We start from the raw sequence: 57,671 nt of genomic DNA, 5'->3' as shown, positions 1-57,671 counted from the left end.
GATTGGCCGGCCACCTGGACGGCTGCCTGACCTGCCGCGCCTGCGAGACGGGCTGCCCGTCCCTGGTGGCGTTCGGCCAGATCATGGATGGCGCCAAGACGCGCAGGGTGGCGAGCCAGTCACGCTGGCGCCGCGCGCTCGACCAGAGTTGGATCGCCGCGCTGTCCAACCCGCGCCTCAACGCGGCCCTAGGGCGCTTCGCCAAAAGTTATGCGCACAGCCCGTTGGCTCGGCTGGCTCGATGGCTGCGACTCGACCGACATCCGAGGCTATCCCCCTTCTTCCGACTCACAGGGGCCATCGCGGTCAATGCACGCACCCGCGTTCCAGCGGCTCGGGAATCGACCGACATCGATCTCTTCGTGGGCTGTAGCGGCGAGACGGCTCAGGGTGGAGCCATCGCTGCGGCGATGGAGGTCTTCGAACGGCTCGGCATTCGCGCCAACCTTCCCGACACGGCGTCCTGCTGCGGGGCCATGCTGCGGCACAACGGTTTCCCGGACGCGGCCAGGTCGCATCGCAACGCACTGGTCGAGACGGGCTCGAATCGCCCATTGGTCGGACTGTCGAGCGCCTGCGTCGCCGAACTGCGCGAATCGCCCGAGCTCGCCGACGCATGGGAGATCTGCGATTACCTCGATCGACAGCCCTGGCCCGAAGCGCTCCAATTACGCCCGCTGCGGGCGCGGGTGCTGGTTCACGAACCCTGCTCGCACCGCAACCTGCTGGGAGGCAACGCCTCCGTGCACCACCTACTGGAGCGAATTCCCGAACTGGACCTGGCCCCGATGCCGGAGAATCATCGCTGCTGCGGAGCCGCCGGGACCTATCTGCTGCAGCAGCCCGAGATGTCCGCCGCGCTGCTTGCGAACAAGCTGGATCCAGCGCTGTCAGCCTCACCGGACATCATCGTCACAACCAACTCCGGGTGCGCGCTGCACCTGCTCGCTGGCGTCCAAGAGGCCGGACGCTCGGTCGAGGTCATCCATCCGATGGAATTGCTGGCGCGACAGATGCCGAGTTGAAAAGCGACGATCCAAAACTCAGACTCTTGTGCATCGCATCATTCAAACGGTTTATTTCGACATGACGACACACACCCATCAGACCCGACGCTACTCGTCGGTGGACCGCCTACTCATCAATGCCGACCAGGCATTGCGCACCCTTTTTGGCCGCCCCCAAACGACCGAGCGCCCGAACCCCGCCGACGCGCACCTGGAACCGGAACTGCGCAACGATCAGCGCCGGCACATCGCGCGCCTGATGCGCATCAATCACACCGGAGAGGTCTGCGCCCAGGCCCTCTATCAGGGCCAGGCATTGACCGCCAAACTGCCCGAAACGCGCGACCGCATGGAGCGCTCGGCCGAGGAGGAGAACGATCATCTCGCCTGGTGCGCAGAGCGACTGGACGAGCTCGGCGCTCGAAAAAGCCTGCTGAACCCGCTCTGGTACGCCGGGTCCTTCGCCATGGGTGCTTCAGCTGGACTCGCCGGGGACAAGTGGAGCCTCGGATTCGTAGTCGAGACCGAGCGGCAAGTCGAAAACCACCTGGCCGGGCATTTGGAGCAGATCCCGGCTCAGGATGGCAAGAGCCGTTCGATCCTAGAACAGATGAAGGCCGACGAGGTTCGTCATGCCCAGGTGGCCAAGGCGGCCGGAGGCGTGGACCTCCCCGCACCGATCCAGGCCGCGATGAAGCTGACCTCGCGCATCATGACCCGCACCGTCTACTGGATCTAACAGGACCCGCGCATCGCGCCTCCTAGCCCGGGCGGAGCACAGCGAAACCCGGGGCAGCCTCACTGTCCGGAAGACATCTCCGAGCGAAGCGGTTTGGAAGAACCGCCCTACCCTTTCAAACCCGCCGATTCAGATGGGGTCGAACGCGACACCCTGCGGTCCCGACTCGCCCCGTCGACAAGGCGCAGATTCAGGCCTCGCGCACCTCGAAATCGTGCGTCACGGTAGCCGACGCGCCGAGCATGATCGAAGCCGAACAGTATTTTTCCGCGCTGAGACGGATCGCCTGCTCGACCCGCTTGGGATCCAAGCCCTTACCGGTGACGACGAAATGCGCGTGTATGCGCGTGAATACCTTGGGGTCTGAATCGGCCCGCTCGGCCTCCAGTTCCACGACACAATCGGTGACTTCCTGACGCGCCTTGCGCAGGATCAGAAGCACATCGAACTGGGTGCACCCCCCCATCCCTAGAAGCAGCATCTCCATCGGCCTGACACCGACATTACGTCCTCCCAGCTCCGGCGGACCATCCATGACGACACCATGCCCAGAGGCGGACTCGCCGAGCATGGCAGCCCCATCGATCCACTTGACCCTCGCCTTCATCAACGCACACCTTTGGATTGTCTGGATCCAGTCTTCGCTGGATAAAAATCGCATTGCGGCGCCTTGGGTTGCACGGGCGACCGCAAGACTGTACACAACACATAGGGAGAGCGACCTGTCTCGCATCCTCCACGCCGAACGAAACCAAGACCGAAAAGACCCTGTTTCTCACGACATCGGGCGAGGCTAGCACAGTTCGACAAGGTGCCATACCACGCCTAGAATCTTTTAAAAACGCGGCCCGGACGACACAGCAACCCATGACTATTCTGAGACCCCTGAAAGAAGATCCTAAGTGGCTGGAACCCTTTCTGGCTCAGTGCCATACCAAGAGCTATGACAAGAACGTCGATTTCATTCGACAGGGACAGGCTGCGGAAAGTCTCTATTATCTGATCGAGGGTTCGGTCTCCGCCCTCATCTTCGATGAGGAAGAGCGTCGCGAATTGATGCTCGCCTATATCAACAAGGGTGAGTTCATTGGCGAGATGGGACTCTTCGTCCCCGAGAACACGCGCAGCGTCATCATCCGCACCCGCACCAAGTGCAAGGTCGCCGAGATCACCTACCAACGTCTCGACCGTCTGCTGAGCGACGAACTGCGCGACGTTGCCAAAGAATTTCTCTACAGCATCGGGCTGCAGCTGTCACAGCGTCTGCGCATCACCAGCCGCAAGGTCGGACATCTCGCCTTTCTGGACGTCACCGGCCGCATCGCCGGAACCCTGCTCGATCTCTGCAAGCAGCCGGACGCCATGACCCACCCGGATGGAATGCAGATCCGCGTCACCCGCCAGGAACTCGGCCGTATCGTCGGTTGCTCGCGCGAGATGGCGGGACGCGTGATGAAGAACCTCGAAGAACAGGGGCTGGTCAGCGTCAAGGGCAAGACCATCGTGGTCTACGGGACCCGATAGCGCATTCTTCTGGCGTTTCCCGAAACCGACGTAGGGCGCAATAGCGACAGCGTATTGCGCCGCATGGAAGACGAGGGTAAGTCTTCGGCCGATCCCGCTGGCTTACGAACGGCGCAATACGGCCGCCCCCCAAGATCGAACGGCGGCAGCTCATCGAACGCTTCACCGGCTGCAAAGCGACGAAGCCACCCTCGAAGACGGACTATTGCGCCCTACCTGCCTCAGAAAAACAGGCTCGCGAGCTGTAAGCCCGGATCCGGGGCGCGCATGAAGGCCTCGCCGACGAGGAAGGCGTTCACACCGTTCTCGCGCATCCGGGTCACGTCCTCGCGCACCAGGATCCCACTTTCAGTGACCAGCAGGCGATCGCTCGGGACGGCGTCCAACAATCCCAGAGTGACCTCCAACGAGACCTCGAAGGTGCGCAGATTGCGGTTGTTGATGCCGATCAGGCGTCCCGGCACCGCCAAGGCGCGCTGCAACTCCTCGGCATCGTGCACCTCGACCAGCACATCCAGCCCCAACGATTGAGCGAGCGCGCTCAAATCGGCGAGCTGGTCGTCTTCGAGACAGGCGGCGATCAGCAGGATGCAATCGGCACCGATGGCACGCGCCTCCTGGACCTGATAGGGGTCGATGATGAAATCCTTGCGGATTACCGGCAGATCGCAGGCCGCGCGGGCCTCGATCAGATAGGCGTCGCTGCCCTGGAAGAAATCGATGTCGGTCAGCACCGAGAGACAGGCCGCGCCCGAGCGCGCATAGCTGGCGGCGATCTCGGACGGACGGAAGTCCTCGCGCAGCAGCCCCTTGCTCGGGCTGGCCTTCTTGATCTCCGCAATCACGGCCGGCCGACCGGCCGCGACAGCCGCCGAGAGCGCATCGGCAAAGCCACGCACCGGCGAGGCATCGGCGGTGCGCGCCACGAGCTCGGACATAGGTAAACGCTCGGCACGAGCACTCACCTCCTCCTCCTTGCGCCGCACGATCTTCTTCAGGATATCCGGTGTCTCTGCCATGTCGTTCTGCCGTTGTCGGATGGAATGTTGAAGCTGCCAGCCTCCAGCTATCAGCTTTATATCGGAAGCCGTTCGATTCCAGCTCAGTCTCGAAGCAACCGGTGCGAGCGACCAGCCAGGTGAGCAAACAGCCGAGGAACGATGCAACCTCCACTGAAAGCTGGCGGCTGGAGGCTGAAACCTGGCAGCTGAAAGCTAACTAAAACCCGCTCGTCAGCGCCACCAGGCGCTCCAGACGACGCGCCGCTTCGCCGCTTGCCAGCACCTCGCCGGCAGTCGCGATGCCCTCGGCCAGAGTCCGCGCGCGACCGGCCGCATAGATCGCAGCGCCGGCATTGAGCTGGACGATGTCGCGTCCCGGACCGGCCTGCCCGGACAATACGGAACGGACCAGATCCAGGCTCTGGGCTGGATCCTCAACGCGGATCTCATCCAGCGCGGCACGCTGCAAACCGAAGTCCTCGGGGCGAATGCTGTAGCGGTGGATCTCGCCCGATTTGAGTTCGGCGACATCCGTGGTGTCGGCGATGCTGATCTCGTCGAGTCCATCACGCGAATGCACGACCAGAACGTGACGGCTGCCCAGCCGCTGCAAGACCTCGGCCAGCGGTTCCAGCAAGGTCTCGCTGAAGACGCCCAGCACCTGGTTCGGCACGCGGGCCGGATTGGTGAGTGGACCGAGCACATTGAAGATGGTGCGCACGCCCAGCTCACGCCGCGGACCGATCGCATGCTTCATGGCGCTGTGATGGCCGGGCGCGAACATAAAGCCCACACCGACCTCGCGCACACAGCGCACCACCTGCTCCGGGATCAAGTCGAGACGCACGCCCGCCGCCTCCAGGACATCGGCCGCTCCAGACTTGCTGGAGACCGAGCGGTTGCCGTGCTTGGCGACATGACAACCGGCGGCGGCCGCGACGAACATGCTGGTGGTCGAGACGTTGAAGGTCCCGGAGGCGTCGCCCCCTGTCCCGACGATGTCGACCGTATGATCGAGCCCGATCAGCTCGACCCCGGTCGCCAGCTCGCGCATCACCGAGGCAGCGGCGGCGATCTCCGCCACCGACTCGCCCTTCATGCGCAACGCGACCAGGAATCCAGCGATCTGGGCCGAGGTCGCACCGCCCGTCATGATGGTTCGCATCACGCGGGTCATCTCCTCGCCGCTCAAATCCCCACCCTCGATGCAGCGGGCGATAGCGTCCTTCAATTCCATATCAGGGTCCTCGTCGAAATGCTCAGCGGTCTTCGATGAAGTTCCGCAGCATGTCGTGACCATGCTGGGTCAGGATCGATTCGGGGTGAAACTGCACGCCCTGGATCGCCAGCTCGCGATGACGCACGCCCATGATGGCCTCACGCTCGCCATCCGGGGTCTGGGTCCAGGCGGTCACCTCCAGACACTCGGGCAGGCGGTCGGGGTCGATGACCAGCGAGTGATAGCGTGTCGCCTCGAATGGATTGGACAAACCGGAAAAGACGCCCTGGTCGGTGTGATACACCTTCGAGGTCTTGCCGTGCATGACCTCCGGCGCCTTGACGATATGACCACCGAATGCCTGGCCGATGGACTGATGCCCCAGACAGACGCCGAGAATGGGCAGCCGCCCGGCCATCGCCTGGATCAGCGGCACCGAGATACCGGCCTCGTTCGGGGTACAGGGCCCCGGTGATATCACGATGCGCTCGGGCTGAAGCGCGACCACCTGGTCGACGCTCATCTCGTCGTTACGCACCACCCGCACGTCGGCTCCCAGCTCACCGAAATACTGCACCAGGTTATAGGTGAAGGAGTCATAGTTATCGATCATCAGCAACATGTTGCGGCCATCCCGTTGTTCAGTCGTCACCAGAGGGAGATCGGAGCGATCGCCCTCAGACCCGCTTCACGCCACAGCCGTAGCGATCGACGCCAACCTCGGCGGCGGTCACGGCACGGAAAACGGCGCGGCCCTTGTTCATGGTCTCCTGCCATTCCAGGTCCGGCTGGGAGTCGGCCACGATGCCGGCACCAGCCTGGATGTGCAGGGTGCCGTCCTTGATGACTGCGGTGCGGATGGCGATGGCGGTATCCATGTTGCCTGTCCAGGAGATGTAGCCGATCGCCCCCGAATAGATGCCGCGCTTGACCGGCTCCAGCTCGTCGAGGATCTCCATGGCGCGGATCTTGGGCGCACCGGAGACGGTACCGGCCGGGAAGGTGGCGCGCAGCACGTCGATGGCGGTCATGCCCTCCTTGAGCTCGCCGACCACGTTGGAGACGATGTGCATCACATGCGAATAGCGCTCGACGATCATGCGATCGGTCAGGCGCACACTGCCGATCTCGGCGACGCGCCCAGCATCGTTGCGGCCCAAATCGATCAGCATCAGGTGCTCGGCCAGCTCCTTGGGATCCTCCAGGAGCTCGGCCTCCAGCGCCTTGTCCTCTTCCTCTGTATAGCCGCGCCGGCGCGTGCCCGCGATCGGGCGCACCGTGACGACGCCGTCCTCAAGACGGGTCAGGATCTCGGGCGAGGAACCGACGACCTGGAAGTCGTCGAAATCCATGAAGTACATGTAGGGCGATGGATTGAGACCGCGCAGCGCGCGATAGAGATCCAGCGGACGGGCCTGGAAGGGAATCGAAAGACGCTGCGACAGCACCGTCTGCATGCAGTCGCCGTCAAGGATGTATGCCTTGATGCGCTCGACCGCCTGCTTAAACCCCTCCTCGGTGAAGCCGGAGACGAAATCGGATTCGCTCACCTGGCGCTCGGAGCCAGTCCCGTTGCGGTTCGGCGTGCCCTGCCGCATGCGCTCGGTGAGTTCGGCGAGCCGCGCCTCGCCCGCCTCCAGGGTGTCGCCCGCAGTCGGATCCAGATGCAGGACGATGTACATGCGACCGCTGAGGTTGTCGAACACGACCACCTCGTCCGAGACCATCAGCAGGATGTCGGGCGTACCCAACTGATCCGGATTGGGGCAGGTGGCGAGCCGAGGCTCGATATAGCGGATGGTGTCGTAACCGAAGTAGCCGACGAGACCTCCGGTGAAACGCGGCAGATCGGCCAGATCGGCCACCTGGAAGCGCTGCTGGAATTCTTCCAGCCAGGCCAGAGGGTCCTCGCTCTCAACCTCCTCGATGACGCGCCCGTCACGCTCGACCTGGACCTGATGTCCGCTGATCTTGATACGGGTGCGGCAGGGCAGCCCGATGATGGAGTAACGCCCCCATTTCTCGCCGCCCTGAACGGATTCGAGCAGGTAGGAATAGGGTCCGTCGGCCAGCTTGAGATAGACGCTCAGCGGGGTTTCGAGGTCGGCAAGAACTTCACAGGCGACAGGAATACGGTTGTGGCCCTGGTCCGACAGGGCACGAAAGGTCTTGGGGGTCATCGGAGTCTCCGAGCAAAAAACGAAATCTAGGGGTGGCGGAGGCGTCCTAGCGTCGCCATCGCCGCCCCAACATTGCTCGTCTAGCCGGTATGCTCATGCTGACTGCCCCCGTCCCGATCAGGCCGCCGGGGCCAAGAGGCATTGAAGTTCGGTGAGTGAATCGATCACGGCATCTGGGTTGGAATCTCGAATATCCTGGCCGTGATTGTAACCGTAGCTGGTGCAAATAATCCCGAAACCGGCGGCCCGCGCCGCCTTAACGTCGCTGATCGAGTCGCCGATCATCAGCGAGTCCTCCGGCACAGCATCGAAATGACCGGCTGCGTGCAGCAAGGGCAGCGGATCCGGCTTCTTGCGCGGCAAGGTGTCGCCGCACACGAGAATGCCGAAGTCGTCGTAGAGCCCGACATGTTTCAGCAGCGGCTCGGTGAAACAGCGCGCCTTGTTGGTGACCAACCCCAGCGGATACGCCGCCGCCTTCAAAAAATCGATCCCTTCGCGCACGCCCGGATAGAGACCCGAGCGCTTGAAGGTATTCTCGGCATAGAGTTCGAGGAAGATGGGATAGGCGCGCTGGTAGTCCACCTCGTCGGGCTCGCCGTCCAGCGTGCCGATCAAGGCGCGGCGCACCAGACGCTCGATCCCGTTACCCACCCAAGCCCGCACGGCGGCCTCGCCTCGAACCGGCCGGCCGAGCTGCGCCATCATGGCATCGACGCAATAGGCAAGGTCCGGAACGCTATCGACGAGCGTTCCATCCAGGTCGAGCAGAATCATCTTCGGCCGCAGCATGCGGTAACAGCTCCTTGATTAGGCGTGGGTTTCAGCGATCGACGGAGGCCAGTGCCTCGCGCATCTGACGGATGATGCTGTCGTAGCGATGCGGATCCGTCTCCTTGGCCTTGCCGAAGATACCGGATCCGGAGACGAAGGTGTCGGCGCCCGCCGCCTTGATCTCGGCGATGTTATCCGCCTTGACCCCACCGTCGACCTCAAGCCGGATATCGAAACCCGAATCGTCGATGATCTCGCGCACCTCGCTCAGCTTGTCCAGTGCGGATGGAATGAAGCTCTGGCCACCGAAGCCCGGATTGACCGACATCAGCAGAATCATATCCACCTTGTCCAGCACATAGTCCAGGTAGCTTAGCGAGGTCGCCGGATTGAAGACCAGGCCCGCCTTGCAGCCCTCGCCGCGAATCAGCTGCAGGGTGCGATCGACGTGTTCGCTCGCCTCGGGATGGAAGGTGATGTAGGTCGCGCCCGCCGCAGCGAAGTCCGGAATGATGCGATCGACCGGCTTGACCATCAGATGCACGTCGATCGGCGCCGTGACGCCATGCTTGCGCAGCGCCTCGCAGACCAGCGGGCCGATGGTGAGGTTGGGCACGTAATGGTTGTCCATCACATCGAAATGGACGATGTCCGCGCCCGCAGCCAAGACGTTGTCGACCTCTTCGCCGAGCTTGGCGAAGTCCGCCGAAAGAATCGAAGGTGCAATGAAATCAGCCGCCATCTGTCGTGTCCCCCAGGATGCGTGACGGAAGCGCAAGCACCGCCGCCCGGATCAGGATTTAAATCGTTATTGGAATATCGAATCTGGTGCCGTCTTGAGGCGGGCAACGCCTCTAGCAGCGGGCAACTCTAACCCATGCGCGCGAGATTTTCACTCGACCGCAAGGCATGGATCGGCGGAATGAGGATTCAGAAGCCACGAGCCTGGGCGATCTCCTCATAGGCACGGCGGATCTCGTGGGTCTTGCGCGCCGCTATGTGCAGCGCCTCCTCGGGCAGACCGCGCGAGGCCAGCTTGTCCGGATGGTGCTGACTCAGCAGACGTCGATAGGCCCGCTTGATCTCGGGCACGCTCGACTCGGGCTCGATGCCAAGCGTGGCATAGGACTCGGATAGGGGGTGCGCTCTAGGCGCCTCGTCCGTGGCGCGCTCATCGCCTCCCCCGCGCCCAGCCGACGACCGCACGCGACGCTGCAGCATCACCAAATGTTCCAATCCCTTGAATTCGAATGATGAAACCTTGAGGGCGCGCCGCACCCGATCCAGCAGATCGCGCTGCTCACGGGTCGGGGCCGACTCGACATACGCCATGCCCAGCAGGATCTCCAGTAGCAACCGCAATAGCGCATGCTGCCCGGAGCAGGAGCGGCTCAAGCCCTCGACCATCGCGAAGCAATCGAACTGCGCCGATTTGCCCTGGGTGAAGAGATCGATCGCGGTACGACGCAACGCGGGCGACAGATCCATGCGATCCATCACCGACTCGGCATAGGCGATCTCGGCCTCGCTGACCCGGCCGTCGGCCTTGGCGAGATGACCCAGGAGGCTGAAGACGGCCTCAAAGAACCGCTCTTGGATGCGTCCACGCTGCTCGGTCGACAGATCCGCACGGAGGTAACCTCCGGCCAAGCCTCGGTCGACGCCCTGCCCCAAAATGGCGCCGAACAGGGCCCCGACCGGACCGCCGAACAGCAAGCCCAGGGCGCCACCAGCTGCCGTGCCCAACCAACGCATGATCCAGCCTCCCACCAAATCCCTGACCCGTCGCGCCCGGCCATGAGCACCGCGAGGAGTACAATTGCAGTCACGACACCATCGAGCACCCACTGAACCGAACCAGGGCTCGATCGAGAAAACATATCACGCCCATCCCGAGAGGAGACACCATGCAGCTCAGACCACTAGGACGAACCGACATCCAGGTCAGCGCGCTCTGCCTCGGCACCATGACCTTCGGTCAGCAGAACACCGAGGCCGATGCACACGCCCAACTGGACCGAGCCGTAGCGGCCGGGATCAATTTCATCGACACGGCCGAGGTGTATCCGGTGCCGCCCTTGGGCGAGACCCAGGGCCGCACCGAGCAGTACATCGGAACCTGGCTGAAATCCAGAGGGTGCCGCGACCGATTGGTGCTGGCGACCAAGGTCGCCGGACCGGGCGACTGGCTGCCCCACATCCGGGGCGGCACCCACCGGCTCGACCGACCCAATATCGAGGCCGCGCTCGATGCCAGCCTCAAGCGTCTGCAGACCGATTGGATCGACCTCTACCAGCTCCACTGGCCGGATCGCAAGACCAACTTCTTCGGCAAGCTCGGCTACACCGCGAGCGCGGAGGACGAGAGCATCCCCTTGCTGGAAACGCTGGAGGTGCTGTCCGATCAGGTGAAGGCGGGCAAGATCCGCCACATCGGCGTCTCCAACGAAACGCCCTGGGGTCTGATGCGTTTCCTTGCGCTCGCCGAGCAGCAGGGACTGCCGCGCATGGTGAGCATCCAGAATCCCTACAACCTGCTCAATCGCAGCTTCGAGGTCGGACTGGCCGAGGTCGCCATCCGCGAGCAGTGCGGGTTGCTGGCCTATTCGCCAATGGCGTTCGGCGTCCTGTCGGGAAAATATCTCAACGGCCAGCGACCCGCCGATGGCCGGATCACACTCTTCTCGCGCTTCAGCCGCTATTCCAATCCACAGACCGAGCGCGCGGCTGGCGAATACGTGGCACTGGCCCGCCGCCACGGACTGGACCCGGCCCAGATGGCGCTCGCCTGGGTGACCAGCCGTCCATTCACCACCGCCAACATCATCGGAGCCACCACGCTGGAGCAGCTGGAGAGCAATCTGGCGAGCCTCGATCTGACATTGGATGACGACCTGATCGCCGAAATCGAGGCGATCCACGTCGAGCAGCCCAACCCGGCGCCCTGAGACAAACGGCAAGACGTCGCCGCCATCACACCAGCACCAGTCCGGTTCGACGCGCCTCCTCGACGAGTCCGTCGAGCCCGATTCGGCCACACTTGAACCCCGCCAGCCGCACGGCCTGCCCGACCGCCGTGCGCGGCTCCAGACCGCGCATGAGCGCATCGATCACGCCCGCGTTAAAGGTATCGCCAGCCGCCAGGGTATCGAGCACGCACGGCGGAGGCTCAGCCGGGACATGCACGATCGCGCCGTCGCGCACGGCCAGGGTCGCGCCCGCAGCGCCCCAAGCCGCGACGCAGAGCCGGGCCTGGGTGCGCGACATCAGGTCGGCCACAAAGGCATCGGGCGCGTCGAAACCCAACGCCTCGGCATAGGCGCGTCCAGCGAGGATGAGATCGGGGCGATCCAGCAAGACCTCGATCCCATCTCGAGGCTTCTCCAGCTCCAGCGACACCCGGATGCCGGGCGCGAACCGACGCGCGCGATCCATCATGCGGCCGGTCGCAACCGGGTTGCGGCCCTCGAAATGCACCCAGCCCACACCCTCGAGCGAAACCCGCGCGAACGCCTCCTCATCCAGTTCGGGTAGATCGCGATGGTGAACGATGGTCCGGCTTCCGGTGGCGCGGCTCAGCGTGATGTACGAGGTCGGCGTCGCCCCACCCGGATGAACGACTGCATGGCTCGTATCGATGCCTTGGCGCGCAAAATCCGTGCAAACCCAGCGACTGGTGTCGTCGTCGGCCAGGGTCCCGACCCAGCGACAGACATGCCCCAGTTGGCTCAGCACACCAAGACTGTTGGCCACGTTGCCGCCGCGCGTACGCCGCTGGCTCAGGGCGCGAATCTCGGCATCCTCGACCGGATAGCTCTCGACCTGATTGACGAGATCGAGCGTGACGATACCGACGCCGAGGATCGCACCGCCGCCAGTCAGGAACATGCCGTTGGGATCAGAGATCGCGGGCCACCCGAAAGCCCAGCATATCGAGCCGCGTTCCCAGTGCGAAATGCGCTCGGACGAAGACTCGCATGGAGGAGGAAGGCTTGTTGAAGGCGCCCCCGCGCGCGACCCGCTCGGCACAGCCGGGAACGAGCCAGGAGCGCCCATCGGTCGGGGCGCCGCGATAATGGGGTGTGTAGCAGTCGTCGACCCACTCCATGGCATTCCCGGCCGTATCGTAAAGACCGAATGGGTTGGCGGGAAAGGATCCGACCGGAGCGGTGGAGCGATTGTCCCAGCGGGAGCCGCAATCGAAACAGACGGCCCGACCCGGTTCGATGCCGTAGCCCCACCAGAAAGGCGTATTGGTTGACGCCCGAGCGGCATATTCCCACTCGGCCTCGGTCGGCAACCGATACACCCTGCCGGTCTCCCGCGAGAGCCATGCCACGTATTCACTGGCATCGTTCCAGCTCACCCCGACTACCGGACGCGAACCGCGACCCCAGCCATAGTCGTCGGGTGGCGCGCGGCCGGTCGCGCGCGTAAATCGCGCATAGTCCTGAAAGGTCACCTCGTTGAGACCGATCAGAAAAGACGCAACCGTCACCTCGTGCGGCGGGCTGAAATCTGCTCCCGCAAGGCTGGCGTTGCCCATCTTGAAGCGACCGCCCTCCACCAGCACCATCGCCGGCCCCAGGGCGCCACTGCGCAAACGGTCGTTGCGCACCCGAGGCGACGTGGGCCGTGTCGCGGCGACCTGGGGCGAGGACGACGCCCCGACCGCGGCCGGAGCCTGCGGCGCCGCGACCGGGGCACTGGCCGGCTTCGGATCCGGGGGCTGGACGGCAATCGACGGCGGCGGACGCTCGGCGATGATCTCAACCGGAACCGCACCGCCGAGCTGAAGCCCCGGAAGTTGGATATGGATTCGGTCCCAGAAGAGATAGAGAAAGCTGAGCATGGTGGCCGACAGCAGCACGAACATGACCAGCGCCCCGATCACGATCCAGGCGGTCTGAATCTTCGGCGGCTCGGAAACGACCGGAGCAGACATCAAGACAGGAGGCGGCTCCTCCGGTCGGGCCTTGAGCATGGCGACCTCGTCGCGCAACCGGTCGAGCTCGGATTGGAGTTCCTTGACGGCCTTGTCCTTGCGCTCGACCTCCTGCTTGAGACCGTCGAAGGCCATATTCTGGTCCTCAAGCTCGTCCTCGAGTCGGCGACACTCCTCGGTGATGTGGTCGAGCGCCTGTTCCTTCGCCTCCAAAGTCTGCTGCAGGACCGTCATCTCCTGCTGCATGGCGAGACGCTCGGTCGCGGTCGCGACCGAGCTGTCCTGCTCGAACTCCCGTTCGGCGAGCCGGCGATTGAGGCGAATGACTTCCTCCTCCGCCTCCTTGCGCATCCGCTCAAGCGTCTTGCGCAAGGACTCGGTTTCATCCTCATAGTCTGTTTGCGAGTCGATTTGTTCGGTCATCCCGAGAGACATCTCAATGCGTGTATTCATCCAGCCCCCCAAAGTGCCAGCACCCGCTCTGGCGCACGGCTCAATCGATCCACTGCGCGCGGAGGCCCATGATCAGGTGTACTTATCCACCAAAACGCCAGTCACTTCAACAGCCCTCGGAAAGGCGAAGAAAAATTCGCCCACCCCAAGCCCCAGCGCCCTGGACCGACAGAGATCGCGACTTTGTCGGGTCATAATTTCCCGCTAATCTGTGCGGCCCATCGTTGCCAGGAGTTGTTTCACCATGCCATTGCCGTTCAAGGAACATCCGCTGCGTCATCAGGCCATTGCCGAACTGCATGCGCGCAACTATGAGCCGCTGCATGCACCCGAACGCGTTTCGCATCTGGCGACCATCTGCGGCGAGCGCGGCAGCGGTCGCAACCTACGGCACCTGTTCCGCCTGCTCGAATACTATGGACTGCCGATTCCAGACCAAATTGACCAGCACTACTCGGCCATGCTCGGCGACATCGGCATGCTCTGGGAGCGACACACCGAATTCGTCACCTACACCTTCACCAAGCACGGCACCTTCATCCACCCCTTCGCACAACCCGTATTGCGGGAGCTGCCCGAGGCATGGCTGCGCGACATGCCCGGCGAAATCGTTACGGCGACCTCGCTCGCGCTCGAATCACGCGACATGCCGGAACGCAGCCAGGAGGAACTCGATTCCTTCTTTTCGGGCAATCCCATCATCGGCTCGGAGGTGGTCGGTGGAGCCGGACGTGCCTGGTCGGACATGCGCATCCACAGCGACGGCTACTCGCGCATCCTGGTACGTGACCAAGGACTCTCCAACAGCCAGGCCGGGCGACTGGTCAAACGCATCCTCGAACTGAACGCCTATCGGGCCATGGCGCTGATTGGACTGCCGATCGCCCGCGAGGCGAATGCCATCCTGAGCCAGGGTGATCGCCGCCTGGTCGCGGTCGCCGCGCGCATGACCGAGAAAGAGGCTGCGGGATCAAGCGCCGAGAGCGAATTGCTCGACGACCTGACGACCCTGGCCTCCGAGATCGAGGCCATCGCGGCGCGCACCAACTCTCGCTTCGAGGCGTCGCGCGCCTACTACGGCGTCGTCCAGCAGCGACTGGAACAGCTTCGCCAGAAACGCATCGAGGGTCTTCAAACCTTCACCGAGTTCCTTGAGGCCCGACTCGCCCCGGCCGTCGCCACCTGCAACTCGACCTCCAAGCGCCAGCAGGGCCTGGCAGAACGGGCCGCGCGTCTCACCAGTCTGCTGCGCGCCCGCGTGGAGGTTGGGCTTCAGGAGCAGAACCGCAGTCTGCTGGAATCCATGAACCAGCGCGCCAAGCTCCAATTGCGTTTGCAGGAGACGGTCGAAGGGCTCTCGGTGATCGCCATCGGCTACTACGGGGTCGGTCTGATCGGCTATCTCTTCAAAGGGATCGAAGGCCACGGTTTCCCGATCGAGGCCAGCTACGCGACGGGACTCTCGGCCCCGCTGGTGGTCCTGATCGCCTGGCTCGGTCTGCGACGCATGAAGGCGCGTCTGCTCGAAACCGAAAAGCACCATGAATAGCGGCGACCGGATCGCGCCTCAAGGACGCTGCGTATAGGGACGCAGGGTCATCTCACCGCCGGCCAGCACCACTTCGAGATGCCTCAGATAGGCCATGCCGAGCAAGGCCTGATCGCCCTGCATGTTGGGCAGCACGGTCGCCTTGACCCCGCTGACGACCAGCCCCCCGATGTCGACACGGTCCAGCCAGGCGGTCCAGCTTTGCACGTTGCCGTTGCCCGTCTTGCTGACATGCCCTGGGGTCAACTGAAGTTCGAGCCGCTCGGCGACACGATACGGCATGGCGACATCGACCGAGCCCGTATCCACGAGGAAATCGACCCGCCGGTCATTGATCCGACCGGTAGCGACGAACTGGCTGAAGTCGTTCTGTTTCAGAACCACTTGCTGGACATCGCCCTCGCCGATGAAGGCGACCGGATGTGGATTGGGATTGCCACGACGGCCGGTCTGAAACATCACCACCACCATCACGACACCGAGCAAGCCGACGATCGCGGCCCCTACACGCCCCTTGTTTAACGGATTCTTCAAATCCAAGCACCTCTGACTGCGATGAAGATGCACGCCGAACACCCTCGGGGCGCCCGGGCCGGGCGAGATTACCGCAAAGCGGAATCCCAGACGAGATGCATACCCGTCGCTCCGACCGGTCAACGGCGTAGCGTAAGCGTATCGCCGCGCTGGACGAGTTCGAGGTGCTTGAGATAGCTCATGCCCAGGAGCACCGAATCGCCCGGCATGTTGGGTAGCACACTCGCCCGAACATCGCGTTCCACCAGGCCGCCGATCTCGACACGATCGAGCCGCGTGCTCCAGGTCCGCACCACGCCGTTCGCGGTCATGCTGTTCCCGCCTGGGCGTAGCGTCAGATCGAGCCGACGGGCGAGATCGATCGGCAGTGCGACCTGGGTTGCCCCCGTGTCGACCAGAAAGCGCACCGGCTGGCCATCGATGGTCCCGGTCGCGACATAGTGACCGGAACGATTGCGCCGAAGGACCACCTGCCGCGTCCCGTCCGGCCCTCGCGTGGCGACCGGATCGGGATTCGGATTCTCCTGGCGATCGATGACACCCTCGAAGAAACCGAACAGGAGCCCCAGCCCGACCACCCAGGCGCCCAACAGCATGAGGCGCCCGATGCGGACGTTCGGATCGCTCCCGCGCAAGCGCCGACCCTTCATTGCAGAGACGTCCGACGGCTCACGAGGCCCACCGAGGCATGACCGAAACGGACCTCATCGAACGGCCGACCCACCCTTCACCTGCCCCGCCATACGCTGGAACTGAACCCGATAGTAGGAGGCCGCGCTCCGGCCGTTGGCGACGACGTCATAGACGCGCCACCCCTGATCCGATGGGGCCATGCGGAACTGGAGGGTCGAGGGATACGTGTCCGCCCGCAGGATCGCCACATTGATGTTGACCGCACCGCGCGGGCCGCGCCGAGGCGTCAGCATGCGGAACTGCTGCCCCTGATAACCGACCAGATTGCTGGCCAGCACGCTGAGAAAATCGGACTCCAGCCAGGCGGTCAGCTCGGAGCGCTCCTTGGGCGACATGGAGCGGTAGCCCGGCCCAGCGACCCATTGCGCCATGGAGTCGAAGTCGAAGTAGGGGGCAATCTCGCGATCGAGGAAGGCCGCGACCTGAAGCTTGTTCATCGAATCCTGCTCACCGAGGAACTTGAGCAGACGGTCCATGCCCTCCTTGAGTCTGGCGCTGGCCTCGGCCATCGGACCAGCCGTTCTCGCGGGTAGCGAGCGCGCCCCGCCGGAATCCCCTGGAGCCGCCGATCGGGACTGAGCGCCATCCTGCCGCCCCGGCGCCGTCTCGCGCGGATAGGACCCTGCTCCCCAGGGAGCGACGGGCATGAATCCAGGGCCGTAGGGCGCCGCACCAGGCGCTGGCGCGTAAGGATAGGGCTGGGCCGCCAGCCCTGCAGAGAGACCGAGAGACAGGACAGCGAACGACATCAGGGATGCTTTCATCGAATTCCTCCGGTTCATTGTGATCTGGGCGGGATCGATCTCATCCGACAACCGCAACGGCACTGGTGCAACGCGTGGCACATCTGGAGCGGAGCCTATCGCCGCACGCATCGGACGACCGGAGGTTGCCAACGACCTTGATGAAAAGCAAGCCGAGGCCGAGCATCGGGGGCACGTCAAAGCCCTGGACGCATTCTGACGTCCCGCCATGGCGTCAATCCGCCCGCCGAGAGATCGAGGGCGAGCTGAGAAGGCGCAAGCGGAACCGAAAACAGATACCCCTGAGCGGCATGGCATCCCTCATGCGCCAGGAAATCCAGCTGCTCGTCCGTCTCGACCCCTTCTGCCACGACCCTCAACCCCAAACCCAGACCCAGCGCGACCACGGTCCGCACCAGAAGCTCGGAGGTCGACTCGCGCCCGATCTCGTGCACGAAGCTCCGGTCGATTTTGAGCGTATCGATGGGCAGTTGCTTCAGAAGCGAAAGCGAGGAATAGCCCGTTCCAAAGTTGTCGACAGCCACGCGCAATCCGCGTTCTCTGAGCAGAGTCAGGGTCTCGATCAACCGGGTGTCACGCGCCAACAGCAGACTCTCGGTGATCTCCAATTCGATCGTTCCCGAGGGGCATTCCTGTGACAGCGCGACCAACTGCTCGATCAAACGCTCATCGCTGAACTGGCAATCGGACAGGTTGATAGAGATCGGCCATGCTGCACCCTCGCGCAACCAGAGCGCGCGCTGGCGACGCAGCTCATCCATCACCCAGCTCCCGATCGGCACGATGAGTCCCGACTCCTCGGCGATGGAGATGAAATCTGCGGGCTCGACCAACCCATTTTCGCCATCCTCCCAACGCAGCAGCGCCTCCACCCCGAGGATCTCACCGGAACCGATATCCACGGTCGGCTGGTAGAGCAGCCTGAAATCACCGCGCTCCAAGGCGCAACGCAGACGCGACTCGATATCCAACTTGCGCGAGGCGGATTCGCCCATCGAGGCGGTGAAGAAACGGTAGGTGTTGCGCCCGGCCAGCTTCGCCGCATAGAGGGCGGTATCCGCGTGCTTGAGCAGCATCTCGGGCGTATCCCCATCATCCGGGCTGAGCGCAATGCCGATCGACACCGTGCAGACGATGCTGTGATCGGAGCATAGGAAGGGCTCCTTAAACCGTTCGATGACGTGCCCGGCAACCCGTTGCGCCACGCGCTCGACACCCTGCCCCTTGAGGATCACCGTCAACTCGTCGCCGCCCAGGCGCGCCACGGTATTGGCGATGCTCCCGACCCGCAGCGAGGCGCCCGTGGACGCCTCATCAACGGCATCCTGCAACCGCTGCGCTGCGCCGCGCAACAACTCGTCGCCGATGCTGTGTCCGAGCGAGTCGTTGATCCGCTTGAAGCGATCCAGGTCCAGAAACAGCAGCGCGATACGGTCGTCGCGGCGGCGGGTGCGCGTCAGCGCAGCCTCGAGATCCTGGTTGAACTGGGTGCGGTTGGCCAAACCGGTGAGGCTGTCCTGATAGGCGAGCTGATGGATGACCCGCTGACGCCGACGCCGCTCGGTCATGTCGCGCAATAAAAGGATCACTTGTTCCGAGTCGATCGCGATGAGGCGCACATCGAAAAACAGCATCTCCTCATGATCGCCGGACAACTCGACCTCCAGCTCGCGCACGCCGTGCTCGGCCAGGGTCGTGTCGAGCTCGCGCTGGATCAGCGCGCAGGCGGACTCGGGCAGCAGATCGGACAGGACGGTCGGCCTCGACTCGACTGCCTCATTAACCCTCTTGAGGATCCGGCCCAACTTGAATTGCAGCACCCGACCGCGCCGATCGAGCCGCATGAGCGCATCCGGGATCGCCGCAATCAAGGCGGCGTTGCGCGCCTCGCTGAGATGCAGCGTGTCGAGCGTCGCGTGGCTGCGCAGCAGATAGCGGATCCGATGAACGAGCAGACGCCAGTTGACCGGCTTGGAGTAGAAATCGGTGGCACCCGAATCATAGGCGGCCTCGACCGCGGACAGATCCTCCAGCCCCGTGAGCATGAGGACCGGGGTCAGCTCGAAACCGGCCAGGCCCCGGAAACGCCGACAGGTCTCGTAACCATCCATGACTGGGGTGCCCGCATCCAACAAAATCAGATCCGGTCGCTGGAAGCGCACCGCCTCCAGCGCGCCCTGTCCATCCCAGGCACCGGCGAACCTGAACCCGGATTCCTCAAAGGCGGTCTGTGCAAGCAGGTGTGTCGACGGATCGTCATCCACCACCAGAATCAGCGGACGGTCTCGCACCGCCGGCCGGTCATCGACTTCGACGAGGGGTCCCTTGGAAAGCGGCTTCGGCACGCGCGACTCGGACTCGACCGTCGGCGTGGCCACCGAGACCCGCTCGCCGAGCGCGACCTCGCGGGGCCGGTCACCGACACCGCCGAAGCGCACGCCAATCGCGATTCGGGTCTCGGCGGCCACCTGCTCCAGGGTCGCGGTCGCGCTCAGTGGCGGAACCGGGGCGCCGCCAGCACCAGATGAGCGCTCCAGCCGATTGCAGAGCGTCGCTAACCGAGCCGCTCCAAGCGTCTTGGCCGCCGAACAAAGCGCACGAGCAGACTCGGCGACCCCTTGTAGCTGACCGGCCTCGATCCCTTCGCGGATACGGGCGACCAGTGTCGATTCGGAGTCGAGATAGCTGGCGATCATCCGCGTCACCAGCGCGGAGCCGGAGCGCGGATCGATCGAGCCGATCTCATCGAGCGCCTGGGGGTCCAGGACCGGGACAGCCTCAAGATCGTCGAGCCGGAAGGGATCCGCACCGAGCCGCGTCGGCAGACCCAGCTTGGTCGTCACACCCTCTTCGCGCGAGTCACCCTCGGAGAGCGGCCGGACCTTCCCGCCAACCCCGCGCAGCAAGGCGCGATGCAGCGATTTCATCGAGATGGGCTTGGTCAGATAATCGTCCATGCCCGCCGACTGACACCGCTCCTGATCGCCCTCCATCGCATGCGCGGTCAGCGCGATGATCCGCAAACGCCGACCCAAACCACCGGACTCACGCAGCCGCAGACGACGCGTCGCCTCATAACCATCCATCAGCGGCATCTTGCAGTCCATAAGCACCGCGTCGAAGGACTCGGCCACACAAGCATCCACCGCAGCCTGGCCATCGAAGACCGCGCGCGATTCGCATCCCAGCGCCGAAAGCATGGCAACCGCCAGATCCTGATTGATGGCGTTATCGTCGGCGACCAGCACCTTGAGGCCGAGCGGCTCTAACGCACCGCTTTCGGCCGCCACAACCTCAGTGGAACCGAATCCGACCCCGCCACCAGGCGTCACCCTCGCCAGGGTCGTGATCAGTTGACCGCGACGCACCGGTTTGACGAGATAGGCATCGACATGCAGCGCGGCCGTGCTCTCGTCGCCCCAGTCATCGACTGTCGGGACCAGCAGGATCCGCGCAACCCTGTCGAGCGCTGGCGTCTCGGCGAGCGCGGACGGCGAAGCAAGCAGATCCAGCCCCTTCAGCTCGGAGTCCATAACCAACAGATCGAAGGGAACGACGCCGTCGTGCGCCTCGAACAGGACCTCGCGCGCCTCTTCGGGATCGGTGCATTCGTACACCAGAATCCCTGCCTCGCTCGCATAGTCGTAGAGCGCCGTCAGGGCCTGACTCTGGGGGCCGAGCAGAACCATCCTCATGTCATGCAACTGGGCCCGAGCGACCGACCAGGGTGGCTCCCATTGAGTGACGGTCACAGGGAGCCTGAATCCAAGCCCCTCACTGCGCCCGCCATCCCCCAGGACACTCCCCCCGCCCATCAACTCGATCAGGTCGCGCGCGATCGAGAGGCCCAAATGCGAGCCGCTCCCAGCGATCGCATTCCCGCCCAGAGCGGCCGAGTCGAACTCGCCGCCGAGCCACCCTTTCCCGGTAACCTGAACCTCAACCCGAACCACCGCCCGATCACCCTCACGCTCGTCCAGGCGCGCCACCAGCAACAGCTCCCGGCCGAGAACGCCGCGAATCGCCGCAGCGCCGAATATCCCGAGAACCTGAGAGATACGGACCTGATCGCCACGAATGGCGTGCGGCAGATCGGGATCGAGTCGAATGGCCAGCTCGACACCGCGCTCGCGAGCGCGGTCGGCGAGCGCGACCAGACTCTCCTCAATACAATCCGCCAGCACGAAATCACCGGTGCTGAGCCGAATGCGCCCCGCCTCGATCTGGGCGATATCGAGCATGTCGTTGATCGCCGTGCGCAAGGCCCCACCCGAGCGAACCAGGGCGGAGGGGAGACGCCGCTGACCGCTTGGCAGATCTTCCGCGATCAGCAATTCGCCGATTCCCATGACGCCGGCGAGATGCGTATGGATCTCATGGCTCATGTTCGAGAGGAGCTGAGACTTGGCCTGCTTGACCTGGTCCGCGACCTCCAGCAGACGCTCAGCCGCGCGCCTGGCCGACTCCGATTGACGAATCTGTTGCTCCAGCTCGACATTGGCCTGCGCCAGATGACCGCACCGCTCATTGAACTCGTGTTCGATGCGCTCGCGCTGGCGGAAATACCAGCGATCGCGCTGCCCCAGCTGTTCGAGCTGTTCGAGCAAGGCATTGAAACCGGCGACGACACGCGTAAGCTGGGTGTCCTCCATCGGGGCTGCGCGCAATCCGTAGTCGCCCTCGCGCAGGGCGCGCTCGAGCAGGGATGAGAGGGCGACGAGCGGGAGGGTGACGCGCCGCTGCCAGCGATCGGCGACCAGCAACCCCATGGAGATGGCCAGCAACACCACGAACATCAGGAGGGCGGCGTTCGCCACCACACGGTTCGGATTCGACTGAATGACGACGACCGCAGGGACCAGCAGTAGAAGCGAGGTCAGGATCGCAGCGCCTCGGATGCGCCGGAACATATCGCCAAGCGGCGAGCAGGATGCGGACTTCATTCCGACGGCTCCTCCATTGCTTCGAGCATTCCCGATTCGAACGTTTCGATAAAAAATAAGGTGCCGCTAGAGTACGAAGCCATCATCCGGATACCGTCCAGCGCCGCAACACCTCGGCCAAATCGGCCAGTTTGAACGGCTTGACCAGATAGTCGTCCATGCCGGCGGCCAGCGCCCGCTCGCGATCGCCCTCCATCGCATAGGCCGTCAGGGCGATCACGGGGAGATACTCCCCGCGTGCCTGCTCCCTCGAACGAAGCCGCCGGGTCGTTTCGTAACCGTCCATCAAGGGCATCTGACAATCCATGAGGACGAGGTCGTAATCCGAGCGCGCCAATTCGGCGAGAAGGGCCTGTCCGTCCGCGCACAACACCGCCTTGCAGCCCAACGCGTTCAGCATGCTCTCGATGACGTCCTGATTGACCGGATTGTCCTCCGCGACCAGAACCCGCAAGCCCAGACTCGGCTGCTCGCCCCCCGGCCGATCCAGTTCAGGAAACGCCTTGTCCTCGCCCAGAGGCGAGCCGTGTATGATAACACCTAAGGCCCGTGCCAAGGCTTGGCACTCCACAGGCTTCATCAGACATTCCAGCCCGTCCCAACCAGACGGCTTCGCGCCCGCCGATCTGTGCTCGCACAGCAGAACGGCCCCCATTGCCTGGTCGACCAGGTCGCGCAGCACCCGGCCGACGGGCAGATCCAGCGAGGGTAGCTGCGCCGCGTCGAGAACGAACAGAGAAAAACCGTTTCCACCGGCGGCCAGGGTAAGCGCCAGCTCCATCGCCTCGCCCAGATCGGGAACCTGCTGTACCTCGATACCCAAGGTAGCGCAATCGTCGATCAGCCGGGCCGAGCCTTCCCGATCGCCATCGATCAGCAGGACACGGAGTCCCTCCAGATTCAGAGTCTGATCGGACCACCCTGGACTCGCCTTCGACAGGGTCAACTCGATCTGGAACACGGAACCATGCCCGGGCAAGCTATCCAAGGTCAGCGTGCCATGCATGAGATCGACCAGTTGCTTGGTGATCGCCAGCCCGAGCCCGGTTCCGCCGTAGCGTCGTGATGTCGACGAATCGGCCTGACTGAAACGATCGAAGATCCGCGACTGCTCCTCGGGCGAGAGCCCGATGCCCGTATCCCTGACGGCGATACGGACCCGAACCTCGTGCTCGGTCTCCTCCAGACAGCTCAGGCTCAGCTGCACATAGCCCGTCTCGGTGAACTTGACCGCGTTCGAGACCAAATTCATCAGGATCTGGCGCAGACGACCGGGATCGCCCATGACTCGGCTCGAACAATGCGGCGAAATACGCGTCATCAGCTCCAGCCCCTTGCGGCGCGCCGTCTCGGAGAGGAGGTCCGAGGTCCGTCCCATGAGCGCATGCAGATCGAACTCGACGTGCTCCAGCTCCAGACGGCCGGCCTCGATCTTGGAAAAATCCAGGACATCGCTGATGATGCCGAGGAGCGATTCGGCCGAAACCTGGACGGTACGCACGAAGTGCCGTTGGCGCTCGTCCAATTGCGTTCCCCATAACAGCTCGGCCATACCGATGATGCCGTTCATGGGGGTGCGAATCTCATGGCTCATCGAGGCGAGGAACTGGGACTTCGCCAGACTGCCCGCCTCCGCCGCATCGCGCGCCTGGCGCAGATCCTCATCGCGCAACTGGATCTGCTCCAGCATCCCGTTGAAGGCACGAATCAGGGTGCCGAGTTCGTCCGCGCGACCGGCATCGAGCCGGATCGAGTAGTCACGCCTGGAGGCGAGATTCTCCATCGCGCCCGCCACCGCGTTGAGCGGCTTCGAGATCAGACGATGCAACCCCACCGCAAGCAGGAAGGCCAACAGGATTCCGCACAGAAACACCACCGAGGTCAACACAACCTGACAGAGGATGCGCTGGCGCAACTCGCCCGTGTCGTACTGCAGGTCCATCACACCAAGCGCTTTGCCCTTGACGGATACCAGAAGGCGGACATCCAGATAGTCATCGCGAAAGCGGGTCAACGGCTCTCCGGCCGATAGCCTACCGAGCGCCATGATCTCGGGATGCGCGGCCTCGTAGCGATCGATCCGATGCAGCCGCAACTCATGTCGTGCCTCTCGGCTCCGATAGCGGGCAAAGAGCTTGCCGTCGAATGTACGGATACGGATCTGCAACACATCGCGCTCGCTGCCCAGGGCATTGAAGACCTCCTCGGCCGCCTCCTCGTCCATGAAGGCCAGGGCTGCGGCCGTATTGATGCCCGCGACGCGAGCCAATGCCGTGACCCGTTCCGCCAGCCCCGAACGCATGCTGACGACGTCGGTGACCATGACCACCCCGGTCGAGAGCAACAGCACGGGCAGGACGACCAGCATCACCACCGAAACGACCTTCCAGCGCATGGAGAGATCGCGAAAAAACTGAATCATGGGGAAACACCTTCGCGGGTGCCGGAGACGAGAGTTGAAAGACGCAGAAGCTTCGAGCTGATGCGGATACCGACGCGCTCGGCCGCATCCCGATCGATGATCGTCCTCAGACGCTGGCCGCGACGCACCAGACCGATCATGCCGCCTTCGCGAACGAACGCCTCCGACGCACCGATCGTGAGAACCGCCGTCCCCCGGACCGCTTTCAGGATCTGACGCGCACGCGTCTTGGCGCCATGTCCGATATAGAGCAGATGACAGCGACGCCAATCCAGCGGCTCGTTTGCCGATATGAGCCGCAAGGCCCGCCCACCGACATGCTCGTCGGCCAGCACCTCCTCCAGACTGGCGCGCAGCGCCTGAGACCCGACGACGCAATAGCGAATGGGGCTGGTCGAAGATTCGAACGCGGTGGGAGGCCAGTCGACGAAGACGGCGAAATTGAAGAGATAGACGGCGCGGACCTCAACCTCGGAGAAGCTCTCGGCGTGAGATCGGGCCAAGACAAGACAGAGAAGCACGAACGACGCACAGGACGCGAAGAGACGGAGTCCCCCCACCGACCGCCCCACGACGCCAGCACCGACCTTTGGCTCACGCGCGGAATTGCTTTCCAAAGGAACCTGTCTCATCGACTCTCCGTCGTCGACATTGCCCACAATCCTCTCCGCGCGATCCGTGCACAGACACGTGCGATCGAGCGACCGACCAATCGGCTAGCAGCCAATCCCTAAAAGAACCACTTGGCTTGTAGAAGCAGACTACGCTCCACCTGGGTATAGACCAAACCATCGGCCACGGAGCCGCCGCGGAAATTGGAAAGCTCCCCATGATGATCGTCACTCAGATTCCGTCCGATCAGACTCAATTCCATGTCCGGCGCCAATCGCCACCCTAAACGCACGTCGAGCCGAACGTAGGCATCGCTGGCAAAGTTCTCCACTCCATCGACAAAATAGAGGTTGGTATCGAACTCCCAATTCGATCCGATATCGACCCAGGAGCGCAGACTCAGCTGATGATGCGGGGCCGAATCGTAGATATCGATCGAGGCGATAGAGGCACTTTCATCGGAGTTCAGCTCCATCTGCAACCAGCTATAGGCCAGCTTCAAGCGCCAAGCGTGCGTCAGATCCCAGTTGCTCGCCAGTTCCACGCCATAGCCGATCCCGTCCCCACCGTTGTCGTAGGTGAGCACAAGCCCGCGCCCGACCATTTTATAGGTCTGAAGATGATCGTACTGATTGACGAACGCGGTCAGGTCGATCGAGAGATTCTCGCGCGGACGGGCGCGCAACCCGACCTCGTAGGCGGTTAGACGCTCCGACGTCAGCTCCGGGTTGCCCGAAATGACGATAGGGCCGGCCATGATGATGGAGTCGCTCTCGAAGCGCGAGCTGGTGCGCACCGCGCGCGAAACGGCGGCCCAGAGATTGGTGTCGGTCGCCATATTCCACAGCAGGCGTATATTCGGCTGCAACTCCCAATGGGTGTAGTCGTTGCGCTCGAGTTTGGTGCCAACGATCAGGTGCAACCGCCCATTGGCAAGCGAGAGATCGTCCTGAATGAAACCGCTCAGGATCGTATCCTGGCGGCGCGAGGGATCCAAACGGAGCGCCGAGCCAGGGCCGGTCGAGAGATCGTCGCGGGTCGTGCGATACCCCAATCCCCAAACCAGCAGATGCCGGCCCGCAAGGTTGATGTCCTGCTTGAGATCGATATCCAGGGTGTCTCGGATCTCGGTCAGGGTCCAGTTGGTGCGACGCGTCTGGTCATAGTAGATCTGCAGCGCCAAAGCCGAATCCATGCCCTGCTGACGCGACCAGCGGCCCAGCAGATTGCCTCCGGAGATGTCCGCCTCGGCGCTGATCAGCCCGGATCGTCTGGCCAGGTTCGCCCCAGCATCGCCGTCGTAATAATCGCCCTGGAGGGTCAAAGTGTCCTCGGTCGAGAGATCCAGGTCGGCGCGAAACCCAAGCTGCCCGCCGCGCCAATCATCGCCGCCCTCCTCGCCCGAGCGGGTCACGCTACCATCGCGCTCGAAGCCCTTCGCATAGACACGCAGCGCCCCGCCATCACCGACCGGCAGACCATAACGGATGGCGCCGGAGGTACGCTCCTCGTTGCCCACCGCGAGCTCGAGCAGCCCCCCCTCCGTATCGTGCGCGGAGCGGGTAATGATATTGATGATGCCGTTGACCGCGTTGGCACCCCAGAGTGTTGCGCCCGGCCCTCGGATGACCTCGATACGCTCGATGTCATCGAGCAGGGTATCCTGCGCATCCCAGTAGACGCCCGAATAGAGCGGTGTATAGAGGGTCCGTCCATCCAACTGCACTAGCAACTTGCTCGCGTAACGCCCGTTGAAGCCGCGCGATGAGATGGCCCATTTGTTGGCGTCGATCTGAGCCACCTCGATCCCAGGCACCATGCGCAACAGCTCGGGGATACGGGTGGCTCCGGAACGGCGAATGTCCTCGGAGGAGATGACGAACAGGGCCGCTGCCGCATCCGCATACTTCTGTGGACGTCTGGAGACGGACGTCACCGAGACGTCGAGCAACTCCTGGATCTTCATCCCCTTGAGCCGCTGCAGCCGATCCGAGACCAAGAGGTCGTCACCCTGGGCTGGCAGCGCACCGAGACAGAATAGACAGACAAACGACCGGAGCAGACGCAAACGGGCGGTCTCGGAACGGGTGCGGGATAGGTCCAAGGTCATTGCGACTCCTGGCGTAACGGGGCGCGATCATTGAGCGGAAAAATGCCGGCTTGCATTCTAGCCCCAGGCTGGCGACCTTACGATACGTCCAGAACCCTCCGACCAAGCGATGCCCGAAAGGAGATGCCATGAACGCGCTGACCGTGGAACGCTATGTGGGAGACGCCATCGCACCCCATGTCCCGGCCCTCGCCGAGCTGAGGATCCGCGTCTTTCGCGAATGGCCCTATCTGTATGACGGCGACCTGCACTATGAGGCGCACTACCTGGAGACCTACAGCCGCTCCCCCGAAAGCCTTTTCGTCCTGGTCCTGGATGGCGAACGGGTCGTCGGTGCCTCCACCGGACTGCCCATGGCCGACGAGACCGAGGAGTTCAAACGCCCATTCCTGTCCCAGGGTTACGATCCGGAGCGGATCTTCTATTTCGGCGAATCCGTCCTGCTCCCCGAGTACCGAGGACGAGGACTCGGCGTGCGTTTCTTCACCGAGCGCGAGGACTATGCGCGCGGACTGAAGCGCTTTTCCCACGCGGCCTTCTGCGGTGTCCAGCGCCCGCTCGATCATCCGCGCCGCCCGGCCGATTACGTCCCGCTGGACGCATTCTGGACCCGCCGAGGCTACGTCAAGCATCCGGAACTGGAAACGACCTACACCTGGAAGGACCTCGACGACACCGAACAGAGCCCCAAGCCCATGACCTTCTGGCTCAAGAGCCTGGAACCACGCGAAGGGGCCTGACGCCAAGACCCTCAGATCCACGTCAAACGGAGAAAGACCCGATGCAAAGAGCAGATCTCAACCGCAACGCACGCCAACTCGGCGCCGGAGCCGTCGCACTCGTCATGCTGATCGCCGCCGGATGCGACCAAAGCGAACCGCCACCGCCAGCCGGCCCAGCCGAGCGTGCCGGCAAACAGATCGACGCCGCCATTCAGGAGGGCTCCGCCCGCGCCCAGAGCGCGCTCGATCAGGCCAACGACAACATGGAGAAGGCGGGCGCCTCGATCGACAACGCCGTCGACCGCGCGAAGGAAGGGCTGGCCAAGGCCGCCGACGCAGCCGCCGAGCGGCTCGAAGCCGCCAGCGAATCGCTGGACTCGAAACCCGCCTCGGAGGACGCATCCCAGTAGCGACGTTCCGCGTCCCCAAGTGCGCCTTGGGGACGCAGCCCGTCCGAACAGTCAGCGACGGCGCGTTCCGCCCCCCAGCAGGGACCCCATGATGCCGCGCACCAACTGGCGGCCGATCTGGGTGCCGAGCGAGCGCATCGCGCTGGTCGCAAAGGCCTCGATCGGACTCTGACGCGAACCTGAAGCTGATCTTGAGCGGCGCCTGGACGATGGGGCCTCGGGCTCCGATCCGCGCGAGGCGGCTGCCTCCTGCGCACGACGCTCCAGGATCTCGTAGGCCGATTCTCGATCGACCAAGGTGTCGTAGACGCCCGCAACCAGCGAGTCGCGCATCAGCGTCTCGCGCTCGGCCATGCTGATCGGCCCGAGCTGGCTCCTCGGCGGGGCGATATCGACCCGACGCACCATACCCGGCACGCCGTCCTCGTCCAGCGTCGAAACCAGCGCCTCCCCGACCCCGAGCGCAGTGATGACCGCCTCGGTGTCCAGCTGCGGATTCTCACGAAAGGTCTGGGCTGCGGCCCGAACCGCCTTCTGATCCTTCGGGGTATAGGCACGCAATGCGTGCTGCACCCGATTGCCGAGCTGGCCCAGTACGTCTTCCGGGATGTCGAGCGGATTCTGGGTGACGAAATAGACGCCGACACCCTTGGACCGGATCAGACGCACCACCTTCTCGATCGTGTCGAGCAGGACCTTGGGCGCATCGTCGAACAGCAGATGCGCCTCGTCGAAGAAGAGCACCATGCGCGGCCGCTCCCTATCGCCAACCTCGGGCAGCTCCTCGAAGAGTTCGGACAGCAGCCACAGCAGGAAGGTGGAGTAGAGCGCAGGCGTATGGATCAGCTTCTCGGCGACCAGGACGTTGATATAGCCGCGCCCCTGCACGTCGGTCTGCATCATGTCCTGCAGGGCCAGAGCCGGCTCGCCGAACAGACGCTCACCGTCCTGCCGCTCCAGTGCGAGCAGACGACGCAGGATGGCACCGACGCTGGCCCTGGAGACGCTGCCGTAACGGGTCCGTAGACTGCCTGCATTGTCCGCAACGTGGGCCAACAGGGCGCGCAGATCCTTGAGATCGAGCAACAGCCAGCCGTTCTCGTCGGCAACCTGGAAGACGATGTTGATCACCCCCTCCTGCACCTCGTTGAGGTTGAGCAGGCGCGAGAGGAGCAGCGGCCCCAGCTCGCTGATGGTGGTACGCAGCGGATGCCCCTGCTCGCCGAAGATGTCCCAGAACATCACCGGATTGGCGGCATGGACGAAACCTTCGCGCGCTTCCAGGGTCAATTCGGCCACCCGCTGGGCGACACGCGGATTGTCGCCGCCTGGCTGGCCGATGCCGGCGAGATCGCCCTTCACGTCGGCCAGGAAGACCGGCACACCCATGCGGCTGAAGCCTTCGGCCAGACGTTGCAGCGTAACCGTCTTGCCGGTCCCTGTCGCCCCGGCCACAAGACCGTGCCGATTGGCCATGCGCCCGAGCATGGAGATCTCTTGAGAACCGCTCATGCCGATGAGAAAGACATTCGTCATTGACAGCACTCCGTGTAATTCGACGATCAGTCGCTCGGCGATGACAACATCAACGAGTATACCCATTGCATTCGGCACGCCCGTGCCAAATCATCTGCGCCGAGCCATTCTCTGGCCCGCGCCGGCACAACCCGACATCGGCCACATCACCCTTCAGGAAGAGACGCATGATCAAGCTGTATCGATCCATTCCTTCACTCGCCACCATCCTCGGCGTCGCCCTACTCGTCATCGGCTGCTCGCAGGCTGCGGGGCCGCAACTCTCGCCGCCCGAGGCGCTCGACATGACCAACAAGGGCGAACTCACGCTCATCGACGTCCGCACCCCCATGGAATGGCGCCAGACCGGCGTCGCCCCCATGGCCCATCGTATCGACATGCATAACCCCAAGGGACCGGACGGGTTCGCCCAAGCGGTTCTGCAGACGGTGGACGGCGACCGCTCGGCGCCCATCGGACTCATCTGCCGCACAGGAAACCGCAGCCGACACATGCAGCAGGAGCTGATCTCGCGCGGATTCACCCATGTCTACGACGTCAAGGAAGGCATGATGGGCAATTCGAACGGTCCGGGCTGGGTCCGTCTCGGTCTGCCCGTGAAGCCCTGCCCCGACTGCTGAGGCCAACAAGGGGATGATTGTCGCCATCGCCCGCTATCTCGCTCCATTCGCGCCCCATCGCACTCACTGTGGTGAGGGTGCTCGCCGCAACACACATCCATCACATATCACCGAGGAATAGAGAGATGACCAAGGTAACTACACTCTGCGCCAGTCTGATCCTGGCCGCGACCGCCACCTCCGCCATGGCGGCCAACCCCAAGGTCGCGATGGACGTCAGCATCGACGGCCAGCCGGCCGGCACCATCACCCTGGAACTGTTCGCAGACAAGGCGCCCAAGACCGCCGAGAACTTCCGCGCACTCTGCACTGGGGAAAAAGGCGACGGCCTCGATTTCGCCGGAAGCCCCTTCCACCGCATCATTCCGGGATTCATGGTCCAGGGCGGCGACATCACCAACGGCAACGGCACCGGCGGCAAATCCATCTACGGCGCACGTTTCGCGGATGAAAACTTCGACCTCGACTTCACCGGACCGGGCCAGCTCGCCATGGCCAACGCCGGTCCCGACACCAACGGCTCGCAGTTCTTCATCACCCTGGCCGCGACCCCCTGGCTTAACGGCCATCACGTGGTGTTCGGTCAGATGGTCGACGGCATGCCGGTCCTGCGCGCCATGGAGGAGCAGGGAACGCGCTCGGGTCGTCCAAAGACCGACGTCACCCTGACCGACTGCCGCCAGCTCTGAGGAACCTCACCGGATTCCGCTTTCGCCGCATCCGGGCTACGAGCCGTAGCCTGGATGCAGCGCAGCGAAACCGAGAGCACCATCCCGCCTCGGTCCCCCAGATGAGACGTTGCGCCCTCCCGGCGGGGTCTTCACTCCGGATCGCAACGGCGCAGATAGCTGGCGAAGCGTGGCAACCCGCTGCTCGTATGGCCCCGATAGCGAAAGGTCACGCAGCTTCCAAGCGGCGGCGGATCGTCCCGCTCGGCATCCGAGAACCCGGTTCCGATCCGAAATCGTCGTCCCTGTCGATCCTCGACCAGCAGCGAGCCCAGCATTCCCTCGTACTTACCCCGTCCCGGAAGCTGTCCGAGGACAATGGCCTCGTCATCCAGATAGGGCTTGAGCTTGAGCAGGCCGGAGGTGCGCCCCTCGCGGTAGAAGGCATCCTCGCGATGCAGCATCAACCCCTCGCCGCCCGCCGCAACCAATGACGCAAGATGCGTCATGAGCGCCTCATGATCGGACACGCGGAACTGATCGACCCCGAACAGATAGGGGGCATCCGATGTGCCGACCAGGGACCGCAGTCGTGTCAAACGGCTCCCGAAAGGCTCGCCCGAGGTCGGCAGATCGAAGGCCATGAAGCGCACCTCGCGCCAGGCGGCCTCATCCGGTTGCTGATGACGGACGGTCCCGGACAGACGCGCAAAGTCACCCCGACGCATCCAAAGCTCGCCATCCAGCGCAACTGAGGGAAAACCGGCCGTGAACCAGTCCGGCGCATGGATTTCATGTCCTCCACGACTGACGAGACGCGATCCGTCCCAATAGGCGCGCACGCCGTCGAGCTTCTCGCTGACCCAATAGCGCGAGAGATCGACGCCCTCAGCATAGACCTCGGCCAGTTGCAGCGGCGGCCTGAGTACCGCGTCAGCCGTCTTCGGATGCGCAAGTGACAGGGATATGGATTCAGCGTCCGCCGCTCCAAACCCTGTCGGCGCCTCAACCGCCCGCGCCGTATCGAGCGCCAGCAGAAACGCGACCAGCGAGATCGCCGACGATATCCCCGTTGCATAGCCCATGATGGCACTCCCGGATGTCGATGCTCGGATGGACTCAAACTATCCAATTGCATCGCACCAGGCAATCAATCGTGTACGACGGAGCGATGGCAATCCAGGCCGCCGAACACACCGCCCGGACTCCTCGATCGCCCTTCCCGGATCACCGGCTCACTTCCAGGGCGCCCCGTTCAAGCGGACGGTGGTCTAGTACTCGATACGGATGGCGGTTGCCTACCGGCGATCGGCCAAGGAGGCCGCATTGAACGGGCGAGGGATTCCGACAAAGAAACTGGAGGAAATGGTGGGGATGATAGGGATGCAGCGAACGGTAATCGTGGTGAATACCGTCCATCCGAACCGAGTGGCGCGATCGCCAAAGAAAGGATTCTAAGGCGACCTAATGCTCGAAGTCGCCTTCCTTGGGCTGCGATCTAGATCGCGGTCGGACGGTAGAACAGATGGCTGCCAATCTGTGTCGTGCGGCGGTAAGCACGCGACCAAGAGGGTTTGCAGTAGGTTGCATGGTAGTAGAGGGCACCACGGGTCGGATCGGGGACCGCATCGTCTAGAACCTTGCGCGCGATCTCCATAGCCCGCTGCCAAGCCCGTGCGTTCTTGGGGCGATCCGATCGACCGTCGCACCACCAAGAGAACTGGCAGCGGTTACGCTTTGTTCCGCCTTGCTGGACGACGGCGCAAATGGATCCGGGAAACGCCTTGGATCTGACGCGATTCAAGGTCACTCTGGCAACCGCGATCTGGCCAGATTCCGGCTCCGAGCGAGCCTCGTGGTAGATATTCAGAGCCAAGCAGCGAAGATCCGCGTCCTCTTTCTCCTCTTTTTTCTCCTCTTTCGACGAGACCGCAACCTGCTCGACGTGCTCTACGCGCTCGTCGGCCACCGGTTCAGCGCCTTTGACAGCGGGCGTCACGGCAACAGCCCCCAGCTCGCAATGCTCGATGGACGACGAGGCCAGTAGACAGGGGAAGATCAAGGCGGGCAAGGCCGCGACAGTCAGTACTTGCATGTATTTGGGGTCTCAATGAACTAGGCATGCAGAAACGCATTTCCTGCATAGTATAGCAATACCCCTAATAGGGAAATCCCTAACGCGCGAGGCTGTGTGCTCGCGCACACATTGCGTAACACAGATTGCTGGCTATGGAGAGTGAGCGCGAGCTGCCCCTGCCTCTAGAGATTACATCAAAATTGCATTACACTTTTTTCGATGTACATCATTTTTAATGTATAAGTCGAGGACAGGCCATGCGCACCGTGATCGGAAGCCCCGTCGAGGGTGATGACTTTTTCGACCGCGAGTCGGAGCGCCGACGCATGTGGCGCCGTTTGGAGACCGACAGTCTGTTGCTGCTCGCACCGCGACGGATCGGCAAGACCTCCTTGATGCGGGCACTGTGCGCCGAGGGCGCGGATCACGGCTTCCAGGCGGTGAGCCTCAGCTTCGCCGCCTGCTCCGACGAGATGCACTGCGTCCGGGAGCTTGCGAAGGCCATTGCGGGCGCCCGCGAACTGGACCTGTCCGCACTCCAGCAGGCACTCAAGGGTCTGTTGCCGGATCTGAAGTCACTGAAGCTGGGGCCACTGGGGATCGAACTCGCCACGGGTGAAAGTCCCGATTGGCGCGACCTCGGCGAGGCCCTGACCCGCTCCCTCGGCAGCCTCGACGGGCGCTGGCTGATCGCCGTCGACGAGGTGCCGGTCTTCCTGCTCCATCTGCTGAAGCAAGACGACGGGCTCGCCCGTGTCCGCGGCTTTCTCTACTGGCTGCGCACCCTGCGCCAGGATCACCATGCCCAGGTTCGGTGGATCCTGGCCGGCTCCATCGGGCTCGATACGGTCGCCGCCCGTCACGGACTCGGCGACACGGTCAACGACCTCAAGCCGATACCGCTCGGTGCCTTCGAGCCTGAAACCGCCGAGCGATTTCTCCAGGCGCTCGCCGAGAGCTATAAAGTGGATATGAGCGGCGAGGTCCGCAGCCACATCATCGCGCAGCTCGGCTGGCCGGTGCCCTACTACCTGCAAATCCTGTTCGGCGAACTCTACGACCGCGTCGAGGACGGCGAACGACTCGACAGCAATCTCGTAGACCAGGTCTTCGACGACCTGCTGAAACCGGCCCACAAGGGTTACTTCGACTACTGGCGCCAACGCCTCACCGAGGAACTGGGTCAACCCGACGACGGCCACGCGACCCACCTGCTCAGCCATTGCGCCCGCGACCCGAGCGGCGCCAGCCGCACGACCCTGGAGCAGGCACTCGCCGAACGGATCGCGGAGCCCGACAGCCGCGAGACCTGTCTGCGCTATCTGCTCGACATCCTGGAGAGCGACGGCTATCTGGTCCAACTCGACGACCGCTGGCGCTTCCGCCTGGAGCTGTTGCGCCGCTACTGGCTGCAGCGGGTGGCGCCATGACCCGCAGCGAGCTGGACGAGGACCTGCACGGTGTCGCCGTCTACAACCCGGACCTCTTGAGCCGCGACGAACTCAAGCGCTACTTCGTCGGGCGTCTGCCACTCCTGGAGCGCATTCTCGCCGACCTGAGACGCGAGCGGCCCGGCCGTATCGGTCAGCACCGACTCTTACTCGGCCAGCGCGGCATGGGCAAGACCAGCCTGCTGCGGCGCATCGCCATCGCCGTCGAGGAGGATCCCGAGCTGGACGCCATCTGGCTGCCGCTGACCTTTCCGGAAGAGCAATACAATGTCGCCGATCCATCCGACCTCTGGCTCAACTGTCTGGACGCGATCGGCGACGCCCTGGAGCGGCGCGGCCGGACCGACGAGGCCGAGGCGCTGGATTCCCGCATCGAGTCGCTGCACGACGCCTCGCCGGAGACCGTCCTGAATGCACTGCTGGACCAGGCGCGCCAACTGGATCGGCGTCTGCTGCTGTTGCTCGACAACGTCGACCTGATCCTGGATCGACTGCGCGAGCATCACTGGGCGCTGCGCGAGGCCCTGCAGTCCTGCCCTGAGCTGCTGCTCTTCGGCGCCAGTGCCCGGGCGATCGAGGCCAGCTACCAATACGATGCCGCCTTCTACGACTTCTTCCGCATCGACGAGCTGAAGGGGCTCACCGAGGACGAGCTGCGCACCACCCTGATCCGGCTGGCCGAGGTCGGCGGTACGCCAGCCGTCGCCGAGTTGGTCGAGCGCGATCCGGCGCGGATCCAAACCCTGCATCTGCTCACCGGCGGCAATCCGCGCACCACGGTGCTGCTCTACGGCGTGCTCGCGCAGGGACCGGGCGGCGATGTGCGCTCGGACCTGGAGGGCCTGCTGGACCGCGTCACGCCCTTGTACAAGGCCCGCTTCGAAGAGCTACCCGAACGCGGTCAGCAGCTCGTGGACGCACTGGCCCTGCACTGGGACCCGGCCAGCGCCCGCCAGCTCGCCGACCGGCTCGGCTGGGGCGTCAACCTGGTTTCGGCCCAGCTCGACCGGCTCCAGGTCCAGGGTGTCGTCGAGAAGACCGCGCCATACCAGGGCAAGCGCGCCCTGTTCCAGCTCGCCGAGCGCTTCTTCAATATCTGGTACCTGATGCGCGCCAGCCGCCGCGTCCGCCGCCGCCTGGCCTGGCTGGTGCGCTTCCTGCGCATGTGGTTCAGCACACAGGAACTCGACGCCCATGCCCGCAGCCAGCTCGCGCGCCGACGCGCCAATGCCCGCGACGCCGAATACAGCCTGGCCCTGGCCCAATGCGTCGAGGACGCACCGCTGCGCTCCGCGCTGGAGAACCAGGGACTGCGCGCCTTGCTCGACGACGGCGAGACCCGTCGCCGTCTCGGCGAACTGCTGGACCTACGCGGCGAGGATGCCGCACTGGCCACCAAGGCCGAGCGTATGCGGGCGCTCGCCGAGATCCGGGAGCGGATGACTGCGGCGCTGGAGACCGCCGAGGTCGACATCGATCGAGAGGTCTTCTTGTTCCAGCTACTCGGTAGTTCGTCGTTCTCGCTCAGCGAGAAAAAGCAAATGACCCGAAACGCTGGTGGCTGGACACCGAATCAATGGCGAGAACTCAGCCGAAACCTCGATGAAGAACGACAGAAAGGACAGGCTGTTTTGCGCATTGACATGACGGCGCTCTATCAGGCTATCGGAGAAGGGGATATGGCCACCTTTGATGACATCGAAGGCGCAGCCGCAGCGGCGGAACGTCTAGGCACGAGCGATCAACTGGCCGTTGCCTGGATGTTCCATGCCAACCAGCACCCGGAGGAGAGCGAGCAGGCCTACCGCCGCGCCATCGAGATCGCCCCAGACTATGCGTACCCCTGGTACGGGCTCGGCAATCTGCTGACACAACACTTGGCCCGCTACGACGAGGCCGAGCAGGCCTTCCGTCGCGCCATCGAGATCGAACCAAACTTCGCGTACCCCTGGTACGGGCTCGGCAATCTGTTAACGAACCACTTGGCCCGCTACGACGAGGCCGAGCAGGCCTACCGCCGCGCTATCGAGATCGATCCGAACTTCGCGGACCCCTGGTACGGGCTCGGCAATCTGCTAAAGAACCACTTGGCTCGCTACGACGAGGCCGAGCAGGCCTACCGCCGCGCCATCGAGATCGATCCGAACAATGCGCCCCCCTGGAACGGGCTCGGCAATCTGCTGATACAACACTTGGCTCGCTACGACGAGGCCGAGCAAGCCTACCGCCGCGCCATCGAGATCGATCCGAACAATGCGGCCCCCTGGAACGGGCTCGGCAATCTGCTAAAGAACCACTTGGCTCGCTACGACGAGGCCGAGCAGGCCTACCGCCGCGCCATCGAGATCGATCCAAACAATGCGCCCCCCTGGTACGGGCTCGGCAATTTGCTGCAGGACCACTTCGCCCACTACGACGAGGCCGAGCAGGCCTACCGCTGCTCCATCGAGATCGATCCGGACTTCGCTCACCCCTGGAACGGGCTCGGCAATTTGCTGCAGGACCACTTGGCCCGCTACGACGAGGCCGAGCAGGCCTTCCGTCGCGCCATCGAGATCGATCCGGACTTCGCTCACCCCTGGAACGGGCTCGGCAATCTGCTAAAGAACCACTTGGCCCGCTACGACGAGGCCGAGCAGGCCTACCGCCGCGCCATCGAGATCGATCCGGACGAGCCAGCCTTCAGCAATGCACTCGCTTGGTTTTTGTACCAACAGGATCGGGATCTCCTAGAGGCACGCCGTCGTGCCGAGCGAGCGATCGAACTCGCGCCGGAAGACCTCTACAGCATCCATACACTCGCCACAATTCTCGTCAGTCTCGGCGACTGGCCGGCTGCGGCACCGCTGATCCAACGCCTCGTCGACGAGAGCAGCACAGCCTTCATCGAAGAGACCTGGGACGATGTCCTGACACTATTCCAAGAAGCCGTGCGGGCCGACCAAGCCGCCGCCGCGCGCGATCTGCTCGACGCCACGGAGGCCGGCGAACGGTGGCGGCCGCTGCGCGAGGCGCTGGCCGCCGCGGCCGAGGGTAGCGCAGACTATCTGCGCCTGGTGGCACCGGAGGTGCGCACGCCCGCGCGGGCGATCTTCGAGCGTCTGACTGCTGAACCGCACCCAGTGCGCAATGCGTCATGAGGTTTCCTTCGAGCGAACCTTCCGGGCTGCGTCGCTACACTCACCCTCATTTGACTGATTCGGACCCAATTCACGACGGCTCCCGCGCCCGATCGAGCACGGGCGCTTAAACGCCCGCCGCTCCCAAGCAATCAGCATCAACGCTGTGCATCCCACGGATTGATGACGGCCACGCCCGCAGCCTCGGGGAAGGTCACACCGCGCGTTGCCGCCATCATCCCACTGGCGACAATCCAGCCTCATCAGTGTCTACACTTGGCGAACAACCTGCTCGCCACCGGGCGTGCGCCGATATCGGATCCACCATCACGACGACGCCTACGGGAGGACAGCATGAACCGCCAGCCTACGCCCCACCAACGCGTCTCTCGACGGCTTCTCGCCCTTGCCCCCGCCCTGCTTGCACTCGCCATTCCAGGCGTCCGGGCCGACTGCCCGGCCGCTCAGCCGGAGCCGCTGCTGCCGAGCGATCCGGCGCTCTGTCGCACGCTGGCTCCGGTCGTGCGCGACCCGAGCGCCCTGCCGCTCGACCAGTACGAGGCGCGGCTCGCCGACTTCCTGTCCCACTGGTGTCACCACGACAGCGAGGCCGGCTGGGTGCGCGACAAGCGGGTGCGCGACACCGGCCCCTTCGTCGCCACGCGCGGGACTGGCGAGGATGGCCAATGGAGCGGCAGCGCCTACGGCACCCACGGCGCGGTGCTGATCTGGTACTCGCCCGAGATGGTCGAGTGGATGGAGCACCACCGACCGGCCGAACCCGGTGCGACAAGTCCGGCTGACGCCGAGCCGGTGCCCGATGGCGCCATCATGGTGAAGGAGATGTATCCCTCGCCCGCCGCGCGCTGCACCCAGGTGGAGCCCGAGCGATTGAAGCCGTCGAGCGGGGCGGCGGTGATGGTGCGCGACCGCCAGGCGGCCAAGGACGGCTGGTTCTGGGGTTGGTTCGGCTGGACGGGCTGGGACCCGGACTGGCCCGCAGGTCCGAGCAACCGGCTCGCCTACATGGGCTTCGGCCAGTACTGCATGAACTGTCACGCCTCGGCCGCCGACGACCTGACCTTCGCCGACCTGAAGAACGTCGAGGGCTTCGGCGGACAGCCCAACGTCTATCTGGTGCAGGACTGGTTCGAGCGCCAACGCGTGGTCCCCGCACACCATGAGCTGCTGACCGAGGACGCCGACGACTCGCTGCCGGTAGACCAGCCGCGCGAGACCAGCGATCCGGCGATCCTCGCCACGCTTCCGGGCGCCGCCGAAGGAGCGAACGGGGTCGCGCTCGCCCGCATCGATCTCAGCGCCATCGCCCTGCCCTCCCAGACCTACGACAACGTCTGGATGCCTGCCGACGGACCCGCCGTCCACAGCCAGTATCTGACCAGCGACCAGTGTCTGGGCTGCCACGATGCCGGAGGCACCGGCCTGCAATTCGACATGACCGCACCCGACCCGCACGGCGACGCACTGCTCAACCTCTCGCCCTACGCCACCTGGCGCAGTTCGCCGATGGGGCTCGCTGGACGCGACCCGGTGTTCTTCGCCCAGCTCGCGAGCGAGACCCAGCGCTTCCATCCCGACCAGTCCGATCTGGTGCAGACCACCTGTCTCGGCTGTCACGGCATCCTCGGTCAACGTCAGTGGCAGATCGACAATCTGCCGGAGGCGAACGGACAAGACGCCCAGGACGGGTGCGCGACCTTCGAGCGCGCTCTGGTCGACGCCGTGCCCTATCCGCCCGACGCCCCGAGCGCGGCCCACGCCAGCTATGGCGCGCTGGCACGCGACGGCATCTCCTGCATGGCCTGCCATCACATGGTATTGGGCCAGGCGGCCACCCGCACCTATGCCGGTCAACCGCAGAACCGCTGTGTCGAACGCCGCCAACAGCAGCTCAACCCGGACGCCACCGGCTTCGCCCGCACCTTCACCGGCAGCTTCCTGGTCGGTCCTCCAGACCGGCTCTACGGTCCCTTCGAAGACCCCAAACCGAAACCCATGCAGCATGCGCTCGGCATCACCCCGGAGCACAACGCCGCCATCCTGAGCTCGGAGGCCTGCGGCACCTGCCACACCGTCCATCTGCCGGTGCTGCGTCAGGGCGAGACGCTCGCCCACGTCTACGAGCAGACCACCTACCCCGAATGGGCCTTCAGCGCCTATCGCACCGGCGACAGCCCGGACGGTCCACTGCCTCGGGGCGCGGGCACGCGCGCCCAGTCCTGCCAGGGCTGTCACATGCCCTCGCGCGCGCCGGACGGCACGCCCTACCGCAGCAAAATCGCCGCGATCCAGGAGCTCGACGGCTTCCCCGCCACCGACAATACCCTACCCGCCGAGGCAATCGACCTGCCCGAGCGCGACGGCTTCGCCCGCCACACCCTGGTCGGACTCAACGTTTTTCTGGTCGAGATGTTCCAGCAATTTCCCGAACTGCTCGGGATGCGCACCCAGGATCCGATGATGGTCACCAAGGGTCTGGAACCCCTGCTGCGCACCGAGCGTGAGATGCTCGATCAGGGCGCGCACGCGACCGCAGCGATCCGCATCGAGGGCGCACCGCAGCTCGACGACAGCAAGCTCTCGGCTCAGGTACGCATCGAAAACCTGGCCGGACACAAGTTCCCGTCCGGGGTCGGGTTCCGTCGCGCCTTCGTCGCCTTCGAGGTGCTCGACGCCAGCGGCCAGGTGCTCTGGACCTCCGGGCGGACCAATGACGCGGGGCTCATCGTCGACGCCGAGGGCAAACCGATCGCCGGCGAGCTCTGGTGGCGCGACGACTGCTCCGCGCGCATCGACCCCGAAACCCGTGCCCACCAGCCGCACTATCAGCTGATCGAGGCGCAGGATCAGGCGCAGATCTACCAGGAGCTGGTCAGCACACCACCGGCACAGGGACCGGCGAGCTGCGGTCATGACGCCACGCCCGTGGGCGAGCTGACCACCAGCTTTCTCTCCATCTGCGCCGAGGTGAAAGACAACCGCATCCTGCCCCACGGCTATCTGGACCTGGCCGCGCGCACCGAGATCGCCCGCGCACTGGGCGCCGGCCCCGACCTCGCTGCAGACGCAGGCTCCACCGCCGTCGGCGACGACCCGGACTATGTCGAGGGCGGCGCCGACCGGCTCATCTATCGCATCGCACGCTCGGAGCTTCAGGGACAGCCCGCCTCGGTGCGCGCCACGCTCTACTACCAGGCGACTCCGCCCTTTTTCCTCCAGGACCGCTTCTGTACCGCCACCGGCAGCGACGCCGAGCGCCTGCGCTACCTTGCCGCCCATCTCGACCTCGACGGCAGCGCCGCCGAGGATTGGAAGCTCAAGCTGGTCTCCACCGAAGCGGTGGCAATCGAGGCGACTGAAGGCGCAACGATGTCAGCGCATTGAAGACGCATCGGCTGACGGGGCAAAGGCGAGCCGGGTCGCATAGTCGCGGACCGCCTCGGGCCAGTTGGCAATCTGGAGGTCGAAGCGGGAACGATCGTTCGCGAACAGGGCGCGTGTCGCTTCTTCGAACCCGGACAGATCGCCCGCCATCGCCGACATGAACTGATAGGCGGCCTCCTGTGCCGCCCTCATCTGTTGCCTGGCACCTACGGTGCGTCTTGTAGTGGTCAAGTCCCAGCGGACACTTTGTTAAGCTGCGTTCGCCTTTGCCTCGAACTCTGCTGGGCTGACATAGCCCAGATAGGAGTGGCGGCGCTGGCTGTTGTAGAACATTTCGATGTAGTCGATCACACACGCTCTCGCTTCATCGCGGGTGGCGAAGAGTCGCCGATCGGTGCGCTCACGTTTGAGGCTCCCGAAAAAGCGCTCCATCGGCGCATTGTCCCAACAATTGCCCTTGCGGCTCATCGATGGGGTCAGTCCATGCTCGCGCAACAGGTCCTGGTAAGCCTGACCGGCATACTGGCTGCCCCGGTCGGAATGGTGCATCAGCCCTGGCGGCGGGCGACGTCGGCCGAGCGCCATGCGCAGGGCATCGCAGACCAGCGGTGCTTGCATGCGCTCTGATAGCGCCCAACCCACGACACGCCGTGCGTAGAGGTCGATCACCACCGCGAGGTAGAGCCAGCCTTCGTTGGTCCAGAGATACGTGATGTCCGACGCCCAGACCCGGTTCGGGGCTCTCACCTCGAACTGTCGATCCAAGAGATTCTCAGCCACCGGCAACCGATGACGACTGTCGGTGGTGAGCTTGAAGCGACGCTTGCATCGCACCTCAATGCAGCCTTCCTGCATCAGACTGCGCGCCTGACAGCGCCCAACCGAGAATCCCTCGGCGCGCAGTTCCTGCGCCATACGTCGGCTGCCGTAGACGCCTCCAGTTCGCTCATGAATCGCTTTGACCCGCAACACCAGATCCTGCCTCTCTTTCCTACTGCCTTGTCGGCACCGCTCTTGATAGTCGTAGAAACCGCTGGCACTGACCTCCAGGATCCGGCACAGCACGCGGATCGGATAGCTGGCCTTCTGCGCCTTGATGAACTGAAATTTCAGCTCGACTCCTTGGCGAAGAAGGCCGCCGCTTTTTTTAGGATTTCGCGCTCCATGCGCAACTGCTTGACCTCAGCCCTCAGGCGCTTGAGTTCCTCGGCCTCCTCGCCCTTCAGGTGCCCAGCTCCGGCCGAGGATGAGACCTGCCCATACTGGATTCGCCAGCGCTCGATCTGACTGCGGTGCACGCCGAGACTACGGGCCACCTCCGCGACCCCGCGCCCTTGCTCCTCCACGAGCTTGACTGCTTCACGCTTGAAATCTTCTGTGTACTGACGTCTGCTTTGCTTCGCCATGCTTCACCTCGCTTTCGGTCGGCATTATGCCGCTTGGCAAGGTGTCCGTTTTCATTGAACCACTACATCTCGCCTCTTCCACCAGCTTGCGCAACGCCACCGAGGCACCACCTGGCTGTGCGGCCAGCCAGTCCCAATGGCGAGGCAACAAGGTGACTTCGCGTCCGACCACGCCCAGCTTCGGCCGCCCGCGTCCACGCGGTTTGGTCGCCGACGCTTCGGAGATGTCATTGGACGGCGTGCCCGAGGCGTTCGGTCGATCGGCCCCCGCGTGAGTCGCCTGCGACAATCTCGCGATGACGTCGGCCTCTGTGCCGCGCAGGTCCAGATCGACGACCCGACCGGTCGCATCGTCGAAGACCAGGACCGGCTCGGACGCACCGGATTCCGATAGATGCTTGACCGCAAGCGCGACCTCGATCAGCGGGCCGGACGCTAATAATCGAACGCCATCGAACGCAGTGCAGGGTTTGGAGAGAGAGTGAGCCATCGCGGCGACCTCGGCATGATGCCTGGAAAATGAATGTCTCAAGAATAATACCCGGGTTAAAATAGCAAATCAATATCACCAGGATAAAAATAACCCCGTGACCTGGCTCACACCGAATACGGCGCGGGATGCTCTTCCGCCCACGCGTATCCCTGATTCGTCCGACCCTCTTTTCGGCCACTGGTCGTGCCCGGCGGACGATCTCTGTGCCAACCGCTATCATCATCCAAGCGAGAAGGCGGATCGCCCAACCGAGATGAGCCGAGGCAGACGATGATTCAAGACCGCAGATTTCCCGAAGGATTTCTATGGGGCGCCAGCACGGCCGCCTATCAAATCGAAGGCAGCCCGCTGGCCGACAACGCCGAGCCCAGCATCTGGCACAGACTCACGCACACGCCCGGCTGGATCGCCAGCGGGGACACTGGGGACCTGGCGAGCGACCACTACCGGCGCTTCAAGGAAGATGTCGCGCTGATGGCCGAGATGGGTTTGCAGAGCTACAGCTTCAGCATCCCATGGAGCCGCATCATCATGGGTGGGCATGGCATCATCAACACGCTGGGGCTGGACACCTACCAGCACCTGATCGACGCCCTGGTGGAAAAGGGAATCAAGCCCGTGGTGACCCTCTACCACTGGGACCTGCCGGCGGCGCTGCAGGATCGCGGCGGCTGGCTGAACCCGGACAGCCCCTCCTGGTTCGCCGACTATGCCGAGGTCCTATTCCGCGCGCTCGACGACCGGGTCGATCACTGGATCACCTTCAACTCGCCCTGGGCGATCGCCGCCCAGGGACACCTCGAAGGAACCCTGGCCCCCGGACATCGCGACCTCTTCGAGGCCCCACGCGTCGGACACAATCTGCTGCTCGCACACGCCGCCGCAGTCGCCGCCTACCGCTCGGTCGGCAAGCACGAGATCGGGCTGGCCGTGGACATCGAGCCACAGCACCCAGCCAGCCGTAGCTACGAGGACCGAGCCGCCGCCAACCGGCGCGATGCCTACGTCAACCGCTGGTTCCTCGATCCGCTACTGCTTGGGCGCTATCCCGAGGAGCTGATCTCGGCCTTCGGCGAGGCCTGGCCCGAGATCGATCCGGCCGACATGAACCGCATCCAGGCACAAACCGACTTTATCGGGATCAACTATTACACCCGGGGCCTGGTCCGCGCCGACCCCAACGTCCAGCCCTTCGGCGCCAGCCGCATCCGCATGCCGGGATCCTTCGACAGCGAGATGGGGTGGGAAATCTATCCTCAGGGGCTCATCGAGGCGCTGCTCGGGTTCAAGGACCGCTATGGCAAACTACCGCTCTACATCACCGAGAACGGCGCCGCCTTCGCGGACGCGCCCGCGATCGAGGGCGAGGTCCCCGATCCCGAACGGATCGGTTTCCTGCGCGCGCATCTACGCGCCGCTCGCCGCGCCATCCTCGCTGGCGCGAACCTGCGCGGCTATTTTGTACGGTCGCTGCTCGACGGGTTCGAGTGGACGCAGGGTTACTCCAAGCATTACGGGCTGATCCACGTCGACCCAGACGATCAGACGCGGATCCTCAAATCCAGCGCACAGTTCTACCGCGAGGTCATCAGCAGCAACGGAGAATCCCTGAGCCAGGAAGCCAGTTGAGCGAATCTGCCCCCGATGATCCACGGCATCATGAGACACTCTACCCGGCTCACCGACTCCTCCGGGCAGTTGTCTGCCATCACCGAGCACGAGCGCTCAAGGCGTGCTGCGCCAGCAAAACGAGACCCAGCAGGTGGCGACGGCCATGACCCAGATGTCGGCCACGTGGCAGGAGATGGCCCGGAACGCCGCGAACGCCTCGCAAGCGGCACTGGAGGCGGACACCCAGGCACAGGCAGGGCATCGGGTGGTGAACGAGACGGTGGACACCATCAACGCCCTGGCGGAGGAGGTCGGAAGCACCGCCGATGTGATCCAGCGGCTCAAGGGTGATAGCCTCCTACGCAGGAAATCAACCAGATGATCGAGCAGCTCCAGTCCGGCGCCAACCAGGTGGCCGACGCCATGGAATTGGTTCGTGCCAAGGCGGAGGCCACCGTGGCCCAGGCCAGCAACACCAGCGCCGCGCGTCAGGCGATCGCCGACCTCATCGACAACATCAAATCCATGAATATCCAGATCGCCAGCATGGCCGAGGAAATCAAAGCAACATCGTGACCATCAGCGATGTCGCCGACGAAACGGCAGAGGGATCTCAACAGACGGCATCCGCGAGCGACAATCTCGCGCGGGTGGCCGTCGATCTGCAGTCCCAGGTCGACCGCTTCCAGGTGGCACGCTGATCGACCACCCTTCTTATTAGGTAACCACCGAAGTCGATGTCAGACCTTTCTGCCTTGGGCGGGGCGCAAAGTACCGTCCGTTTTCACTCCTGCCCCTATCGCCTGGTCGTCTGCGATCTCGATGGGACCCTCTTGAACGACGACCATCGTCTCGGCGAGCACAGCCGCGCGGTGCTGAACACATTGCAGGATCGCGGCGTCCAGGTCCTACTGGCTTCCGGGCGTCATTATCTGGACCTTCAGCGCATCGCCGAGCAGCTCGGCAGCCAGGGCGCGCTCATCTCAAGCAATGGTGCCTTGGCACACGACAGTCAGGGTCAAATGACACACTGCCATCCGATCGTCCCCGACTGTCTCGACTTTCTGCTGAGGGACCCGGTCTTCGGACGCGCCCACGTCAATCTCTATCGGGTCGATGGCTGGCTGGTCGAAACGCCCAAGCCGCTCCTGCTGCGTTATCACCAGGATTCGGGGTTCGCCTATCGCATGACCGATTTCGCGACGCTCGACGAGTCGCCGGTGCTCAAGGTGTTCTACTACGCGGAGGATCCAGACTACCTCCAGGATCTGGAGCACCGGATCCTGGACCGCCACGGGGACCAGTTGGACACCACCTATGCGCTACCGGTGGTTCTGGAGGTCATGGCCAAGGGCGTCTCCAAGGGCGAGGCGCTGGCCGACATGGTGCAGCGACTCGGCCTCAATGCAGCCGAGGTCATCGCCTTCGGCGACGGCCGCAACGACCTCGAAATGCTGCGCTACGCCGGCAAGGGCGTCCTCATGGCCAACGCCGACCCTCGACTCAAGGAAGCCCTGCCGGACCTGGAGGTCATCGGCTCGAACGCCGAGGAATCGGTCGCGACTTATCTGCGCACGCTCTTCGGACTCCAAGTCTGAGGAGCGGCTGGCGGCTGGCGGCTGGCGGCTGGCGGCTCACGAGCGCATCACACCTTGAACTGACCGACGAGACCCTGCAGTTCGGCGGCGAGTCTGGCGAGCCCGTCGCTCGACGAAGCGATCTGAGCGGATGCGTTAGAGGTGCCGTCGACCGAGTGGACGATGTTGGTCAGATTGCGATCGATCTCGCCGGCGACCGCGCTCTGCTCCTCCGACGCGCTTGCGATCTGGGTGTTCATGTCGTTGATCCGGGTGATCGACTCGCCGATGGCAGCCAGCGACCGCTCGGCCTGACCAGCCTTTTCGACCGTCTCGTTCGAACGCGCCTGCCCCCGCTCCATCGCCGTCACGGCGCTATTCGCTCCGCTCTGGAGACGTTCGATCATCGATTGAATCTCCTTGGTCGAATCCTGGGTGCGCGAGGCCAGACTGCGCACCTCGTCGGCGACAACGGCGAATCCTCGGCCCTGCTCGCCGGCACGGGCGGCCTCGATCGCGGCATTGAGGGCGAGCAGATTGGTCTGCTCGGCGATCTCTCGGATCACGTCGAGCACTTTGCCGATCTCGTCGCTATCCGCCTCCAAACGATGGATCACACCGGCCGCCTGCTCCACCTCGCGGGCCAATGCCTGGATCGCGTCGATGGTCTCCCGCACCACACCGCTGCCCTGCCGAGCCTCCAAGTCGGCCTCGCGCGCAGCCTGGGCTGCACTGTTCGCGTGGGCGGCGACCTCCTGCACGGTCGCCGTCATCTCGTTCATGGCAGTCGCGACCTGATCCGTCTCGGCCTGCTGGCTTTGGATCTGATCCTTGGTACCCTCACTGGTCATGTTGAGCTGCTCGGCCGCCGCCGCGAGCTGGCTGGTCGCACCCGTCACCTGGGCAATGAGGGCCTGAATTTTGATGACGAAGGCGTTGAAGTTGGCCGAGATCAAGGCGATCTCGTCCTTGCCGTCGACCGGAAGACGCCGCGTGAGATCGCCCTCTCCGCTGGCGATATTGCCCAGCGCGGTACCGACGCGACGGAGAGGAACGGAAACGCTGCGACCGAGCAACAGGATCACACCGATCAGCAGAACCAGACCAACGACACCAATCAGCGTCAGCTGGAGAATGAGCGCGTTGCTCTCGGCCAGCACCGCATCGAGCGGCAGCGCCATGCCAATCGACCACTGCCCTTCCTTGCCGGCCAGGGTCAAAGGAGTCGTAATCACCAGGCCCTGGCCTTGAAAAAGGTCGCTGTATCGGATGGTGGTAAAGGGCGTCCCCCGTGCCAGCGCTTCGGTTAATCGCGGCAGATCCTCACCCAAGGATTCCTTCTCGACCTCGGTCACATTCTTGCCCAGCCGCACCTCGTCTATATGAGCGATCACCATGCCATCATGGGTGAACAGCGCCGCAGCTCCACCGAAAGGGCGTATGGAGACGATGATTTTCTGGATCGCCGAGATCGACATATCGACGCCCAGGACGCCAACCACCCGACCGCCCTCGATGATGGGCACGACGATCGAGGTCATCAGCACCGGCTTACCATCCACCTCATAACTGAAGGGATCCATAATCACAGGTTTGCCACTGTTGCGAGCCAGCAGATAATAGTCGCCGTCTCCGGGTGTTTCGTACCCCTTAAGCGCCTCCATCTTGATCTTGCCGCCGTCGCGATACCAATAGGGAATGAACCGCCCGGTCGCATCATGGCCGGAGGCTCCCGCATATTGGGCATCCAAGCCATCGAAGGTGTTGGGCTCCCATAGCGTCCAAGCGCCAAGCAGCTCGGGATGATCCTGGAGGTAGGTCGAGAGAATGCGATTGAGCCGATCCCGACGCGCCTCGACCGGGATCTCAGCGCGCGTCTCGACAACCGCCAACAATGCCTGTAGAGCACGCAATTCGCCGTTGAGTTTCCCCTGGATCACGCGCCCCTCAGCGCTCGCCATTTGACGAGCCGATTCGATCGCGCCCTCGGTCATCGCATCCCTCAGGATCAACTGCATGAAAAGGATTATCCCTGCCAATATAACCAGCGTCATTGGCACTAAGGTGACCAACAGTTTTTGCATCATGGAAAAACGCGCGAGCATGTAGAGATCCCCAGTGAGAAAAGAGAGCGGCCAATCGATCTTAGGGCTGTCGTCGCGATGCGCATCAACAGATCGATGCGATTCTAATCTAATGTAGGCACCTGAACACATTTCGCGGCCACCGATCGGATCCGCTGCGATGCTCGCGGAGAATTGAAGGCCATTTCATCGAGCCTCGCCGATCCTTATTTACGCGGCGATAAGACAGTCACCCCGATTCAACCACCATCGAACGGAGACGAACATGACCGACCAGAACAGCAACGACCTCTTTCAACCCTACCAACTCGGCAGCCTGACACTCGCCAATCGTCTGGTGATGGCACCCCTGACGCGCAACCGCGCTGGCGCCGGCGACGTTCCAACCCCCTTGATGGCGACCTACTACGCTCAACGCGCCACCGCCGGACTCATCATCACCGAAGCATCGCAGATCTCGCAGCAGGGCAAGGGCTACATCCAGACGCCTGGCATCTACAACGCTGAACAGATCCAGGGCTGGAAAGGCGTCACCGACGCCGTCCATGGACACGGCGGCAAGATTTTCGTCCAGCTCTGGCACGTCGGGCGCGTCTCGCATCCCGATCTACAGGAAGGCGGCGCGCTACCCGTCGCACCGTCGGCGATACGCGCCGAGGGTCAAGTCTTCACCGACCGAGGGATGGTCGACATGGTGACGCCACGTGCACTCGACCTGGAGGAACTGCCCGGCATCGTCGCGGACTATCGGCGCGCCGCCGAGAATGCCCGAGCGGCCGGGTTCGATGGGGTAGAGATCCATGCGGCCAACGGCTATCTGCTCGATCAGTTCCTGCGCGACAAGAGCAACCGACGGACCGACGCCTATGGCGGCACCATCGAGAACCGGTCGCGTCTACTACTCGAGGTCGTCGACGCGGTGCTGGAGGTCTGGGGGAAGGACCGTGTCGGGGTCCGGCTCTCGCCGCTCTCGCCCTTCAACGACATCGACGACAGCGATCCAGAGTCGCTCTTCACCTATGCGGTCGACCAGCTTGCCGAGCGCGGGCTCGGCTTCCTGCATGTCATTGAGGGCATCACCGGCGGTCCGCGCGAGACCGGACACAGCTTTAAACTCTCCAGGCTACGCAAGCACTTCCCAGGCACCTACATCGCCAACAACGGCTACACGCGCGATCTCGCTCTATCGGTCCGAGCCAAAAACGCGGCCGACCTCATCGCCTTCGGCAGGCTCTACATCGCCAACCCGGATCTAGCCGAACGTCTGCGCCTGGATGCCCCGCTGAACGCGCTGGACGAGAGCACCCTCTACGGCGGCGACGCCCACGGCTATACCGATTATCCCTTCCTCAGCGAAGCCGACTGAACGTCCCTCATCACGCTGGACACCAACGCCTGCGTTCGCTGTCCAACCTGCGGTGAAAACCAACCGGAGAACCAAACCAGATGCAGAACTTCACCTTCCACAATCCGACCCGCATTCTCTTCGGTCAGGGACGCATTGCCGACATCGCGCAGGAAATCCCGCAGGGAGCCAAGGTGCTGATCACCTACGGCGGCGGCAGCGTGAAAAAGACGGGCACATTGGATGAGGTGAGACAGGCGCTGACCGGACTGAGCCTGTTCGAGTTCGGCGGCATCGAGCCGAATCCCACCTTTGAAACCCTGATGCAGGCGGTCGAGCTGGCGCGGCGCGAATCGGTCGACTTCCTGCTCGCCATCGGCGGCGGATCGGTGATCGACGGCACCAAGTTCATCGCCGCCGCCGTCCCATTCGATGGCGAGCCCTGGGACATCCTGGCCCGCCATGCCCCGATCGAAAGCGCACTGCCGCTCGGCACCGTCCTCACCCTGCCGGCCACCGGCTCCGAGATGAACTGCGGCTCGGTCGTCACTCGACGCGCGACCCAGGACAAGCTCTTCTTCGCCCACCCGGCGGTCTTTCCGCGATTCTCGGTGCTCGACCCGACCAAGACCTTCACCCTACCGCCACGTCAGGTGGCCAATGGCATCGTGGATGCCTATGTCCACACCATCGAGCAATACCTGACCTATCCGGCGGATGCCAAGGTCCAGGACCGCTTCGCCGAGGGGTTGCTGCTGACGCTGATCGAGGAAGGCCCCAAGGCGCTCGCCGATCCGGAGAACTACGCGGTTCGGGCCAATATCATGTGGACCGCGACCCTGGCCCTGAACGGGCTGATCGGCGCGGGCGTACCGCAGGACTGGGCCACCCACATGCTCGGTCACGAACTCACCGCCCTGCACGGGCTCGATCACGCCCAGACGCTCGCCATCGTGCTGCCTGCGATGCTCCAGGTGAGACGCGAGCAGAAGCGCGACAAGCTGCTGCAATACGCCGAGCGGATCTGGAATCTGGGCGACGGCGACCCGGACGCACGGATCGATGAAGCCATCTCACGCACCCGCGACTTCTTCGAATCGCTCGGCGTCGGCACCCGTCTCGGCGGCTACGACATCGGCGCCGATGCCATTCCCGCACTACTCGACAAACTGGAGCAGCACGGCATGACCGCGCTTGGCGAACACCAGGACGTCGACATCGAACGTTCGCGCAAGGTCTACGAACTGGCCTTGTAACGCGGCCTGCTCAAGGGTCCCAGCGCCACGCTGGGCATCCATCCTGCCCAGCCCTCGGGCGTCAACGGCAGGAATCGCCCCGACCGCATGGCCGACTCTCCGAGTCGGCCATTTTTCTACCGAAGACAGGCAACCAGGCTCGGCTCAGAGATCCGGCAGTGGATCATGCTCCGGATCGGCTGGCAGGGCAGCGCGGTCGCGCCGCTCCAACACACGCAACCCCAAGGCAACGCCTATGGCGACGCACAGCATGATGACGGCACCCAAAACAACGCCGTCCCAGCCAAGCCAGTGCCAGAAGGGACCGAGATAGAAGCTGCCGACGCTGGCACCGCCGTAATAGGACATCAGATAGAGCGACGAGGCGCTCGCACGCGCGCCATCCGCCTTGCGGCTCACCCAGCCGGCGGCCTGGGTGTGGGTGAAGAAGAAGCCGATGGCATTGATCACCATGCCGAGGATGATGGCCTCCAGATGCGGCACCAGGGTCAGAAGCGTCCCGCTGATGAGGATGAGCAGCCCGACGACCATCGCCAACGGTTGGGAGCGTGTGCCCACGATCCGACCGGAAACACCAGCGGCCAAGGTTCCCGAGAGATAGGTGAGGAAGAGCAACCCCAACAGCGCGGGCGAGAGGTTGTAGGGCGGTGCGCTCAGCAGATAGGTGATGTAGTTGTAGATATTGATGAAGACGAGGAAGTTGAGACCGCCGACGAGACAGGCGAGCAGAATGACCGGATTGCGGAGATGCCGTCCCAGGTCGGCCAGCATGGCAACCGGATGCAAGGGCTTGGGTCGAAAACCGCGCGACGGTGGCAACATCCAGATGAAGATGACCAGGATGACCAGGCTCAGACAGCCGGTCACCAGAAAACTCCCCTGCCAGCCCCAGACCGAGGCCACGCCACCGCTGATGAGCCGGCCCGAGATCCCGCCTAACGAATTGCCGCTGATATAGAGCCCGACCGCCAAGACCATGGCGTCGTGCTCGAACTCGTCGCCCATGTAGGCCATCGCGACGGCGAGCAGACCGCCGATCACGAGCCCCTGGACCGTGCGCAGCGCAAGCAGCGACCAGAAATCCGGCGCGAAGGCCATGGCCAGCGAACACAGGGTCGTCAGCGTCATGCTCACGAACATGATCCCGCGTCGCCCGATGGCGTCCGACAAGGGTCCGTAGACGAGGAGCGAAATGCTCAGGGCCAGGGTCGTCAGCGAAACGGTCAGGCTGGCCTGGACCGGCGAGATACCCCAGGTCTCGCTGAAGAGCGGAAGCAGGGGTTGAGGGGTATATAGATTGGCAAAGGTCAACAGCGAACCCAGGCTCAGGGCCAGGGTCGCACGCCAAAAGGCGGGGGTACGTGCGGCGATCATTCGAATGGGACAACGCGGGACAATTCTTCATTTTAAGGCAAGGACTTGAGCGCCACAAACCGCATTCAAACGCACGATCGAAAACACGCGCTGACAGCTGTCCGGCCACTCGGTGGCGTGAAAAATCCTGCCAATACCGAAAAATCCTGTTAATCCTATCCATTCTCCGCCCGCTACCCGCACGCAGAGCGATCGAGCCGCCCTCATGTCCGAGTCCCACGCATCCACCGAACACCTCAGCGGCTCCATCGAGCGCATCACCTTCCACAGCCCGGAGAGCGGCTTCTGCGTGCTGCGCGTCAAGGTGCGCGGCGAGCGCGATCTCATCACCGTCATCGGCTCGGCCGCGAGCGTCACGCCGGGCGAATACCTGGAAGCGGAGGGCCGGTGGGTCAACGACCGCCAGCACGGGCTCCAGTTCAAGTCGACCGCTCTGCGGATCATTCCGCCGCGCACGCTCGACGGCATCGAGCGCTATCTGGGCTCGGGCATGGTCAAGGGCATCGGTCCGCACTTCGCCCGCAAGCTGGTGGGCGCCTTCGGCGAGCGGGTGTTCGAGGTGATCGAAGACAACCCAGAGCGGATGCTGGAACTGGATGGCATCGGCCCCAAGCGCCAGAAGCGGGTCACCGAGGCCTGGGCCGAACAGAAGGTCATCCGCGAGATCATGGTCTTTCTCCAGTCCCACGGGGTCGGCACCGCGCGCGCGGTGCGCATCTACAAGACCTATGGCGAGGAGGCGGTCGAGCGGGTACGCGAGAACCCCTATCGGCTCGCACTCGACATCCACGGCATCGGCTTCAAGACCGCCGATACCATCGCCGAGCGGCTCGGCATCCCGCACGACTCGCTGATCCGCGCCCAGGCCGGGGTGCGGCACGTCTTGCAGGAAATCGCCGGAGACGGCCACTGCGCCGCCTGGCACGAAGCGCTGGTCGAGCAGTCCTGCGCCCTGTTGGAGATCCCAGAGCCCATCATCCAGGAGGCGATCCAGGTCGAGCTGGCCGAGGAACGTCTGATCGCCGAGCCCATCGACGACCGACCCGCGCTCTTCCTAACCCCATTGCAACGCGCCGAACTCGGCGTCGCCCGCAGTCTGGAGCGGCTCCAGCTCGACCCGCCGCCCTGGGGCATGATCGACGTCGACAAGGCGCTGCCCTGGGTCGAGGCCCAGACCGGGCTCGCGCTCTCCGACTCGCAACGCGCTGCAGTCAGCGCCGCCGTCTCCGGCAAGGCGACCATCATCACCGGCGGTCCGGGCGTGGGTAAGACCACGGTGGTCAACAGCATCCTGCGCATCTTGCGCGCCAAGGGGGTCGAGGTGCTGCTGTGCGCGCCGACCGGGCGCGCCGCCAAGCGTCTGTCCGAGTCGACCGGCGGCGAAGCCAAGACCATCCACCGTCTGCTCGAATTCGATCCCCAGACCATGGGCTTCAAGCGCGACCAGTACAGCCCGCTCGATACCGATCTGCTGGTGGTCGACGAGGTCTCCATGGTCGATGTGGTGCTGATGAATCAACTGCTGCGCGCTGTACCGACCCAGGCCGGTGTTCTCCTGGTCGGCGACGTCGACCAGCTCCCCTCGGTCGGACCGGGCGCGGTGCTCGCCGATCTCATCGGCTCCGGCGCGGTCCCGACCGTCTGTCTGACCGAAATCTTCCGCCAAGCCGCCGCCTCGCGCATCGTGGTCAACGCCCACCGCATCAACGCCGGACAGATGCCCGAACCGCCGGATGCCGAGCGCCCGGACAGCGATTTTTATCTCATCCGCTGCGATACACCGGAGGCCATCCACGACAAACTGATGCGGGTCGTCACCGAACGCATCCCCGGCCGCTTCGGTCTCGACCCGGTGCGTGACGTCCAAATTCTAACCCCGATGAACCGTGGCGGGCTGGGCTCGCGTGCACTCAACGTTGCGCTTCAGAGCGCACTCAATCCCGACGCCCAGCCGCGCATCGAGCGCTTCGGATGGACCTACGCGCCGGGGGACAAGGTCATCCAGCTGGTCAACGACTACGACAAGGAGGTCTTCAATGGAGACATCGGGCGCATCCAGTCGATCGACGTCGAAGAGGGACTGCTGACCATCGACTTCGACGGTCGCGCCGTCGTCTACGAGAGCAGCGAGCTGGACGAGGTCGCCCTCGCCTACGCCACCAGCGTCCACAAGGCCCAGGGCTCCGAGTACCCAGCCGTCGTCATCCCGCTCGCGACCCAGCACTACACGCTCTTGCAACGCAACCTGCTCTACACCGCAGTCACGCGCGGCAAGCGCCTGGTCGTCCTCATCGCCCAACCCAAGGCGCTCGGCATCGCGATCAAACAGACGGGATCGAGTCAACGACTGACCAAACTGCGGTGGCGGTTGATGGAGTAAAACTTCAGAATGGCCCTTTGATGCCGATACCAGGATCGGCCACGTTGCGACGCTAGCCCGCGAACCTGTTCGGCTTATCGGCCGACCAACTGGCTCTACCAACGACTGCGACCTGGATACGAGCCAGCTGATCGGATACGCCTATCACAATCATGCATGGAGTGCAGGACATGGCTCAAACCAGTATCGCCGCAAACTTCGGGAAATACTTCGAGCTCAAGCTCGCGCAATGCCCTGAGCAACTCGAACAGACCCTTCATATCCGTTACCAGGTCTATTGCGAGGAATTCGAGTACGAACCCCAGGGGCGCTTCCCCGACAAAATGGAACGGGACGTGTTCGACGACCGCGCGCTGCACTGTCTCATGACCCACCGCGAGACGCAGGCGCCGGTTGGATGCATTCGTTTTATCTGCGCGGATTCGGATGATGAAGACCGCCCCTTGCCATTCGAGCGCTTCTGCCCTCCGACATCGGCTTTCGGAATTCACCCCCAGCACCTACCGAAAGCCTGTTACGGAGAACTGTCCCGGCTGGCGGTGCTGGAATCCTTCAGGCGCAGACGCAAAGACACAAAGCAACCCGTCAGCCTGACGCCGAACGAAACGCACGAGACGCCGGAACAACGCGATGCCTTTCCCATGATCCCCATCGGGCTCTTCATGGCGGGGATCGCCATGTTCCTACGCAGCGAGGCCGATTTCAGCTTCGCTCTGATGGAACCACGTTTGGCGAGACTGCTTCAGCGTTTCGGCATTCGCTTCATCCAGGCCGGCGAACTGGTCGACCATCACGGGGCGCGCGCCCCTTTCGCTCTGCCACGCGAAACGGTCGTCAATTCGCTGACTCCAGACGTCATCGACCTCTTCTGGCTCGTCGACCAGCAGTTGTTTGGCCCCCGCCCCTCGTACAAGGCACCGATCGCTCAGCATGCATAAAGAGAAAAACTCCATGCGGGACGTACCCCGAACTCCAGGCTATGTCGACACCTCCTATCTTCAAGCGGCTGCGGACCTCGTCCAGCCAATCAAGAAACGCAGCTACGAATTGCTTCGCATTGCGCCGAACCAAAGCGTCCTGGATGTCGGCTGCGGACCAGGCATCGATACGCTCGCGATGGCCGGACTGGTCGGTCCGCAAGGACGGGTTCTCGGTCTGGATGCCGATCCGGAGATGGTCGAGATCGCCCAGACGCGCACCGAGCGCGCGGGCCTGACCGAACGCGTGGAACATCGACAGGGAGATGCCGCGAACTTGCCGCTGGAATCCAGGACCTTCGACGCCTGCCGCAGCGAGCGACTCTTCATCCATCTAGGCGACCCGTCGCGGGCGCTCGGGGAAATGCGACGCGTCGCCCGGCCGGGAGCCTGGATCGTCCTGGTCGATTCAGACTGGGGAAGCCTCTCGATCGATTCGCCGCATGTCGGAATCGAGCGCCGGCTCGCCCGTTTCCGCGCCGAACAACTGTTGAGCAACGGATATTCGGGCCGCCAGCTGTTCAGGCTGTTCAAGGAATCTGGACTGACCCAGATCGAGGTCGAGGCCTGGCCTGTCGTCATCGCAGGCGACGGCCAATTGCTCCGATACCTCACCAAGCTCGACGAGGTGGAACGCAAGGCACTGGAGGCGGGAGTCATGACCGACGCCGAGGTCGCAACCTGGCGCCAAGGGCTGGAGTACGCCGAACGCCAGGGCGCCGCCTTCTGCAGCATGAATCTGGTCCTTGCGGCAGGACGCGTTCCCAAGACCTAGAATCCGCTCCACGCGGGATGGGTCAGAAGCGGTAGGAGCCAAGAATTGAGAAAAGAGTCCAGTAGCGCTCGGTCTCGCTGGGGATCGGATTCTCCAGCTCGGACAACCAGCCGGTGCCGTCGATGTAATGGAACTCCGTTCGGAGCATAAACGACGCCGTGAGATTCCAGCGCAATCCGACGGTCAGATCCTTGGCGAAACGCCGATAGGCTGGCTGCCCGGTCACCGCAGCGAATGCCGTTCCATTGCGATCCTCCTTATCCCAGTAGAGCACGTCGTATCTCAGCAGCGCCTCCCATCTCGGGGCGAAGCGGTAGGTTCCCTGTAGGTAATAGCTCTCGCCGGTGAATCCGACATCAGGGAATTCAGGACCGAAATTCCGCAGGCTCGTCGGGCGCCGCGCATATTCAGCCGTCAGATCCCAATACCGGGCGTTGTACTGCGCCGAGAGGATCAACGGCTCGAACCGGAACCGACCGGAGTCTAAGGCATCCCCCGGACCATGGGGGTCGTAACCGACATTCACCTGGCCGCCAGAGATCGCGAACCGCAAACGCGCATCCACGGACTCGTAGCCCAACCGCGCAAGCCAGGTCGGCTCCGATTCGAGATCGCCAGGCGCGGAACCGAAGAAGATAGAGCGCTCGAAATCCGGATCGTCGACCCTCGGATACCCCCACTGCAGTTGAAACGAGACATTGCCCCTCTCGCCATAACGCTCGCCATAGAGTTGAGCACCATCCAGTGAGAGCGCCAGGTTGCGATTGACGTCGAAATAGATGGATTGCGGCAGCAGGATGCTCGGGCGGGCAAAGGCGACGTCGCGCGTATCCAGGTATAAGCCCAGCGGATTCAGGATGCGCCCGAGCCGAATCCCCATCTGCCCCTCGCGCCCAGACAGGAAGCGGTCGTCCAG

The 57,671-nt window shown here is 63.8% G+C and carries 48 protein-coding genes (2 of these 48 only partly in view); 22 read left to right on the top strand and 26 right to left on the bottom strand.

Annotated elements, in window-relative coordinates; genetic code table 11:
* Both THIDRDRAFT_RS03340 and coq7 read left to right on the top strand, forming a co-directional pair.
* Positions 1-1,025, top strand: the 3' portion of a protein-coding gene (locus tag THIDRDRAFT_RS03340) for a (Fe-S)-binding protein (protein WP_245535771.1). It extends 127 nt beyond the left edge of the window; the window shows 1,025 of its 1,152 coding nt (coding positions 128-1,152); its start codon lies off the left edge, out of view; its stop codon occupies positions 1,023-1,025.
* A 61-nt stretch (positions 1,026-1,086) separates the two neighbouring features.
* The gene (gene coq7, locus THIDRDRAFT_RS03335) at positions 1,087-1,746 is read left to right on the top strand and encodes a 2-polyprenyl-3-methyl-6-methoxy-1,4-benzoquinone monooxygenase (RefSeq protein WP_007039388.1); all 660 of its coding nucleotides are present in this window, start codon (positions 1,087-1,089) and stop codon (positions 1,744-1,746) included.
* Positions 1,747-1,936: 190 nt separating this feature from the next.
* On the opposite strand, the gene THIDRDRAFT_RS03330 is transcribed toward coq7, so the two are convergent.
* Positions 1,937-2,353 (bottom strand): OsmC family protein, encoded by a 417-nt coding sequence (locus THIDRDRAFT_RS03330; protein ID WP_007039387.1) that lies wholly within the window; start codon positions 2,351-2,353, stop codon positions 1,937-1,939.
* A 260-nt stretch (positions 2,354-2,613) separates the two neighbouring features.
* On the opposite strand from THIDRDRAFT_RS03330, the gene crp reads away from it, so the two are divergent.
* Positions 2,614-3,270: a cAMP-activated global transcriptional regulator CRP gene (gene crp, locus THIDRDRAFT_RS03325; RefSeq protein WP_007039386.1), complete on the top strand. Its 657-nt coding sequence runs from the start codon at positions 2,614-2,616 to the stop codon at positions 3,268-3,270.
* 221 nt (positions 3,271-3,491) lie between these two features.
* Here the strand turns inward: crp and trpC are convergent, their stop codons facing one another.
* From trpC to djlA, 7 genes are all read right to left on the bottom strand, one after another.
* Entirely contained in the window at positions 3,492-4,289 is a 798-nt protein-coding gene (gene trpC, locus THIDRDRAFT_RS03320; RefSeq protein ID WP_007039385.1) for an indole-3-glycerol phosphate synthase TrpC, read from the bottom strand.
* 199 nt (positions 4,290-4,488) lie between these two features.
* Positions 4,489-5,508: an anthranilate phosphoribosyltransferase gene (trpD, locus tag THIDRDRAFT_RS03315; protein ID WP_007039384.1), complete on the bottom strand. Its 1,020-nt coding sequence runs from the start codon at positions 5,506-5,508 to the stop codon at positions 4,489-4,491.
* 22 nt (positions 5,509-5,530) lie between these two features.
* On the bottom strand, positions 5,531-6,112 hold the full coding sequence (locus tag THIDRDRAFT_RS03310; RefSeq protein WP_007039383.1) for an anthranilate synthase component II: 582 nt from the start codon (positions 6,110-6,112) through the stop codon (positions 5,531-5,533).
* A 55-nt stretch (positions 6,113-6,167) separates the two neighbouring features.
* A complete protein-coding gene (gene trpE / locus THIDRDRAFT_RS03305; protein WP_007039382.1) occupies positions 6,168-7,670 on the bottom strand; it encodes an anthranilate synthase component I in 1,503 nt (500 codons plus the stop codon).
* A 117-nt stretch (positions 7,671-7,787) separates the two neighbouring features.
* Positions 7,788-8,462, bottom strand: a complete 675-nt coding sequence (locus THIDRDRAFT_RS03300) for a phosphoglycolate phosphatase (RefSeq protein ID WP_007039381.1) — start codon at positions 8,460-8,462, stop codon at positions 7,788-7,790.
* A gap of 31 nt (positions 8,463-8,493) precedes the next feature.
* The gene (gene rpe / locus THIDRDRAFT_RS03295) at positions 8,494-9,186 is read right to left on the bottom strand and encodes a ribulose-phosphate 3-epimerase (RefSeq protein WP_007039380.1); all 693 of its coding nucleotides are present in this window, start codon (positions 9,184-9,186) and stop codon (positions 8,494-8,496) included.
* 188 nt (positions 9,187-9,374) lie between these two features.
* Positions 9,375-10,199, bottom strand: a complete 825-nt coding sequence (djlA, locus tag THIDRDRAFT_RS03290) for a co-chaperone DjlA (RefSeq protein WP_007039379.1) — start codon at positions 10,197-10,199, stop codon at positions 9,375-9,377.
* Between the two features lie 152 nt (positions 10,200-10,351).
* Here djlA and THIDRDRAFT_RS03285 point away from each other — a divergent pair, with 152 nt between their 5' ends.
* Positions 10,352-11,392, top strand: coding sequence for an NADP(H)-dependent aldo-keto reductase (locus THIDRDRAFT_RS03285; protein ID WP_007039378.1), 1,041 nt, complete (start codon positions 10,352-10,354; stop codon positions 11,390-11,392).
* A 25-nt stretch (positions 11,393-11,417) separates the two neighbouring features.
* Here THIDRDRAFT_RS03285 and THIDRDRAFT_RS03280 read toward each other — a convergent pair whose 3' ends face one another.
* Both THIDRDRAFT_RS03280 and THIDRDRAFT_RS03275 read right to left on the bottom strand, forming a co-directional pair.
* On the bottom strand, positions 11,418-12,332 hold the full coding sequence (locus THIDRDRAFT_RS03280) for a PfkB family carbohydrate kinase (RefSeq protein WP_007039377.1): 915 nt from the start codon (positions 12,330-12,332) through the stop codon (positions 11,418-11,420).
* A gap of 10 nt (positions 12,333-12,342) precedes the next feature.
* Entirely contained in the window at positions 12,343-13,842 is a 1,500-nt protein-coding gene (locus THIDRDRAFT_RS03275; RefSeq protein ID WP_007039376.1) for a formylglycine-generating enzyme family protein, read from the bottom strand.
* A gap of 244 nt (positions 13,843-14,086) precedes the next feature.
* Between THIDRDRAFT_RS03275 and THIDRDRAFT_RS03270 the strand changes: the two genes are divergently transcribed.
* Positions 14,087-15,391: a DUF3422 family protein gene (locus tag THIDRDRAFT_RS03270; RefSeq protein WP_007039375.1), complete on the top strand. Its 1,305-nt coding sequence runs from the start codon at positions 14,087-14,089 to the stop codon at positions 15,389-15,391.
* An 18-nt stretch (positions 15,392-15,409) separates the two neighbouring features.
* Here the strand turns inward: THIDRDRAFT_RS03270 and THIDRDRAFT_RS03265 are convergent, their stop codons facing one another.
* The 7 genes from THIDRDRAFT_RS03265 to THIDRDRAFT_RS03235 all read right to left on the bottom strand — a co-directional run bounded on the left by THIDRDRAFT_RS03265 (position 15,410) and on the right by THIDRDRAFT_RS03235 (position 27,469).
* Positions 15,410-15,925 carry a retropepsin-like aspartic protease family protein gene (locus THIDRDRAFT_RS03265; protein ID WP_040843821.1) on the bottom strand — a complete coding sequence of 172 codons (516 nt, stop codon included), beginning with the start codon at positions 15,923-15,925 and terminating at the stop codon, positions 15,410-15,412.
* 119 nt (positions 15,926-16,044) lie between these two features.
* Positions 16,045-16,575, bottom strand: a complete 531-nt coding sequence (locus THIDRDRAFT_RS03260; protein WP_007039373.1) for a retropepsin-like aspartic protease family protein — start codon at positions 16,573-16,575, stop codon at positions 16,045-16,047.
* Between the two features lie 54 nt (positions 16,576-16,629).
* Positions 16,630-17,382: an MlaC/ttg2D family ABC transporter substrate-binding protein gene (locus tag THIDRDRAFT_RS03255; protein ID WP_007039372.1), complete on the bottom strand. Its 753-nt coding sequence runs from the start codon at positions 17,380-17,382 to the stop codon at positions 16,630-16,632.
* A gap of 176 nt (positions 17,383-17,558) precedes the next feature.
* Entirely contained in the window at positions 17,559-22,325 is a 4,767-nt protein-coding gene (locus THIDRDRAFT_RS23545) for an EAL domain-containing protein (protein ID WP_007039371.1), read from the bottom strand.
* 82 nt (positions 22,326-22,407) lie between these two features.
* Positions 22,408-24,747 carry an ATP-binding protein gene (locus THIDRDRAFT_RS03245; protein ID WP_007039370.1) on the bottom strand — a complete coding sequence of 780 codons (2,340 nt, stop codon included), beginning with the start codon at positions 24,745-24,747 and terminating at the stop codon, positions 22,408-22,410.
* A complete protein-coding gene (locus THIDRDRAFT_RS03240; protein WP_007039369.1) occupies positions 24,744-25,379 on the bottom strand; it encodes a TOL_0243 family YfiR-like periplasmic protein in 636 nt (211 codons plus the stop codon). The genes THIDRDRAFT_RS03245 and THIDRDRAFT_RS03240 overlap by 4 nt, the downstream gene beginning before the upstream one ends.
* Before the next feature lie 98 nt (positions 25,380-25,477).
* Positions 25,478-27,469, bottom strand: a complete 1,992-nt coding sequence (locus THIDRDRAFT_RS03235) for a TOL_0244 family TonB-dependent receptor (RefSeq protein ID WP_007039368.1) — start codon at positions 27,467-27,469, stop codon at positions 25,478-25,480.
* A gap of 128 nt (positions 27,470-27,597) precedes the next feature.
* Between THIDRDRAFT_RS03235 and THIDRDRAFT_RS03230 the strand changes: the two genes are divergently transcribed.
* Both THIDRDRAFT_RS03230 and THIDRDRAFT_RS03225 read left to right on the top strand, forming a co-directional pair.
* Positions 27,598-28,209, top strand: a complete 612-nt coding sequence (locus tag THIDRDRAFT_RS03230; protein WP_007039367.1) for a GNAT family N-acetyltransferase — start codon at positions 27,598-27,600, stop codon at positions 28,207-28,209.
* Between the two features lie 41 nt (positions 28,210-28,250).
* Positions 28,251-28,601 (top strand): hypothetical protein, encoded by a 351-nt coding sequence (locus THIDRDRAFT_RS03225; RefSeq protein WP_007039366.1) that lies wholly within the window; start codon positions 28,251-28,253, stop codon positions 28,599-28,601.
* A gap of 51 nt (positions 28,602-28,652) precedes the next feature.
* On the opposite strand, the gene THIDRDRAFT_RS03220 is transcribed toward THIDRDRAFT_RS03225, so the two are convergent.
* Positions 28,653-30,137 carry a helicase HerA-like domain-containing protein gene (locus tag THIDRDRAFT_RS03220; protein WP_007039365.1) on the bottom strand — a complete coding sequence of 495 codons (1,485 nt, stop codon included), beginning with the start codon at positions 30,135-30,137 and terminating at the stop codon, positions 28,653-28,655.
* Between the two features lie 167 nt (positions 30,138-30,304).
* On the opposite strand from THIDRDRAFT_RS03220, the gene THIDRDRAFT_RS03215 reads away from it, so the two are divergent.
* Entirely contained in the window at positions 30,305-30,757 is a 453-nt protein-coding gene (locus THIDRDRAFT_RS03215) for a rhodanese-like domain-containing protein (RefSeq protein WP_007039364.1), read from the top strand.
* A 125-nt stretch (positions 30,758-30,882) separates the two neighbouring features.
* Positions 30,883-31,446, top strand: a complete 564-nt coding sequence (locus THIDRDRAFT_RS03210; RefSeq protein ID WP_007039363.1) for a peptidylprolyl isomerase — start codon at positions 30,883-30,885, stop codon at positions 31,444-31,446.
* Between the two features lie 131 nt (positions 31,447-31,577).
* Here THIDRDRAFT_RS03210 and THIDRDRAFT_RS03205 read toward each other — a convergent pair whose 3' ends face one another.
* Both THIDRDRAFT_RS03205 and THIDRDRAFT_RS03200 read right to left on the bottom strand, forming a co-directional pair.
* Complete coding sequence (locus tag THIDRDRAFT_RS03205) at positions 31,578-32,510, bottom strand: DNA ligase (protein WP_007039362.1); 933 nt, start codon at positions 32,508-32,510, stop codon at positions 31,578-31,580.
* A 413-nt stretch (positions 32,511-32,923) separates the two neighbouring features.
* Positions 32,924-33,520 (bottom strand): cell wall hydrolase, encoded by a 597-nt coding sequence (locus tag THIDRDRAFT_RS03200; protein WP_007039361.1) that lies wholly within the window; start codon positions 33,518-33,520, stop codon positions 32,924-32,926.
* Positions 33,521-33,759: 239 nt separating this feature from the next.
* Between THIDRDRAFT_RS03200 and THIDRDRAFT_RS03195 the strand changes: the two genes are divergently transcribed.
* The 3 genes from THIDRDRAFT_RS03195 to THIDRDRAFT_RS03185 all read left to right on the top strand — a co-directional run bounded on the left by THIDRDRAFT_RS03195 (position 33,760) and on the right by THIDRDRAFT_RS03185 (position 41,477).
* Positions 33,760-34,932: an ATP-binding protein gene (locus THIDRDRAFT_RS03195; RefSeq protein ID WP_007039360.1), complete on the top strand. Its 1,173-nt coding sequence runs from the start codon at positions 33,760-33,762 to the stop codon at positions 34,930-34,932.
* Positions 34,929-38,093 (top strand): tetratricopeptide repeat protein, encoded by a 3,165-nt coding sequence (locus THIDRDRAFT_RS03190; protein WP_007039359.1) that lies wholly within the window; start codon positions 34,929-34,931, stop codon positions 38,091-38,093. The genes THIDRDRAFT_RS03195 and THIDRDRAFT_RS03190 overlap by 4 nt, the downstream gene beginning before the upstream one ends.
* 333 nt (positions 38,094-38,426) lie before the next feature.
* Positions 38,427-41,477: a cytochrome P460 family protein gene (locus THIDRDRAFT_RS03185; RefSeq protein ID WP_007039358.1), complete on the top strand. Its 3,051-nt coding sequence runs from the start codon at positions 38,427-38,429 to the stop codon at positions 41,475-41,477.
* Here the strand turns inward: THIDRDRAFT_RS03185 and THIDRDRAFT_RS03180 are convergent.
* The 3 genes from THIDRDRAFT_RS03180 to THIDRDRAFT_RS24365 all read right to left on the bottom strand — a co-directional run bounded on the left by THIDRDRAFT_RS03180 (position 41,466) and on the right by THIDRDRAFT_RS24365 (position 43,373).
* Complete coding sequence (locus THIDRDRAFT_RS03180; protein ID WP_281054755.1) at positions 41,466-41,708, bottom strand: DUF2239 family protein; 243 nt, start codon at positions 41,706-41,708, stop codon at positions 41,466-41,468. The two genes, THIDRDRAFT_RS03185 and THIDRDRAFT_RS03180, sit on opposite strands and share 12 nt — an antisense overlap.
* A gap of 18 nt (positions 41,709-41,726) precedes the next feature.
* Positions 41,727-42,883, bottom strand: a protein-coding gene (locus THIDRDRAFT_RS03175; RefSeq protein ID WP_086009918.1) for an IS3 family transposase whose coding sequence is annotated in 2 segments (ribosomal slippage) — positions 41,727-42,628 and positions 42,628-42,883 — 1,158 coding nt in all. Because the reading frame shifts where the segments join, the coding sequence is not laid out codon by codon here.
* Entirely contained in the window at positions 42,837-43,373 is a 537-nt protein-coding gene (locus tag THIDRDRAFT_RS24365) for a DUF2239 family protein (RefSeq protein ID WP_007039354.1), read from the bottom strand. Before THIDRDRAFT_RS24365 ends, THIDRDRAFT_RS03175 begins: the two co-directional genes overlap by 47 nt.
* 273 nt (positions 43,374-43,646) lie before the next feature.
* Between THIDRDRAFT_RS24365 and THIDRDRAFT_RS03160 the strand changes: the two genes are divergently transcribed.
* The 5 genes from THIDRDRAFT_RS03160 to THIDRDRAFT_RS03145 all read left to right on the top strand — a co-directional run bounded on the left by THIDRDRAFT_RS03160 (position 43,647) and on the right by THIDRDRAFT_RS03145 (position 46,585).
* A complete protein-coding gene (locus THIDRDRAFT_RS03160; protein WP_007039353.1) occupies positions 43,647-45,005 on the top strand; it encodes a GH1 family beta-glucosidase in 1,359 nt (452 codons plus the stop codon).
* A gap of 103 nt (positions 45,006-45,108) precedes the next feature.
* The gene (locus THIDRDRAFT_RS03155) at positions 45,109-45,369 is read left to right on the top strand and encodes a hypothetical protein (protein WP_007039352.1); all 261 of its coding nucleotides are present in this window, start codon (positions 45,109-45,111) and stop codon (positions 45,367-45,369) included.
* Entirely contained in the window at positions 45,366-45,563 is a 198-nt protein-coding gene (locus THIDRDRAFT_RS03150) for a hypothetical protein (RefSeq protein ID WP_007039351.1), read from the top strand. The genes THIDRDRAFT_RS03155 and THIDRDRAFT_RS03150 overlap by 4 nt, the downstream gene beginning before the upstream one ends.
* Positions 45,560-45,688, top strand: a complete 129-nt coding sequence (locus tag THIDRDRAFT_RS27065; RefSeq protein ID WP_281054754.1) for a hypothetical protein — start codon at positions 45,560-45,562, stop codon at positions 45,686-45,688. The genes THIDRDRAFT_RS03150 and THIDRDRAFT_RS27065 overlap by 4 nt, the downstream gene beginning before the upstream one ends.
* A 36-nt stretch (positions 45,689-45,724) precedes the next feature.
* Positions 45,725-46,585, top strand: a complete 861-nt coding sequence (locus THIDRDRAFT_RS03145) for a Cof-type HAD-IIB family hydrolase (protein ID WP_007039350.1) — start codon at positions 45,725-45,727, stop codon at positions 46,583-46,585.
* A gap of 47 nt (positions 46,586-46,632) precedes the next feature.
* Here the strand turns inward: THIDRDRAFT_RS03145 and THIDRDRAFT_RS03140 are convergent, their stop codons facing one another.
* Complete coding sequence (locus THIDRDRAFT_RS03140; RefSeq protein WP_245535770.1) at positions 46,633-48,582, bottom strand: methyl-accepting chemotaxis protein; 1,950 nt, start codon at positions 48,580-48,582, stop codon at positions 46,633-46,635.
* Positions 48,583-48,913: 331 nt separating this feature from the next.
* Between THIDRDRAFT_RS03140 and THIDRDRAFT_RS03135 the strand changes: the two genes are divergently transcribed.
* Both THIDRDRAFT_RS03135 and yqhD read left to right on the top strand, forming a co-directional pair.
* On the top strand, positions 48,914-50,014 hold the full coding sequence (locus THIDRDRAFT_RS03135; protein ID WP_007039348.1) for an alkene reductase: 1,101 nt from the start codon (positions 48,914-48,916) through the stop codon (positions 50,012-50,014).
* A gap of 80 nt (positions 50,015-50,094) precedes the next feature.
* Positions 50,095-51,249, top strand: a complete 1,155-nt coding sequence (gene yqhD / locus THIDRDRAFT_RS03130) for an alcohol dehydrogenase (RefSeq protein WP_007039347.1) — start codon at positions 50,095-50,097, stop codon at positions 51,247-51,249.
* A 144-nt stretch (positions 51,250-51,393) separates the two neighbouring features.
* On the opposite strand, the gene THIDRDRAFT_RS03125 is transcribed toward yqhD, so the two are convergent.
* Complete coding sequence (locus THIDRDRAFT_RS03125; RefSeq protein ID WP_007039346.1) at positions 51,394-52,623, bottom strand: MFS transporter; 1,230 nt, start codon at positions 52,621-52,623, stop codon at positions 51,394-51,396.
* 205 nt (positions 52,624-52,828) lie between these two features.
* On the opposite strand from THIDRDRAFT_RS03125, the gene recD2 reads away from it, so the two are divergent.
* The 3 genes from recD2 to THIDRDRAFT_RS23540 all read left to right on the top strand — a co-directional run bounded on the left by recD2 (position 52,829) and on the right by THIDRDRAFT_RS23540 (position 56,755).
* Positions 52,829-55,003 (top strand): SF1B family DNA helicase RecD2, encoded by a 2,175-nt coding sequence (recD2, locus tag THIDRDRAFT_RS03120; RefSeq protein ID WP_007039345.1) that lies wholly within the window; start codon positions 52,829-52,831, stop codon positions 55,001-55,003.
* Positions 55,004-55,173: 170 nt separating this feature from the next.
* Positions 55,174-55,941, top strand: coding sequence for a PEP-CTERM/exosortase system-associated acyltransferase (locus tag THIDRDRAFT_RS03115; RefSeq protein ID WP_007039344.1), 768 nt, complete (start codon positions 55,174-55,176; stop codon positions 55,939-55,941).
* Positions 55,934-56,755 carry a methyltransferase domain-containing protein gene (locus tag THIDRDRAFT_RS23540; RefSeq protein ID WP_050984629.1) on the top strand — a complete coding sequence of 274 codons (822 nt, stop codon included), beginning with the start codon at positions 55,934-55,936 and terminating at the stop codon, positions 56,753-56,755. Before THIDRDRAFT_RS03115 ends, THIDRDRAFT_RS23540 begins: the two co-directional genes overlap by 8 nt.
* A gap of 22 nt (positions 56,756-56,777) precedes the next feature.
* Here THIDRDRAFT_RS23540 and THIDRDRAFT_RS03105 read toward each other — a convergent pair whose 3' ends face one another.
* On the bottom strand, positions 56,778-57,671 hold the 3' portion of the coding sequence (locus THIDRDRAFT_RS03105) for a hypothetical protein (RefSeq protein ID WP_425358422.1). Its footprint extends 330 nt past the window's final position; 894 of the gene's 1,224 nt are visible here — the last part of the coding sequence; its start codon lies beyond the right edge, outside the window; the stop codon is at positions 56,778-56,780.

Origin of the sequence: Thiorhodococcus drewsii AZ1, from assembly GCF_000224065.1 — a bacterium.
In the GTDB taxonomy this organism is placed as follows: domain Bacteria; phylum Pseudomonadota; class Gammaproteobacteria; order Chromatiales; family Chromatiaceae; genus Imhoffiella; species Imhoffiella drewsii.
The sequence above is the reverse complement of the archived record's forward strand: the minus strand, read 5'-3'. Positions and strand labels throughout refer to the sequence as shown.

Coding starts and splice junctions, on each gene's coding strand:
- yqhD (WP_007039347.1), top strand. CDS start 50,095: ATGCAGAACTTCACCTTCCACAATCCGACCCGCATTCTCTTCGGTCAG.
- THIDRDRAFT_RS03145 (WP_007039350.1), top strand. CDS start 45,725: ATGTCAGACCTTTCTGCCTTGGGCGGGGCGCAAAGTACCGTCCGTTTT.
- THIDRDRAFT_RS03255 (WP_007039372.1), bottom strand. CDS start 17,382: ATGAAAGCATCCCTGATGTCGTTCGCTGTCCTGTCTCTCGGTCTCTCT.
- THIDRDRAFT_RS03185 (WP_007039358.1), top strand. CDS start 38,427: ATGAACCGCCAGCCTACGCCCCACCAACGCGTCTCTCGACGGCTTCTC.
- THIDRDRAFT_RS03285 (WP_007039378.1), top strand. CDS start 10,352: ATGCAGCTCAGACCACTAGGACGAACCGACATCCAGGTCAGCGCGCTC.
- THIDRDRAFT_RS24365 (WP_007039354.1), bottom strand. CDS start 43,373: ATGGCTCACTCTCTCTCCAAACCCTGCACTGCGTTCGATGGCGTTCGA.
- THIDRDRAFT_RS03205 (WP_007039362.1), bottom strand. CDS start 32,510: ATGGGCTATGCAACGGGGATATCGTCGGCGATCTCGCTGGTCGCGTTT.
- THIDRDRAFT_RS03280 (WP_007039377.1), bottom strand. CDS start 12,332: ATGTTCCTGACTGGCGGCGGTGCGATCCTCGGCGTCGGTATCGTCACG.
- THIDRDRAFT_RS03235 (WP_007039368.1), bottom strand. CDS start 27,469: ATGACCTTGGACCTATCCCGCACCCGTTCCGAGACCGCCCGTTTGCGT.
- THIDRDRAFT_RS03225 (WP_007039366.1), top strand. CDS start 28,251: ATGCAAAGAGCAGATCTCAACCGCAACGCACGCCAACTCGGCGCCGGA.
- trpC (WP_007039385.1), bottom strand. CDS start 4,289: ATGGCAGAGACACCGGATATCCTGAAGAAGATCGTGCGGCGCAAGGAG.
- crp (WP_007039386.1), top strand. CDS start 2,614: ATGACTATTCTGAGACCCCTGAAAGAAGATCCTAAGTGGCTGGAACCC.
- THIDRDRAFT_RS03200 (WP_007039361.1), bottom strand. CDS start 33,520: ATGCAAGTACTGACTGTCGCGGCCTTGCCCGCCTTGATCTTCCCCTGT.
- coq7 (WP_007039388.1), top strand. CDS start 1,087: ATGACGACACACACCCATCAGACCCGACGCTACTCGTCGGTGGACCGC.
- THIDRDRAFT_RS03190 (WP_007039359.1), top strand. CDS start 34,929: ATGACCCGCAGCGAGCTGGACGAGGACCTGCACGGTGTCGCCGTCTAC.
- THIDRDRAFT_RS03160 (WP_007039353.1), top strand. CDS start 43,647: ATGATTCAAGACCGCAGATTTCCCGAAGGATTTCTATGGGGCGCCAGC.
- THIDRDRAFT_RS03140 (WP_245535770.1), bottom strand. CDS start 48,582: ATGCAGTTGATCCTGAGGGATGCGATGACCGAGGGCGCGATCGAATCG.
- THIDRDRAFT_RS03330 (WP_007039387.1), bottom strand. CDS start 2,353: ATGAAGGCGAGGGTCAAGTGGATCGATGGGGCTGCCATGCTCGGCGAG.
- djlA (WP_007039379.1), bottom strand. CDS start 10,199: ATGCGTTGGTTGGGCACGGCAGCTGGTGGCGCCCTGGGCTTGCTGTTC.
- THIDRDRAFT_RS03210 (WP_007039363.1), top strand. CDS start 30,883: ATGACCAAGGTAACTACACTCTGCGCCAGTCTGATCCTGGCCGCGACC.
- THIDRDRAFT_RS03310 (WP_007039383.1), bottom strand. CDS start 6,112: ATGTTGCTGATGATCGATAACTATGACTCCTTCACCTATAACCTGGTG.
- THIDRDRAFT_RS03230 (WP_007039367.1), top strand. CDS start 27,598: ATGAACGCGCTGACCGTGGAACGCTATGTGGGAGACGCCATCGCACCC.
- THIDRDRAFT_RS03215 (WP_007039364.1), top strand. CDS start 30,305: ATGATCAAGCTGTATCGATCCATTCCTTCACTCGCCACCATCCTCGGC.
- THIDRDRAFT_RS03150 (WP_007039351.1), top strand. CDS start 45,366: ATGATCGAGCAGCTCCAGTCCGGCGCCAACCAGGTGGCCGACGCCATG.
- THIDRDRAFT_RS03220 (WP_007039365.1), bottom strand. CDS start 30,137: ATGACGAATGTCTTTCTCATCGGCATGAGCGGTTCTCAAGAGATCTCC.
- THIDRDRAFT_RS03245 (WP_007039370.1), bottom strand. CDS start 24,747: ATGATTCAGTTTTTTCGCGATCTCTCCATGCGCTGGAAGGTCGTTTCG.
- trpD (WP_007039384.1), bottom strand. CDS start 5,508: ATGGAATTGAAGGACGCTATCGCCCGCTGCATCGAGGGTGGGGATTTG.
- THIDRDRAFT_RS03195 (WP_007039360.1), top strand. CDS start 33,760: ATGCGCACCGTGATCGGAAGCCCCGTCGAGGGTGATGACTTTTTCGAC.
- THIDRDRAFT_RS03240 (WP_007039369.1), bottom strand. CDS start 25,379: ATGAGACAGGTTCCTTTGGAAAGCAATTCCGCGCGTGAGCCAAAGGTC.
- THIDRDRAFT_RS03135 (WP_007039348.1), top strand. CDS start 48,914: ATGACCGACCAGAACAGCAACGACCTCTTTCAACCCTACCAACTCGGC.
- THIDRDRAFT_RS03260 (WP_007039373.1), bottom strand. CDS start 16,575: ATGAAGGGTCGGCGCTTGCGCGGGAGCGATCCGAACGTCCGCATCGGG.
- trpE (WP_007039382.1), bottom strand. CDS start 7,670: ATGACCCCCAAGACCTTTCGTGCCCTGTCGGACCAGGGCCACAACCGT.
- recD2 (WP_007039345.1), top strand. CDS start 52,829: ATGTCCGAGTCCCACGCATCCACCGAACACCTCAGCGGCTCCATCGAG.
- THIDRDRAFT_RS03300 (WP_007039381.1), bottom strand. CDS start 8,462: ATGCTGCGGCCGAAGATGATTCTGCTCGACCTGGATGGAACGCTCGTC.
- THIDRDRAFT_RS03125 (WP_007039346.1), bottom strand. CDS start 52,623: ATGATCGCCGCACGTACCCCCGCCTTTTGGCGTGCGACCCTGGCCCTG.
- THIDRDRAFT_RS03115 (WP_007039344.1), top strand. CDS start 55,174: ATGGCTCAAACCAGTATCGCCGCAAACTTCGGGAAATACTTCGAGCTC.
- THIDRDRAFT_RS23540 (WP_050984629.1), top strand. CDS start 55,934: ATGCATAAAGAGAAAAACTCCATGCGGGACGTACCCCGAACTCCAGGC.
- rpe (WP_007039380.1), bottom strand. CDS start 9,186: ATGGCGGCTGATTTCATTGCACCTTCGATTCTTTCGGCGGACTTCGCC.
- THIDRDRAFT_RS03275 (WP_007039376.1), bottom strand. CDS start 13,842: ATGAATACACGCATTGAGATGTCTCTCGGGATGACCGAACAAATCGAC.
- THIDRDRAFT_RS03270 (WP_007039375.1), top strand. CDS start 14,087: ATGCCATTGCCGTTCAAGGAACATCCGCTGCGTCATCAGGCCATTGCC.
- THIDRDRAFT_RS23545 (WP_007039371.1), bottom strand. CDS start 22,325: ATGAAGTCCGCATCCTGCTCGCCGCTTGGCGATATGTTCCGGCGCATC.